The 57,671-nt window shown below is 44.9% G+C and carries 49 protein-coding genes and 1 pseudogene (2 of these 50 cut by a window edge); 27 read left to right on the top strand and 23 right to left on the bottom strand.

The window, feature by feature from the left end; translation table 11 throughout:
• The 4 genes in view from KN1_RS06160 to KN1_RS06145 are tightly spaced (at most 7 nt apart) and all read left to right on the top strand, a layout consistent with a single transcriptional unit that may run on beyond the window.
• A protein-coding gene (locus KN1_RS06160; RefSeq protein WP_221290099.1) for an ABC transporter permease crosses the window boundary here: on the top strand, window positions 1–418 show its 3' portion. Its footprint begins 584 nt before the window's first position; the window shows 418 of its 1,002 coding nt (coding positions 585–1,002); its start codon lies beyond the left edge, outside the window; it ends in the stop codon at window positions 416–418.
• Between the two features lie 7 nt (window positions 419–425).
• Window positions 426–1,394, top strand: a complete 969-nt coding sequence (locus tag KN1_RS06155) for an ABC transporter ATP-binding protein (protein WP_221290097.1) — start codon at window positions 426–428, stop codon at window positions 1,392–1,394.
• The gene (locus KN1_RS06150; protein WP_221290095.1) at window positions 1,372–2,331 is read left to right on the top strand and encodes an ABC transporter ATP-binding protein; all 960 of its coding nucleotides are present in this window, start codon (window positions 1,372–1,374) and stop codon (window positions 2,329–2,331) included. The genes KN1_RS06155 and KN1_RS06150 overlap by 23 nt, the downstream gene beginning before the upstream one ends.
• A 5-nt stretch (window positions 2,332–2,336) precedes the next feature.
• A complete protein-coding gene (locus KN1_RS06145; protein WP_221290093.1) occupies window positions 2,337–2,825 on the top strand; it encodes a hypothetical protein in 489 nt (162 codons plus the stop codon).
• Here the strand turns inward: KN1_RS06145 and KN1_RS06140 are convergent, their stop codons facing one another.
• The gene (locus tag KN1_RS06140; protein WP_221290091.1) at window positions 2,826–3,011 is read right to left on the bottom strand and encodes a hypothetical protein; all 186 of its coding nucleotides are present in this window, start codon (window positions 3,009–3,011) and stop codon (window positions 2,826–2,828) included.
• 567 nt (window positions 3,012–3,578) lie between these two features.
• Here KN1_RS06140 and KN1_RS06135 point away from each other — a divergent pair.
• The 4 genes from KN1_RS06135 (at window position 3,579) to KN1_RS06120 (ending at window position 10,201) form a co-directional block, all read left to right on the top strand.
• A complete protein-coding gene (locus KN1_RS06135) occupies window positions 3,579–4,439 on the top strand; it encodes an ABC transporter permease (protein WP_221290088.1) in 861 nt (286 codons plus the stop codon).
• A gap of 1 nt (window position 4,440) precedes the next feature.
• Entirely contained in the window at window positions 4,441–4,947 is a 507-nt protein-coding gene (locus KN1_RS06130; RefSeq protein WP_221290086.1) for a hypothetical protein, read from the top strand.
• A gap of 22 nt (window positions 4,948–4,969) precedes the next feature.
• Window positions 4,970–7,849, top strand: a complete 2,880-nt coding sequence (locus KN1_RS06125) for an alpha-mannosidase (RefSeq protein WP_221290083.1) — start codon at window positions 4,970–4,972, stop codon at window positions 7,847–7,849.
• Between the two features lie 519 nt (window positions 7,850–8,368).
• On the top strand, window positions 8,369–10,201 hold the full coding sequence (locus KN1_RS06120; RefSeq protein ID WP_225905801.1) for a S53 family peptidase: 1,833 nt from the start codon (window positions 8,369–8,371) through the stop codon (window positions 10,199–10,201).
• Between the two features lie 206 nt (window positions 10,202–10,407).
• Here KN1_RS06120 and nagA read toward each other — a convergent pair whose 3' ends face one another.
• Window positions 10,408–11,514, bottom strand: coding sequence for an N-acetylglucosamine-6-phosphate deacetylase (gene nagA / locus KN1_RS06115; protein ID WP_221290081.1), 1,107 nt, complete (start codon window positions 11,512–11,514; stop codon window positions 10,408–10,410).
• Window positions 11,515–11,547: 33 nt separating this feature from the next.
• Here nagA and glmS point away from each other — a divergent pair, with 33 nt between their 5' ends.
• Window positions 11,548–13,302 carry a glutamine--fructose-6-phosphate transaminase (isomerizing) gene (gene glmS, locus KN1_RS06110; protein WP_221290077.1) on the top strand — a complete coding sequence of 585 codons (1,755 nt, stop codon included), beginning with the start codon at window positions 11,548–11,550 and terminating at the stop codon, window positions 13,300–13,302.
• 26 nt (window positions 13,303–13,328) lie between these two features.
• Here glmS and KN1_RS14710 read toward each other — a convergent pair.
• Window positions 13,329–13,570, bottom strand: a pseudogene (locus KN1_RS14710) (RNA-guided endonuclease TnpB family protein); the annotation flags it as partial.
• A gap of 556 nt (window positions 13,571–14,126) precedes the next feature.
• Complete coding sequence (locus KN1_RS06105) at window positions 14,127–14,606, bottom strand: tetratricopeptide repeat protein (RefSeq protein WP_221290075.1); 480 nt, start codon at window positions 14,604–14,606, stop codon at window positions 14,127–14,129.
• 510 nt (window positions 14,607–15,116) lie between these two features.
• On the opposite strand from KN1_RS06105, the gene KN1_RS06100 reads away from it, so the two are divergent.
• The 3 genes from KN1_RS06100 to KN1_RS06090 all read left to right on the top strand — a co-directional run bounded on the left by KN1_RS06100 (window position 15,117) and on the right by KN1_RS06090 (window position 16,379).
• Entirely contained in the window at window positions 15,117–15,536 is a 420-nt protein-coding gene (locus KN1_RS06100) for a HEPN domain-containing protein (RefSeq protein ID WP_221290072.1), read from the top strand.
• Complete coding sequence (locus KN1_RS06095) at window positions 15,491–15,865, top strand: nucleotidyltransferase domain-containing protein (protein WP_221290070.1); 375 nt, start codon at window positions 15,491–15,493, stop codon at window positions 15,863–15,865. Before KN1_RS06100 ends, KN1_RS06095 begins: the two co-directional genes overlap by 46 nt.
• Window positions 15,866–16,241: 376 nt before the next feature.
• Entirely contained in the window at window positions 16,242–16,379 is a 138-nt protein-coding gene (locus KN1_RS06090; protein WP_221290065.1) for a hypothetical protein, read from the top strand.
• On the opposite strand, the gene malA is transcribed toward KN1_RS06090, so the two are convergent.
• From malA to KN1_RS06075, 3 genes are all read right to left on the bottom strand, one after another.
• Window positions 16,380–18,440 carry an alpha-glucosidase MalA gene (gene malA / locus KN1_RS06085; protein ID WP_221290064.1) on the bottom strand — a complete coding sequence of 687 codons (2,061 nt, stop codon included), beginning with the start codon at window positions 18,438–18,440 and terminating at the stop codon, window positions 16,380–16,382.
• A 657-nt stretch (window positions 18,441–19,097) separates the two neighbouring features.
• The gene (gene merA, locus KN1_RS06080) at window positions 19,098–20,447 is read right to left on the bottom strand and encodes a mercury(II) reductase (protein WP_221290061.1); all 1,350 of its coding nucleotides are present in this window, start codon (window positions 20,445–20,447) and stop codon (window positions 19,098–19,100) included.
• The gene (locus KN1_RS06075) at window positions 20,444–20,596 is read right to left on the bottom strand and encodes a heavy metal translocating P-type ATPase metal-binding domain-containing protein (RefSeq protein ID WP_221290045.1); all 153 of its coding nucleotides are present in this window, start codon (window positions 20,594–20,596) and stop codon (window positions 20,444–20,446) included. The genes merA and KN1_RS06075 overlap by 4 nt, the downstream gene beginning before the upstream one ends.
• Window positions 20,597–21,186: 590 nt before the next feature.
• Here KN1_RS06075 and KN1_RS06070 point away from each other — a divergent pair.
• On the top strand, window positions 21,187–21,945 hold the full coding sequence (locus KN1_RS06070; RefSeq protein WP_221290043.1) for a hypothetical protein: 759 nt from the start codon (window positions 21,187–21,189) through the stop codon (window positions 21,943–21,945).
• 310 nt (window positions 21,946–22,255) lie between these two features.
• On the opposite strand, the gene KN1_RS06065 is transcribed toward KN1_RS06070, so the two are convergent.
• From KN1_RS06065 to KN1_RS06050, 4 genes are all read right to left on the bottom strand, one after another.
• Entirely contained in the window at window positions 22,256–22,588 is a 333-nt protein-coding gene (locus KN1_RS06065; RefSeq protein ID WP_258712646.1) for a type II toxin-antitoxin system VapC family toxin, read from the bottom strand.
• A gap of 49 nt (window positions 22,589–22,637) precedes the next feature.
• Window positions 22,638–22,859, bottom strand: a complete 222-nt coding sequence (gene vapB, locus KN1_RS06060) for a type II toxin-antitoxin system VapB family antitoxin (protein ID WP_221290041.1) — start codon at window positions 22,857–22,859, stop codon at window positions 22,638–22,640.
• A 304-nt stretch (window positions 22,860–23,163) separates the two neighbouring features.
• Window positions 23,164–24,198 (bottom strand): glycoside hydrolase family 12 protein, encoded by a 1,035-nt coding sequence (locus KN1_RS06055; protein WP_221290039.1) that lies wholly within the window; start codon window positions 24,196–24,198, stop codon window positions 23,164–23,166.
• A gap of 437 nt (window positions 24,199–24,635) precedes the next feature.
• Window positions 24,636–26,012 carry an MFS transporter gene (locus KN1_RS06050; protein ID WP_221290038.1) on the bottom strand — a complete coding sequence of 459 codons (1,377 nt, stop codon included), beginning with the start codon at window positions 26,010–26,012 and terminating at the stop codon, window positions 24,636–24,638.
• A 430-nt stretch (window positions 26,013–26,442) separates the two neighbouring features.
• Between KN1_RS06050 and KN1_RS06045 the strand changes: the two genes are divergently transcribed.
• A complete protein-coding gene (locus KN1_RS06045; protein WP_221290036.1) occupies window positions 26,443–26,670 on the top strand; it encodes an AbrB/MazE/SpoVT family DNA-binding domain-containing protein in 228 nt (75 codons plus the stop codon).
• Window positions 26,667–27,056 (top strand): type II toxin-antitoxin system VapC family toxin, encoded by a 390-nt coding sequence (locus KN1_RS06040; protein ID WP_221290035.1) that lies wholly within the window; start codon window positions 26,667–26,669, stop codon window positions 27,054–27,056. The genes KN1_RS06045 and KN1_RS06040 overlap by 4 nt, the downstream gene beginning before the upstream one ends.
• A 212-nt stretch (window positions 27,057–27,268) precedes the next feature.
• Here KN1_RS06040 and KN1_RS06035 read toward each other — a convergent pair whose 3' ends face one another.
• Window positions 27,269–28,342 (bottom strand): MFS transporter, encoded by a 1,074-nt coding sequence (locus KN1_RS06035; protein WP_225905800.1) that lies wholly within the window; start codon window positions 28,340–28,342, stop codon window positions 27,269–27,271.
• Window positions 28,343–29,244: 902 nt separating this feature from the next.
• Here KN1_RS06035 and KN1_RS06030 point away from each other — a divergent pair.
• Window positions 29,245–29,763 (top strand): ArsR/SmtB family transcription factor, encoded by a 519-nt coding sequence (locus tag KN1_RS06030; RefSeq protein ID WP_221290032.1) that lies wholly within the window; start codon window positions 29,245–29,247, stop codon window positions 29,761–29,763.
• 508 nt (window positions 29,764–30,271) lie between these two features.
• A complete protein-coding gene (locus KN1_RS06025; protein ID WP_221290029.1) occupies window positions 30,272–31,084 on the top strand; it encodes an HpcH/HpaI aldolase/citrate lyase family protein in 813 nt (270 codons plus the stop codon).
• A 187-nt stretch (window positions 31,085–31,271) separates the two neighbouring features.
• Here the strand turns inward: KN1_RS06025 and KN1_RS06020 are convergent, their stop codons facing one another.
• Both KN1_RS06020 and KN1_RS06015 read right to left on the bottom strand, forming a co-directional pair.
• Window positions 31,272–31,697 (bottom strand): hypothetical protein, encoded by a 426-nt coding sequence (locus KN1_RS06020; RefSeq protein WP_221290028.1) that lies wholly within the window; start codon window positions 31,695–31,697, stop codon window positions 31,272–31,274.
• Window positions 31,698–32,471: 774 nt separating this feature from the next.
• A complete protein-coding gene (locus tag KN1_RS06015; protein ID WP_221290027.1) occupies window positions 32,472–33,467 on the bottom strand; it encodes a DUF973 family protein in 996 nt (331 codons plus the stop codon).
• A gap of 747 nt (window positions 33,468–34,214) precedes the next feature.
• On the opposite strand from KN1_RS06015, the gene KN1_RS06010 reads away from it, so the two are divergent.
• Both KN1_RS06010 and KN1_RS06005 read left to right on the top strand, forming a co-directional pair.
• Window positions 34,215–34,556 carry a YbjQ family protein gene (locus KN1_RS06010; protein WP_221290026.1) on the top strand — a complete coding sequence of 114 codons (342 nt, stop codon included), beginning with the start codon at window positions 34,215–34,217 and terminating at the stop codon, window positions 34,554–34,556.
• 781 nt (window positions 34,557–35,337) lie between these two features.
• Window positions 35,338–37,848 carry a carboxypeptidase-like regulatory domain-containing protein gene (locus KN1_RS06005; RefSeq protein ID WP_221290024.1) on the top strand — a complete coding sequence of 837 codons (2,511 nt, stop codon included), beginning with the start codon at window positions 35,338–35,340 and terminating at the stop codon, window positions 37,846–37,848.
• Between the two features lie 75 nt (window positions 37,849–37,923).
• Here KN1_RS06005 and KN1_RS06000 read toward each other — a convergent pair whose 3' ends face one another.
• The gene (locus tag KN1_RS06000; RefSeq protein WP_221290022.1) at window positions 37,924–38,238 is read right to left on the bottom strand and encodes a hypothetical protein; all 315 of its coding nucleotides are present in this window, start codon (window positions 38,236–38,238) and stop codon (window positions 37,924–37,926) included.
• Between the two features lie 713 nt (window positions 38,239–38,951).
• Here KN1_RS06000 and KN1_RS05995 point away from each other — a divergent pair.
• Window positions 38,952–39,617 (top strand): zinc-ribbon domain-containing protein, encoded by a 666-nt coding sequence (locus KN1_RS05995; protein WP_221290020.1) that lies wholly within the window; start codon window positions 38,952–38,954, stop codon window positions 39,615–39,617.
• A 601-nt stretch (window positions 39,618–40,218) separates the two neighbouring features.
• Here KN1_RS05995 and KN1_RS05990 read toward each other — a convergent pair.
• Window positions 40,219–41,766 (bottom strand): outer membrane protein assembly factor BamB family protein, encoded by a 1,548-nt coding sequence (locus tag KN1_RS05990; RefSeq protein ID WP_221290018.1) that lies wholly within the window; start codon window positions 41,764–41,766, stop codon window positions 40,219–40,221.
• A gap of 100 nt (window positions 41,767–41,866) precedes the next feature.
• On the opposite strand from KN1_RS05990, the gene KN1_RS05985 reads away from it, so the two are divergent.
• Window positions 41,867–42,673 (top strand): DUF929 domain-containing protein, encoded by an 807-nt coding sequence (locus tag KN1_RS05985; RefSeq protein ID WP_221290009.1) that lies wholly within the window; start codon window positions 41,867–41,869, stop codon window positions 42,671–42,673.
• Between the two features lie 646 nt (window positions 42,674–43,319).
• Window positions 43,320–44,579, top strand: a complete 1,260-nt coding sequence (locus KN1_RS05980) for a hypothetical protein (RefSeq protein WP_221290007.1) — start codon at window positions 43,320–43,322, stop codon at window positions 44,577–44,579.
• 220 nt (window positions 44,580–44,799) lie between these two features.
• Here the strand turns inward: KN1_RS05980 and KN1_RS05975 are convergent, their stop codons facing one another.
• Window positions 44,800–45,555: a hypothetical protein gene (locus tag KN1_RS05975; RefSeq protein WP_221290005.1), complete on the bottom strand. Its 756-nt coding sequence runs from the start codon at window positions 45,553–45,555 to the stop codon at window positions 44,800–44,802.
• A 667-nt stretch (window positions 45,556–46,222) separates the two neighbouring features.
• Between KN1_RS05975 and KN1_RS05970 the strand changes: the two genes are divergently transcribed.
• Together KN1_RS05970 and KN1_RS05965 are read left to right on the top strand one after the other, a co-directional pair.
• Window positions 46,223–46,645 carry a hypothetical protein gene (locus KN1_RS05970; RefSeq protein ID WP_221290003.1) on the top strand — a complete coding sequence of 141 codons (423 nt, stop codon included), beginning with the start codon at window positions 46,223–46,225 and terminating at the stop codon, window positions 46,643–46,645.
• A 51-nt stretch (window positions 46,646–46,696) separates the two neighbouring features.
• Window positions 46,697–47,224 carry a hypothetical protein gene (locus KN1_RS05965; RefSeq protein ID WP_221290001.1) on the top strand — a complete coding sequence of 176 codons (528 nt, stop codon included), beginning with the start codon at window positions 46,697–46,699 and terminating at the stop codon, window positions 47,222–47,224.
• A 5-nt stretch (window positions 47,225–47,229) separates the two neighbouring features.
• On the opposite strand, the gene KN1_RS05960 is transcribed toward KN1_RS05965, so the two are convergent.
• Window positions 47,230–48,345, bottom strand: a complete 1,116-nt coding sequence (locus tag KN1_RS05960; protein ID WP_221290000.1) for a hypothetical protein — start codon at window positions 48,343–48,345, stop codon at window positions 47,230–47,232.
• Between the two features lie 578 nt (window positions 48,346–48,923).
• On the opposite strand from KN1_RS05960, the gene KN1_RS05955 reads away from it, so the two are divergent.
• A complete protein-coding gene (locus KN1_RS05955; RefSeq protein WP_221289998.1) occupies window positions 48,924–49,724 on the top strand; it encodes a hypothetical protein in 801 nt (266 codons plus the stop codon).
• Window positions 49,725–49,873: 149 nt separating this feature from the next.
• On the opposite strand, the gene KN1_RS05950 is transcribed toward KN1_RS05955, so the two are convergent.
• On the bottom strand, window positions 49,874–50,188 hold the full coding sequence (locus tag KN1_RS05950) for a Rieske (2Fe-2S) protein (protein WP_221289996.1): 315 nt from the start codon (window positions 50,186–50,188) through the stop codon (window positions 49,874–49,876).
• 72 nt (window positions 50,189–50,260) lie between these two features.
• Complete coding sequence (locus KN1_RS05945; protein WP_221289994.1) at window positions 50,261–51,601, bottom strand: hypothetical protein; 1,341 nt, start codon at window positions 51,599–51,601, stop codon at window positions 50,261–50,263.
• 192 nt (window positions 51,602–51,793) lie between these two features.
• Here KN1_RS05945 and cas6 point away from each other — a divergent pair, with 192 nt between their 5' ends.
• Complete coding sequence (cas6, locus tag KN1_RS05940; RefSeq protein ID WP_221289992.1) at window positions 51,794–52,627, top strand: CRISPR-associated endoribonuclease Cas6; 834 nt, start codon at window positions 51,794–51,796, stop codon at window positions 52,625–52,627.
• Between the two features lie 78 nt (window positions 52,628–52,705).
• Here cas6 and KN1_RS05935 read toward each other — a convergent pair whose 3' ends face one another.
• Window positions 52,706–53,284, bottom strand: coding sequence for a hypothetical protein (locus KN1_RS05935; RefSeq protein WP_221289990.1), 579 nt, complete (start codon window positions 53,282–53,284; stop codon window positions 52,706–52,708).
• A 500-nt stretch (window positions 53,285–53,784) separates the two neighbouring features.
• Between KN1_RS05935 and KN1_RS05930 the strand changes: the two genes are divergently transcribed.
• Window positions 53,785–54,318: an adenosylcobinamide amidohydrolase gene (locus KN1_RS05930; RefSeq protein WP_221289988.1), complete on the top strand. Its 534-nt coding sequence runs from the start codon at window positions 53,785–53,787 to the stop codon at window positions 54,316–54,318.
• 323 nt (window positions 54,319–54,641) lie between these two features.
• Here KN1_RS05930 and KN1_RS05925 read toward each other — a convergent pair whose 3' ends face one another.
• Window positions 54,642–55,514 carry an ATP-binding cassette domain-containing protein gene (locus KN1_RS05925; RefSeq protein ID WP_221289985.1) on the bottom strand — a complete coding sequence of 291 codons (873 nt, stop codon included), beginning with the start codon at window positions 55,512–55,514 and terminating at the stop codon, window positions 54,642–54,644.
• A 640-nt stretch (window positions 55,515–56,154) separates the two neighbouring features.
• Window positions 56,155–57,671, bottom strand: the 3' portion of a protein-coding gene (locus KN1_RS05920; protein ID WP_221289984.1) for a YncE family protein. Its footprint extends 586 nt past the window's final position; 1,517 of the gene's 2,103 nt are visible here — the last part of the coding sequence; its start codon lies beyond the right edge, outside the window; its stop codon occupies window positions 56,155–56,157.

Below are 57,671 nucleotides of genomic sequence, written 5' to 3'. Positions count from 1 at the left end.
CGTCCTATACCACGCTATTCTCCCTATAAGTACCCTCACTTTGGCCAACTTAGCGGGTTGGGCACTGCACATGAGGGCGAATACTATTTACACCTTAGGAGAGGACTATGTGAGTTTTGCGGAAATAAGGGGGGTCAGGGACAAATTAATTGAGACTAAATACGTAGGGAGGAACGCTCTACTCCCCTTATATACGAGCCTTATAATTTCGATAGGGTTCTCCTTTGGTGGTTCGGTGTTTGTAGAGGAAATTTTCAGTTACCCCGGTGTAGGTAACCTACTTTATTACGCGATTACGAACAACGACTATACGTTAGAAATGGGGATATTCATTATAATAATTACTGCTGTGGTGGTGGGCGTACTGTTAGCCGACCTCACGTACTCGCTGATCGACCCTAGGGTAAGGAACGAGTGAAAGGCACATGTCGGTCTCCGGTTTCCTGGACGTTAGAGACCTTTCGGTCTGGTACCGTGTGGGTAGCTCTGAAATAAGGGCTGTGAGGGATGAAAGTTTTTCCATGGAAAAAGGGGAGGTCTTGGGGATAATAGGGGAGAGCGGGTCGGGGAAGTCCACGTTAGCTAAAGCGATCCTCAGGGCGATAAGGCCTCCCGGTAGGATAGGGCCCCAGTCAAAGATATTCTTTAAAGGGAAAGACCTTTTAGCGATGAAAGAGTCAGAGTTTAGGCGAGAAGTACTGTGGAAATTAATATCGTACGTACCTCAGGCGTCCCAGAACTCCCTTAACAACACTATGAGGGTCATAGACCACTTCTATGACACCGCGTATTCTCACGGGCTGAGCAGGGAGGAAGCTACTGAAAGGGCGTTGAACCTACTCAGGACAGTAAGGCTGGACCCTGAAAGGGTCGCGAAGGCTTACCCCTTTCAACTGAGCGGGGGCATGAAGCAGAGGGTGCTAATAGCCCTGAGTTTACTCCTTAACCCGGAGTTGGTCATAATGGACGAAGCCGTGAGCTCTTTAGACGTAGCGACCCAAAAATACTTATTGGAAATAATAAAGGACATTAATAAAGACATGGGCACTTCTATTATTTTTATAACTCACGATATCCCCGTAGCTGCTTTCATATCCACTAAAATGATCGTCATGTACGCCGGGGAGATAGTCGAGGAAGGTAGGACGGAAGAAATTATTAAAAAACCCTTACACCCTTACTCGAACGCCCTTATGAGCTCCGTGCCTTCCATCAAGGGTGACCTCGATAGGGTGAGGCCCATAAGGGAGGGGTTGCCTTCTACTGAAGGTTGTTTGTTCAGCACCAGGTGTGATAGGGTAATGGAGAGCTGTAAAACCCAACACCCCGGTATATCCGCTTTTAACGGTAGGAGAGTGAGGTGTTTCCTTTATGGCACTAATAAAGCTGGATGACCTCACGGTCAGGTATACGCAGGGTAGGTTTAACAAGAAAGTCATATACGCTTTAAAAGGCGTAGACTTGGAAATTAACAGCGGGGAGACTGTCTCCGTAATAGGGGAAAGCGGGGCGGGTAAGACTACATTAGCTAGGGTATTGGTGGCGTTGGAAAAGCCTACCGGAGGCACTTATCTGTATAAGGACAAGGACGTGTGGAAAGACAAGGGGGCTAGAAAGGAAGTCAGGAGGGAAGTGCAATACATCTATCAAGACCCCATTAGCGCCTTAAACCCGTCAAAGACGATAAGGGAGTCGATTTCCTACCCGGTAAAAAAACACCTAAAATTAAAGGGGGACGAGTTATACGGTAAAGTAGTGGAATTGGTTAAAGCTGTAGGTTTAGACCCTTCGCTGGTCGACAGGTACCCTAACCAGTTATCCGGGGGACAGTTACAGAGGGTAAACATAGCTAGGGCTATATCTGTAAACCCCAAGGTCTTAATAGCCGATGAGCCCGTAACGATGTTAGACGCTTCCTACAGGGTGGGTATAATAGACCTCCTCGTGAAACTTAAGAAAGAAATGGATATGACCTTGGTATTAATAACTCACGACTTAGCGATAGCTAAATACTTGAACTACAAGTCGGAAGGGGTTAAGGGAGTCGTGATTTACGGGGGTAGAGTCGTAGAGGAAGGAAAGATAGACGATATAATACAGAACCCTCTGCACCCTTATTCTAAGTTTCTGGTGGGCTCTTACATCGACATAAATTATGAGGCTGCTGAGGCGGAAGACCGTGGTGTACAAGAACCTAAAGAGGCTGTAATACCCAACCAAGGGTGTCCTTTTAGCGTTAAATGCCCATACGCCGTAGACAAGTGTAAGAAAGGTTTCCCCAACTATACTGTTAACAGGGACAGGAAAGTAGCTTGTTACCTTTACGGTTGATGGAGATGAAAGTGCTCTTGACCATCTCCTTACTGTTGCTATTTTTTGGGGTAATCATGGTGCCCTTTACACTCTACTACTCAAATAGTGTGGTCTATGAAAAATCGTTCCACCTTTTCGTAGGGGAGAAAAGCGGTTATACAATATCGTTTGGCGGTAGTCCCGGTGACCTGGCTAAAATAAAAGGGTACTCCACTTACCCAGTACTCGTCTTGCAGGAAAACCCACCTTATGCAGGGGATTATTTAGGGGAGCTCAAGGGAAATTTTTCAAAGACTTTTTACGTAATGCCGTTTAGGGAGCTCTTAATAGAAGGGGGGAATTACCCGTCTAATGTCACGGCTGAAATTTTAGTCTATAACACGGACTTCTCGCAAACAGGCTATACGATTTCAGGGGTACTGATAGGTTTAGGGCTAGTACTGCTAGCCTACAACCGCGCTTTATCAAAACAGGAAAGTGTAAAGAGGGGTCAACGTAAGAAAAGGAAGTAGTTAGAGCCCCTCTCTGGCTTCCTTCCTAATCTTATAAATAGAGTAAACTATTGCGAAGACCGAGATAATTAACGTGAACGAGATAACCGCGTCCAAGTATAAAATTTTATAATCGAATATCAGTGAGAAAATGGACAGGAATAGAAAAATGTAACCGAAAGCTAATAAGCCCCTATAGTCGGTCATAAATAAATATCTGCCGTTAGCGAGAATTAAATTTTCCCGTCAATGAACTTGTATACAGATACGGCATTATAATCGTTCTCATACAGTTTTAAATTAAGGAGTCCCCCCCCCCCCGTCACGAAAGTACTCGGAGGGCCTGCATCGACTCTGGCTAACCAGTTTGTTTTGCGATTTTTGATCGCGTTATTGATTATACCTAATTATCAAACACAAGCTTATCAACGTTAATACGTAATACCGCGTAAAAGCATAAGGCGAGTATTTACAATTTAGTTTAACCAGAACGACTTCGTACACCATTTATTTGCTCCGTGGGCCATACAATTGGAGAGGAAACATTTCAATTCGCGGTAAATGCCTAAGCGAACCCTTAATTCCTCAAAGCTTGAAGTCCCGCTCCTGAGGCCTTAAAATTTATGCTTTGATCGGGCTTTTTGCGGTTTAGTCAGCAAGGCAGTGAGGGACAAAACCCTTAAAAGTTTGTACAGCGGTAAAACGCAAACCCTACCTGGGTACTACGGCGACCTAGTATTAAGTTTTTAACTTGCAATGCGGATTTTTATTTACATGAAACTCGTCGATTACCTTAAGCTTATTTGGAGGAACAACAAGGGGAAAGCCGGGTTAATAATAACAGTGTTTTTCATACTGTTGGGTACTGTAGGCCCGTTAATAGTCCCCAAACCCGTAGTCGTTAATATTAACCCCAACATGATATTCAGGCCGCCCATGCTGAGCCCCGAATATATCCTAGGGACGGGGCCGTTGGGGTGTAGTATTTTAGGGGACATAGTCTGGGGGGCCCCGTTCATCCTCGAAGTGAGTTTCTTAGCAGGGCTATTCACTACTCTAATAGGGATCACGGTGGGGATGGTAGCTGGGTATATCGGGGGTATAGTGGATAACGTGCTCATGTCGATTAACGATATAGTGATGACTATGCCGAGCCTGATCCTTATACTCATCCTCGCCACGTCCTTGAAGACGACGAACCCGTTTATCCTGGCCGGTATATTGAGTATTAGTGGTTGGACGGGGCTGGCCAGGGCCATCAGGTCTCAGATCCTCCTCATGAAAAACCTACCTTACGTCGAGGTCTCAAGGATATTAGGGTTAGGGAGTTTTCACATTATATTCAGGGAGATCATGCCCACAATTGCGTCCTACATAGCGATACACTTCATATTTAACGTAGAGGGGGCACTGTACGCTTCCGTAGGCCTCTATTTCTTAGGGATCCTACCCGTGAGCCAGTACAACTGGGGTGTAATGATAAATGAGGCATTGCAGGACGGGGGGATTTACGGTAACCAGGCCTTCTGGTACTTATTTTGGCCCTCGTTCTTTGTAGTCATGTTCATGTTCGGGCTGATAATGTTGAGCTACGGAATAGACGAGATCTCAAACCCGAGGCTCAGGAGGGTCTGACTTGCTAATACCTTTTTATATAGTAGAAAATATAATGATAGACGCCTACTTCCTCGACAAGCTCACCCACAGTGAGGACAGGGTATTATTAGTCAAAAAGGGAAAGCAAGGATTACCTTCAGGGGAGATAGGACCCATACCCTATAATTTAGTTATATTGTATATAGAAGAGGGGTTCAGGGCTACTGAAGAGGCCCAACATACGTCCCTCAGATTATCAGAAATATTGGAATCTATATTTTATAACCAGTCCGTTTATATGAGGAACAGGGAGAGAGAGATAATGGAAAAAACTATGAAGAAAATCTTTAGGGACTTGTATTCCAAGTTACTCTCGATCCTTAAAGACAGCCCGAAATACGACCTCACTTGGCACGACATTTCCGTAAGAGGTACGGAATTACTATTTGACGGCGAAGCGGACAAGGTATATACGAGGCTGTATTTGAACGACAACCGGTTCAGGGAGGAAGTTGATAGGTTAACAAAACAAGGCAAGCCTTATTAACTGTCAAAGTTATTTCATAGTGATGAGAAGGGAAAACGAAATATTTACGCGTATTTCTTTTGTGCTGGCAAACTCCTTTTACGATATAAGGTACACAGAATGGGCCCCCCTTAGCGGTACTACTTACACGCTGGGGCTTGAAAACGGAGATGACAACAAGTACTTAATGGTATTGGATTATCACGGTTCAGCGTTAATTAAGGTGAACTCTGAGCCGTATTTTGCGTTAGACGATTACCACAATACCTTCCCGTTACCTAAGGGCAAGGTAAAAATAGAAGCGGATTTCTCCCCGTTTAAGGCGTTCGGACAGAGGACTGAGATAAGGCCCGGGACCCCGGTGACCTTTAAACGGAACCCGTCCGCTTATAATTTCTGGGTATACGCTAACACGACCCTGCAATTGGCTAAGTTAGCTCAGGGGTACCTGAAGGAAAAACTGTTACAAGTACTTACCGAGTCGCTATCTTTAGCCCCTTTTGCCTCGGTCTCTAGGGATCAACTTGTCCTCGCCTCACACTACTGGAGGGACTTCCCCAGACATTTACTCGACTTTACACAAGGCATGAATTACCCTGAACACAGCGGGAGTTATGAGGAAGCACTGAAAGCCCTATCCGAAGGGGTGAGGGGGCTCAGGGAGCTCTTCGGAAAGCCCGGTAAAATGAACGCCGTTGCCCACGCGCATATAGACACTGCGTGGCTGTGGAACTTCGACGAGACGAGGAGGAAGGTAGCGAGGACTTTTTCTACAGTCCTTAACCTCATGGAAAGGTACGACTTCACGTTTATCCAAAGCATGGCAATATATTACGAATGGGTAAAGGAAGACTACCCCGCGTTGTTCAACAAGATCAAGGAGAAAGTAAAGGAAGGTAGGTGGGTCTTGGGTGCGGGGTGGGTGGAATTTGACGCGAACCTACCGGCGGGTGAGTCCCTTGTAAGGCAGTTGCTTTATTCCCAACAGTTTTATGAAGAGAACTTCGGGAAGAAAGCTGAAGTCCTCTGGCTCCCAGACACCTTCGGGTTCTCCGCTCAATTACCGCAGATCATGAGGTTGGCTGAGATAAACCTCTTCGCTACCCATAAACTGTTCTGGAGCGATACCAATAAGTTCCCCTACTCGGTCTTTAACTGGATAGGTATAGACGGGTCCAGAGTCACGGCTGTAGCTTTCGGGAACGGTAGGGGAGGGTATAACTCAGATTTCAGTGTCGAGAGTGTATTAGAACAATGGGATAATTGGAAGGACAAAGACCAACCCTTATTGTACGCGTACGGGCACGGGGACGGAGGCGGGGGCCCTACAGAAGACATGCTGGTCGCTGCGAAAGCCATAGACCAACTCCCTTCAACGCCATCAGTGGAATTAAGCGGAGCCCATAACTACGAGGCGAAGGAAAACTGGAACGGCGAACTCTACGTAGAGACTCACAGGGGGGTCTACACTTCTCACTCCAGAATGAAATACTTGCACAGGAGGACTGAGGTAGCCTTAAGGGAGGCAGAGATATGGTCTACTATCGCGAGGAGCTATGACGAAAAGAGGCTGAAGGTATTGTGGAAGACATTACTCAAGGACGAGTTCCATGACGTATTGCCGGGTTCTGCCATAAAGGAAGTGTATGAGACGGTCTACCCGGAGCTGGAGAACGTAATTAAGGAAGCCGATAAAGTCGCTTTAGACTCTATCAAGAGAATAGCAGGGGAGGGAGATAAATTGATGGTCTTTAACTCTTTGTCGTGGGACAGGGAGGACTATGTGGTTTTAGGAGAGGAGGTAGAGGGGGGACAAAGGACTGAAGAGGGTTACCTCGTCAGGGTCAGGGCCCCTCCCTTAGGTTATACCGAACTTAAACCCCTCAGGGTAAACCCGGTGAGGTTAGAAGGGCTTATAATGGAGAACGAATACCTTAAAGTAAAACTAAACGGGGACGGGACGCTGGCTTCGCTATACGACAAGGAAACTGGGAGGGAAGCCCTGAGTTCCCCTTCTAATAAACTCGTAGTCTACGAGAACATACCGGGCTGGGCTGACGCTTGGGACATTGAACCTTCTTATGAGGACAAAAAGTTTGAACTCAAGGCTGAAAAGTACGAAATAAAGGAGACGGGCCCCTTCAGGGCTTGCGTCAGGTTCTATTATACGTTCAGGAACTCAAAAGTCTTACAAGACGTGTGCTTATACGCAAAGAGTAGGAGGATAGACTTCAAGACTACTATCTCAATGCCTGACAGGGAGCTGTTACTGAAATCGTGGTTTTACTTCGATTTAAATACCCCAGAGGCGACCTTCGAAGTGCCTTACGGGGTACTGAAGAGGCAGACCACAAGGAACACAAGTTGGGAAAAGGCTAAGTTTGAGGTACCGATGGGGAAGTGGCTGGATCTATCTGAGGACGACTACGGGGTGGCGGTCTTAAACGACGGTAAATACGGGGTGGCAGTTGAGGGGAACGCCGTGGGCCTTTCCTTAGCTAAGACCCCTATCTACCCCGATTACACTACGGATGCAGAGGCCAACAGCTTTACATACTCCGTTTACCCCCATAAAGGCGACTGGAAAGAGGCTAAAGTATATCAGAGGGCTTATGAGCTCAATTACCCCTTGAAGGTAGTTAGGGGAAAGGGTGGAGAGGGGAGTTTCGTAAGGGTAAGACCGGACAATTTAGTCGTAGAAGCCATAAAGGGGTCAGAAGACAAAAGAGGTATAGTCGTCAGGTTGTATAACGTCCAAAATAACAGAGGCGAGGGCGAGGTCGAATTGTGGTTTAACCCCAATAAGGTAGAGCGGGTGAACGTGCTTGAGAACCCTATTAGCGGCCGTGTCCAGCTAAACGGAAATAAGGTGAGATTTAATTACCGTAATTATGAAATAATTACTATAAAGTTAGAGGGGTGAGGAGGCAGAACCAACATTTTGTCTAAAACCTTTGCGTCCACTTTTTTGCGTCAACCGGGTGTAAGGTGTTAAGACTTTCCCATTAAGGGCTCTGGAGCCTTAGGCGTTTAAAGTAAAACAAGGCAAGTATTGAGGCAGTCCAGGCTAGCTCTCTGGCTCCGTTTTTCAACAAATGCTAACTGTATTGTCGTTATCAAGTCGGATAGAAAAGGTCAGCTTAAGAGTGTAAAATCGTAATACCATTTTGTAAGGGTAGGAGTTACTCGGTGTCTTTGCAATTATAAACCGTAAACCTTAAGACCTCTCTGCATGCAATTATAAACTTAATTTAAGGTATTATTTACATAAAAAACGGGTTCTTTGCCGAGAATTTTATTAACAAATGTAAAAATTTTTGAACTATTCTTTGATTTTATCATAAATTTTTCTTCATTATCGACTAAATGTACCGAAGTCTAAGAATAATAATAGATCCGTAAAGTATTAAAGAAAAGCAACACGATACATTTTTGATTAAAAATGAACAAGTCTATTAAAGGGAAATATCTACTATCTTCCTTAATACTAGTCTTATTGGTTATGCCAGTGTTTACTACAGTGAATATGTTAAGTACAGCGGATAGCGGGACTACGATGTACTATATTTACAATAACTCTCCTCAATACTCCGTGTTACCCGGGTCAATATACGTCCAACAGCTACCCTCAAACTACGAGATACCTTTTGCTGTCCTGCTTAATTTCACCAACTACCAGACTTTACTCTCCATAACTAACGAGATATCGAACCACGAAGCCAAATACTTGTCCCCATCTCAGTTCAGGAGTGAGTTCTATCCTTCCCAGTCATACAAAGAAAGCCTTATAAAGTACCTGGAGTCCTACGGAATAAGTTTTACCGGCGATTACGGGTTGATCCTAACATTCCAAGGGACTGTAGGTGAAATAGAAAAGGCATTCCACACATACATAAATTGCTACTACTATCCCAACCAGAACTTAGACTGGTTCGGGTTATTAGGTATAGAAAATATAGGACCTTTCTATTACTTCACTAACAACGTAACACCGTCTTTACCGTATAAAGTGGGTAAATATATAGTCGGAATAGTAGGGATAGATAGTGTTGACCCTAAGGTATACCCGGTAATTAGGAGTGCGTGGACATTAGAAATGCATACCATCAAAAGCAGTGACCCGTCATTAGTGTCGAGCGTCCTGGTAACACCAAAAGCTATAGCCCAGTACTTCGGTTTCACTGAACTGTATAGCCAAGGTTATCTAGGACAAGGGACTAAGATAGCTATTGAAGGGGTCCCAGAATCTTATGTAGAGACAAGCGATATTTACCAGTTTTGGAAAGAATTTGACATAGTACCAAGGACCGGAGGACTACACGTAGTATATCTAGGCTACTACACCATATCAGGACAGTCGAGTGAAAACGAACTCGATGCGGAGTGGTCCGGTGTGTTTGCACCTGCATCTGACGTATACATAGTCTTCAGTAACGGATATGTGGGCGGACCGGCTTTAGTGGGCAATTCGCTAAATTACTACTACGAGTACTATTACATGGTGAATTACATAGACCCTAATGTCATCTCAATTTCCGTAACTCTACCGGAGTCATTTTTAGCCGCTTATTACCCGGCAATGCTATGGATGATCCACAACATAATGATGCAGGCTGTAGACGAAGGGATATCCGTATTAGCTGCTTCTGGGGACTGGGGATTTGAGAGCGATAACCCACCACCAAACTTCAACATAGGTATCTTTAATACAATATGGTATCCCGAAAGTGACCCGTACGTTTCAGCGGTAGGCGGTATTTTCGTAAACGCGACGTCTACTGGTCAGGTGCAATCGATCTCCGGTTGGGATTACAGCACAGGAGGGATAAGCGTAGTATTCCCAGTACAGAACTTCGAGCTGACGTCATTGATACCTTTCACACCGTTCTTCCAGAGGACATACCCCGATATAGCGTTTGTATCAGCCGGAGGTTATAACATTGTAGAATACGGTTTCGGGTTACCGCTAATATTTGACGGTCAACTGTATGTATGGTATGGGACTAGCGGGGCAGCCCCTATGACAGCAGCTATGGTAGCACTTACCGGATTAAAGCTGGGAGACTTAAACACCATACTTTATCACATATCGTATCTAGGGTTTATAATAACGCCTAAAGGATTTGCCATAGGGATGCCTGCATGGATACCTATAACGTCTGGTAACAACCCGCTTCCTGCATATTACGGTTGGAACTTTGTAACCGGACCGGGGACTTATAACGCATACGGAATGGTATATGACCTGAGACTGTTCTACTCAGTAGTCTATTAAGCACCTTCCCTTCTAAAGAAATTTTCTATAAATAATAAGTGTGTTTCTTTTTTAAAAAATTGTTATCATTATCTTGTTTTTGTGTGGCTCTTTTCTTTCAACGAGTCTTTCATATATACCAAAAAACCGTAAAGCTGAACACTACCCAGATACTCGCATCTAATACCCGGAAAAAACTAAACTTTTAACGGGTGGTGTGTAATAGCTCAACCTATTTCTTCACCATTTTTATATACTTTAACTACCCTCAATTTGTCATCCAATAGCACTATATCAGCGTTTTTCCCGGGTAATAACGCGCCCCTATCCGTAAGCCCTAAAGCTTTGGCAGGGTTATAAGAGGTCATCATGACCGCGTCATAGAGACCGGTGAGCTTAGCCAAGTTAGCAAATGCCTTGTCCATCGTCAGAGTGCTACCAGCCAACTTACCTTCTTTGGTGAGAGCCCTCCCTTCCTTTACCGTAATCTCCACCTTTCCCAGTGTATATTCCCCGTCGGACAGCCCCGCGGCCATAATGGAATCGGTGACCCCGACAACTCTTTCCCTACCTACACTTTTGACCAGGAATTTTACCAACTCCTTGTCTACGTGAATAAAGTCCGGGATTATTTCTATGTAAGGAGAGTAGTTTATACTGGCCAGTATTACCCCCGGGTCTCTATGGTGAAAAGGCCTCATAGCGTTAAAAATATGGGTCGTCCTATCCGCCCCGAGCAGGAACGCTTTTGTAGCCGTCTCGTAGTCCGCATCGGTATGGCCGATGGATACGTGTATACCCATACCTACTAACGCCGAGACGAATTCCAATCCCTTCTCTGGCGCTACTGTTACCGTCCTCAACTTGTTTTTGCTAAGCTCGACACACCGTCTCACTTCAGTCATATCGGGACTCCTTATATACCTGACATCTTGGGCCCCGGCATGCTTTTCACTTATGAAGGGGCCCTCCAGATGCAAGCCCGCTATTGACGGGTCTTCAATTTCCCCTACAGCCTTGCAAGCTTCTGCTAAGTCTTCCTTAGGGAGGGTGACGGTGGTAGGTAAAAAAGTTGTGACCCCGTACTTTACGTATATTTCCCTCATCTTCAGCAAATTACCCAGAAACTCGTCTACGGATCTCCATGAGGTAAAATCATAACCCCCTATACCGTGGGTGTGGACGTCCACAAAGCCCGGGACTGCGATTAGCCCCTCCATGTCTTCCCCTCGGTCTTTGCCCTCGTATACCCTCTTAATTTTACCACTTTCTACCTCTATAGTCCCGGTAAACTCTTTGTAGGGAGTAACTATTTTTACATTTGTAATTTTCACAACACTTAAGAACTTGGGCGAGGTTAAAAAGATATGGGAGGCATTTTCGGCTTTGTATGCAGGGAACCGAGAGACCTTTCCACGGTGAACGTCGGTTTGAGTAGGCTTATTTACCGGGGTTACGACGGTGCGGGCATGACGTGGCTTAACGACAGCCTTGAGGTCACAAAAGCCTTGGGGGACGTCTCCAAGACTCCCCTGAAAGTAAACGGTAAGTCGAAGGTAGCACTCGGTCATACTAGGTATGCGAGCAGGGGCTGGCCCACATTAGAAAACACGCACCCCCTCTTAGACTGCAATAAAAAGATAGCAGTCGTAATGGACGGGATAATTGACGACTACGAGGAGATAAGGGAGAGGTTGGTAAAGCAGGGGCATAAGTTCACCTCGACTACCGACGCTGAAGTCATCCCCCACCTTTTGGAAGGGTCTCGGGACTACCTTAAGTCCGCGATAGATATTATATCGAGAGTAAGAGGGATTTACTCCTTTGCCTTCATAGTGGAAGGGATGGACAAGGCCTTCGTAGCTTCGGCCGGACAGCCTATAATGATCGGGTTAGGTGACTGTAAATATATCTCAAGTGACTTACCTTCACTGACAGGTTTTGCGGAGAACGCTGTGATATTACCTGAGAACTCAGTGGCTGAAGTTACACCGGAGGGTGTAAAGGTGTATGACATAAACATTAACGTGCTGAGCCCCCAGATAAAGAGGGTAAAGTATAAGGAGGAGATCGTAGATAAAGGCGGCTTCCCCCATTACATGTTAAAAGAGGTCTATGATATACCTTCATGTCTAGTTAATTCGTATACTTCCCTTATGGAGAAATACCTCAGCCTCGCCGCGATGATAGTTTACGGGGCTAAGAACATATACGTAATAGGGAACGGGACTAGCCTCCACGCCGGGCTGATTTCATATTATTACTTCTCCGAAGTCGGGATAAACGCTAACGTGGTGAGTGCTGCTGAATTCCCCTATTACGCTTTACAAAACATCTCTACGGGGTCTGTCATCATCGCGATTAGCCAGAGCGGAGAGACCTCGGACGTGATAAGGAGTATAAAAATGGCTAAGCAGAGGGGAGCGGTTATTGTAGGTGTTACCAACTCCGTGGGGTCAAGGCTCGCCTTGGAGTCAAACATCTACCTACCGATTACCGCGGGACCGGAGTTAGCCGTCCCCGCTACAAAGACTTTTACGTCGACCCTAGTAGTGCTGAGGACCCTATCGCTCTATACCGGGTTAAATTCAGGCAAAAAAGACAGAAAGGATTTAGAAGCATTTGAGAAAGACTTAGAGGAGTTGTCAAAGCAGATATACACATCCCTACCTCAGATAGAAAAGCAGGCTGAAGATGCTATTTCGAAGGTAGAAAAAGACAGCCTTTACATAACGAGTAGCGGTATAAATTTCCCGGTAGCCTTAGAGGGAGCGTTAAAGTTTAAAGAAGCTGCCTTAGCACACGCTGAGGGGATCCAATTAGGAGAACTCCTCCACGGGCCTATAGCCCTCACAAATAAGGGTTACCCGATAATTATTATCAAGCCTTCTGAGGAGCAGGCTTTTGACCTCTACAATAAGGTCGTGAAGTCCCTCTCTGATAGGGGGAGCCCTATAATCAGCGTATCACCCGAGGGTAGCGTTAAAAGTGTAGAGACTTCAAGGGACCTAAGCCCCATAGCTAATGTCGTCCCGCTACAGTTAATGGCTTACAAACTCGGAGTTAAGAGGGGGTTACCCATAGACACCCCGCAAGGGCTGGTAAAAGCGGTGGTGAGTTAAGCCCTAAACACCTTAAGTTAACACGTTCTTGGGTCATTATACCAGCCCTTATATACTGAGAGTGCACCACGATAACAGCCCTCAGCTACCTTCAAAGGAGGTCGTATTCACTCATTAACTTGTAGTATGACTCCTCATGGACTTTTCCTAGTACTCTGTCCACACTAGGGTCTTTTACGTTCTCTCTTAATCAAAACAAGGCATACCTTAATGCTTTCACATAGTTATTAATAAGGACTAGGAGGGAGTCTGATAGACCGACCTTCATTGAAACTGTGGCCCTGATTGGGTTTCCCTCCTTTTAACCATTGAATTATCGTTAGAAAAAGTGTTACTTAAATGTTTTAATCTTTGACTTAAAAAGGGTGTGGGCTTTAAACCTTTTGTAAAACTTTCGTCGTTTTCCTTTTAAACCGTCTCGGTTGTGTATTTATAATGGTCGAAAAGGTCTTATGCATGTGCGTACATTGAGTACATAACTTAACCCTTGTGTAGCGTTTTACCTAAAATCCTTGTGTCGACACGTTTTTACTAATTAGGTCGGACTATTACGTACTATGTGATTAAGAGTTGAGGGTTCTTGAGTATTTAACGTAAAATAGAGTATAAGTATTTACGTAAGTATTCAGGGGAATACTCGGCTCCGACTATTTTTCGACAAATCCTACTTATGTTATCATCCCCACCTTTAGTTTCTCGTTTGTTGCCACGGTTTCATTTTATATCTTATATTCGGTCATTTAATAAAGGGCAAAGGCCTCCATATAAAGTGATGTACTGGGCTAAAGGATGAGGTATTGCCCTTTACACCTGAGGTATACACTTTAACTAGTTTCACCGCAAAGGTCTGCATAATACTGCTTTAGGGCCCTTTCATAGTTCGGCATGAGGCCCTTACCCTCTCCCAAGATGTAAGAGGCCAGCATACAAAACGCTTTGTTTTCCATACCCAAGTCTCTGAGGGTCAAGGCTAGGAAGAGCAGGGACGCCGGGTCTTTTGTCCTCCTATATACTTCATCAAGTATTGTATGGCTCTCCTTTAGTTCTCCCACTACCCTCAACGAACTCGCCAGCTGAATGAGGCACATGTCCTTACGTACCCCTTCCAGCCCCTTTTCCAGTGAACGCCTATACAGAGGTATTGCTTCTCTCTCTTTTCCTAAGTAGTCTAAAACGCTCGCATATTCGTAAATAACCCGTGGATCATCGCCGTATCTTTCGTAGAGCCCTTTAAAGTATTCCTCAATCCTTTCGTCTGGTTCTTCATACCCTTTTTTTATTAGCTCCTCTATGTTATTAGCCATAACTTTATATCGCGTTATTAATATTTAAGTCGGTCTCTCATTGTTAAAGCCTACGGAGGTGGTGAGCCCACCCTTAGAGGTCCCCTAACTTGTCACAATAGGTTGAAAGCCTCGTCCCTTAGGGCAGGGAGAAGCCAGATCGACTTCACGACATCCCATGAGGACAAGTAGGGCATAATAGGTAAAGGTCTTGCCCCCAGTAAAGTCTTCATAAAAAAGGTTTTTGCCCTTAAACACCGTAAACAAGTACCTTGATCACCGCCCGTCAGTAACCCTCACGTAGGTGCTACAAAGCAGTTTTGCTCACTACGACAAAATATGTTGTCGTAGTCATAGTGTCATTATTGGGTTATGAACTTCGCATGGGGGGACTTTCCCGGAGCCACAGAGCGTATGATAAGGACTTGACGTGCCTCAGGTAGATAGACTTTATAGCTCAGTGACGACGCTAAGGTCGCCGTCGCAACGCTCGGGACAAGGCTTTAATTTTGAAACTCGTATTTTTCCCCGATGCTCGACACTGGTGAGTTCGACCGGTGGTTTAAGTCCGGAAAACTTACCTTAGAGAGCGCCAGACACGACCTCGGAGGGGGGTTCTATAACTGGGCTTGCTTTAAAGCACAGCAGTCCGCCGAGCTCGCTGTAAAGGCCTACTTTTACGGTATAGGGCAGCCCAAGACGGGCCATACGGTGTCCTACTTACTGTCCTTACTTAACGTCCCTCAAGACTTGGTCGACAAGGCTAAATACTTGGACAAGCTATACATCCCCACTAGGTACCCGGACGCGTGGCAGAGTGAGACCCCCCAGTACTATTACACTAAGGGTGAGGCTGAAGAAGCGATTAAATACGCGGAGGAGATAATAAATTATATAGAGGGGCTTTGGAGGACATTATTGCAGAGAGAGAAAGAAAGAGGAGGGAAGTAATAGAAAAGGCTAGGGCTTACGTTAACTCCTTAAAAGGGAGATATTCGGCTTTCCTGATCGGGTCTTATGCTAGGGGGGACTTCAACGTATGGAGTGATATTGACGTCCTCTTAATAGGGGACTTCATGGGTAACCCTTTAGAAAGGCTGTTAGGACTAGACTTCCCCCCAAACTTCGAGGTAATACCATTAACAGAGGAGGAGTTCCACAAGGCACTAGAGAAGGGCAACCCCATCACGTGGGACGTTAGGGGTAGCGGTGTCGTCCTGAGAGATGACCTCGGGTTGTGTGAGAAATACAATATAAGCTGTGTCCGCGATGTAGGTTAAACTCACACATGTCAGAAAAGGCTAGTCGTGGACACCTCGCAGTTGAGGCGGGAGGTACGCTGACACGTAAGTGTCACCCGACCAGTAACGGTAACGATTTGCGTATACTCGTTTTTCATGACGGGGATCAGATCCGCTTTCCGTGTCGGTTATGAGGGGGTGAAAGGGACGACCTAATCGCGGTTAACAAGTTACGTCACTACACCGCGTCACAGACGACCGCGTTTATTAAAGAGTGCTCGTGGTGGGCTGAAACCCCTTTTTCGACCCGTAGAAGTCTTTTCGTTTATATTCATTATATTTTATACATTATTTTGATAATTATCCCCCCCCCCCCGTGCTGGTGTAGGCTATGCCCGAAAAGGTGATAGCATAAATGTGGGCAATGCCGTTGGGCTCAAAGGAGTCCCATGATCCACTACAGTCGGGTAGGTGGTCGAGGACTAAGTCCCTACACCCGGTCACGTTGAAAGTGGACGGACGAAATGAAAGTGTAGGGACAAACGGTGAATAGTTACTCCATCTCTACCTCTTTCACTGTGCCGTCCACTCTGACCACGGTGACCTTCCCCTCCCTCACGACCTCTACTTCTTTCCCGTCCGCTCTGGCCCTCTCAGGCCCAAGCCCGTATACCAACAACTTCCCGAGCCGGTAAGGCTTTGAGAACGTCACCTTTTTACCGCTACTCCTGACACTAACTCCTTCAACAGTTATACTGCCCTCTCCATATACTATGAAGTCCCCCTCAGACAGCGGTATTACTGACCCTTCCCTGATGTATACCGGTAGGTCATTCCTCGAGTCCACCCACCCCTGCAGGACTTCCCCCGTCCAGAAGTCCGCCCACTTTGCCTTTACCGGTAAATACGACTTCCTCACCTCCATTTGCGGGTAAATGACCGGGGCGTAAAGTACCCAACTCCCCAACATATACTCGTCGTCTACCCTATACGTGTCCTCGTCTTCCTGGAACTCATAGAACAAAGGCCTGACTATGGGGTGCCCGGTCTCATGTGCTTCCTCTGCTAGGCAGTACATGTAGGGTAAGAATCTATACCTCGTCTCGATTACTTTCTTTACTTTTTCTTTGTAGTACGACGGTAGGTAGATGGGCTCAGTGTCTACCCCGTCCGGGGCCTTATGGGTCCTGAAGAACGGGAAGAACATGGCGATCTGGAACTGCCTCATGAGCATCTCAGGTGAGTTGTCTATTTCCTTTTGGTTCCTTCCCTGGAACCCACCTATGTCTATCCCGACATAAGGCACACCCGAGATGGAGAGCCCCAAGACCATCTGGATCTGTAACCGCAGTTGGTCCCAAGAAGACGTACTGTCCCCGGTCCAGACGAAGGCGTACTTCTGTATACCCGCGAACCCGCTCCTAGATAATATGAACACTTCCCCTTTACCTGCACTCTTAAACCCGTCGAAAGTCGCCATAGCTTGGTAGTAAGGGTAGGCGTTCCTCACTCGGTTGTGGGGTACTTTCTTCCCCTTAAAGTAGTGGACTACGTTTTCGGGGAACCTACCGTACTCCCTGAGGTCCTTGACTTGGATAGGCGTACCTCTAAACACTTGGTTTATAGCGTCTATCCTGCTGAAGTCTGTGGGCTCGTTCATGTCTAACCATATACCGTCCACCCCTTGGGACAACCAGTCGGCGATGAGCTTACTCCACCACTCCCTCGTGTCCTGCCTGAAGAAGTCCGGGTATACACAGTTACCCGGCCACAGCCTCCCCACGAACAGCTCCCCCGTGTCCAGTTCGCAGTATTTCCCCAGACCGGAGGCGAACACTTCGTAGTTCTGGTCTGCCCTGACGCTGTGGTCAACTATTGTGACCACCTTTACACCGCGGGAGTGGACATCGTTTAAAAATTTCGCAGGGTCGTAAAACCTCTTTTTGTGCCACGTGAAGAGCTTGAAGGAGTCCATAAAGTCTATGTCTAAGAACACCGCCTCTACCGGGAACCCGTCCCCCTTAAGCAGGTCTATTAACTCCACTATCTTGTCCTGCGGGTAGTAGCTGTACCTAGAGATCATGTAACCGAAAGCCCACTTAGGGGGGAGGAAGGGCTTACCCACGAGTAAGGAATACCTCTCTAGGACTTTCTCTATCGTGGGCCCTTCAAGGATGTACAGCTCTACCCCTTCCTCGGGGACTTTGACCCTGACCTTACCGTAGTCCTCAAACCCTATATCGAAGACGAGGAGTGAGGCTGAATTAACGAAGTATCCCGTAGCCTTTCCTTCCACTACTGATATCATAAACGGGATGTTGATATATAACGGGTCGTGGAATTTCTGGTATATACCGGGGTCGGTGTTGTTCATGACGTACCTCCTTCTCCGCCTGTCCAGTTCCACGGCTTTTTCTCCGAGGCCTAGGACGTGCTCTTTCAGGTGTAGTTCTTTTTCGATAACGAGGTAGCCCCCCTCTGTGGTTACGTCCAGCCCTAAATCGGCTAAGGACTTTTGAGACTTATTCCCGTTGAACTGTAAGTCTAGCGGAGGGAAGGGCTCGTTTATCGTGACCTTATATATACCCTCTTTCTCTTCGACCTCTATACGCATGTAGAGAAATCCTTAACTGTAGATTTAAACTTAACTGTGAGATGGAGGTGTGTGGACAAATTATTTAACGAATAACCGGTTACGTCATTGTGGACTTAGCCCCAGTTTACGAGTAGGTCTGCGGCCCTATGACTCAAGGTGTTACAATTTTAGTCTTAACTTGAATTTTTTAATAATTGTATGACAAAAGTGCCTAATAGGGACTGGGTTTAAGCTAATTTTAGATCGCAAACAAATAAAATCGTTGACCGCTGTCCCGGCTACGATAAAAAACAGTATTTACGTTACCGCACCGTTTATTGTCGCGGGCTGGGAGGGATTTAACGGCCCCTCTAGTGACTCTTTGACCTTTTTGTGGTGCTCACTTTCCTCCTGACAGCCCCACAGAAACTCCGGTATCGATCACCGCTGAAAAGTTTTTGTATCAATTCACGGGAGGACGTCACGGTTTGTAATAGGTACCTCAGCGATAAAAATCCAGTTACTAAATCGTGGCTGTTAGTAGGTCAGCCACGAGTTGTGAAACGGGGCCCAAAGTTTTTACTTAGTGGGATACCCATAATTTTCTATTGTATGACCGATACGATTCTCCTGCACCGCCTCAGCCTGTCACGGGCAGTGACCTTAGCTACTATAACGTAGAAATAAAAGCGTGTTTTATACGCAACAGCTCAGTTTACTTACGTCGGTGTAAAACGCTAGAGAAACCCACCTCATGGCCTCAGACATCGTGGGGAACGCGTGGACGGTGTCTATCAGGTCGTCTACCGTTAACCCGTATTTAACAGCCAGCACTGCCTCATGTATCACTTCACCAGCATCATTACCCACCATTTGGACGGACAATACCCTTTTACTCCCCCTCTCCACTACCATCTTTATCAAGCCGTACGGGTCTCCCAGTATTGCAGACTTAGGCAGTTCGTCCAGCTTGACTACCCTACTTTCAGTCTCCACACCTTTTTCTACCCACCCTACTCTGGCTATATTAGGTTGGGTGAAGATCACCTGAGGTACGCTCCTCTTGTCCACCTTTTTGTGTGAGTTCGACAACGCGTTCTTGGTAGCTACAGTGCCTTCATACCCGGCTAGGGGCTCTAACATCAGGTCTCCGATCACGTCACCGGCAGCGTATATGTTGGGGTTAGTAGTCCGCAGTTCTTCGTCAACCCTTACCCCACCCCTCTCGTTCAAGTACACGTTAGCGGACTCGAGGTTTAAGTCCACATTAGGCCTCCTGCCCGTAGCCAACAACACCTCGTCTACCTCGACCTCCCCCCTGTCCGTGACCACAGTCTTATTTCCCCCTTCGTTTTTCTTTATTTCTTTAACTTTTACGTCTGTGACTACATATACCCCCTCAGCCTCCAGGAACTTCTGGGCCTCCAAGGAGACCTCGGGTTCCCAGTCGGGTATTATGACCTTACTCCTCTCCAGCACTACTACGTCCACACCGAGCCTCTTATACATCTGGGAGAACTCTAAAGCTTGGGCCCTACCCCCTATTATCGCGATCGAGTCCACCCTCTTCGGCGGGTATAAGGCTTCCACGTTAGTCCAGTAACCCGCTTCCTTGAGCCCCTTGATATCGGGGATAAAGGGGGAAGACCCGGTCGCGATTAAAAACTTTTTACCTTCTATCACTTGGCCGTTTACCTTTACCGCGTTAGGGGAAATGAAATGGGCCTTACCTTGTATGAGTTCAACGTCATAGCTGTCCAGCACGTCTTCGTATTTCCTCTTCCTTAACTCCTCCACCAACCGCCTGACGTCTTCAAAGGCTGAGTCAAAGTCGGGCCTTATCCCGTACTTTTCCTTGAGTTTACTCATGCTCCAGTAGAGCTCACCTATCCTTAAAGCCCTCTTTGAGGGTATGCACCCTACGTTAACACAAGTGCCGCCTAAAGGGCCGTAACCTATCACAGTGGGCTTTATGCCCAACTTGTTAGCTTCTATAAGGGCCGCGAACCCGGCAGCACCGTAGCCTATTATCACGAAGTCCTTCATTTAAGTCCTGCCTCATAGGCGTCTGCACAATGGGAGCAACAGAAGTAGTGTTTTTCTCCCTTTATTTCCCTGACGTATATGTCTTCCTCTGAAAGGGGTGCCCCGCAGTGCTCGCACTTGAGCTCTCCTTTATTTATTCGGAACTTCATAAGATATACATGTATCCTTAGCATTTAAGTTTTTCAATATATGAACAAATGTTCATTCGTTGGGTGTTGCGGTAAACCTTGTCAGTAGGCTGTGCCGGTCTAACGATAAGGTAAGTGACAAGCCCTACTTTGGAGGTATCGGTCACATATTGAAACATTCTCTCCAGTCAATACAACCCTACGTATAAATAACGGACGTCTGTTAAATATTAGGTCTTTCATATGACCTTTATGAAGTGTAGTATCCTCTTATAAATTAGTATAATTAGCGGACGTATAATACGGTATGAGTAAGGTCATTAGATAAATAAGTCATTAGCCTAAACATTATACGGTCCTATACGGTGTCATGTATTAATATTGTTATAAAGTACATAAATAGTGTAGAGACATCACCACATTTGGACGAATAGGGCTGTGAGGGCTGTACTTAACGGAAAAGGCTATGAGACCGTACTCAGATTATACCCCTTGTGACCACGTTTATCATTATAACGGAGGTAAGTCTCATTACATCGTGACCAATTGATGAATAGAAAAATAACAATAATGGGGGAAAAATTAAAATTATCTTCTTATAAAAAATATTTATGGGCTCGCCGGGCGGTGACGGAGAGTTCGAGAAGCTAATAAAGGCGGTTATGAAGTCTATTTACAATAAAGGTAGCTTGTGTGTTACCTTTTCGGATATAAAAAAGGAAACCAACCTCCACCAGCAAGTCCTCACAAATATACTGAAAAAGGGTAAAAGCCTAGGTATAATAGCTGAGTGCAGTGAGTTGGGGTTAGGAGAAAACGGCTACATAGTCTTACCTGTTTACGTAATTATCCTAGAGCAGAGTGTCGTGAGTGAGGTGGTAGAGGTTAACGATAAATACGTCATAATGAGGCATGAGGTCAAGTCCAAGCTTTACAACAACTCCAAGTTACTCTGCAAGGGTGTCATCATCAAGGTCTTCGGCGACGTGTGCTTGGACAAACCACTCTCGTTTGAGGGAAAAGAACACAGACAAGTGTTCTTACAGGAGAGTACCGATAAATATTACGTGTTCCACTTCGATAGTGACTTCGAAATTAAGCCGGGGGACACTTACGTTTACCGATACGAGTTTTACCTTAAATACTTCCCTCCCAAGGACTACTTTATCGTAGAACCGTTCAATCACGTCATATCGTTTAACGCAAAGACTTACCTAACTAATGGGGGTAAAAGGGTAATAAAGTCGGTAAACGTGGAGTACCCGCCTGATATCGTGGTAATAAGGGAAAACTCGGGAAAGACCTACCACGAAGTAGAGGCTGTCAAGCTCAGGGCTTTTAACTCAATAAAATTCTGGTTCCATATCTGACCTCCTTGACGTAGGCACGGTGACCTCGTTTTTTGTGTAAAAAATAGGGCGAGATAAAAACAACAACAAAACAAATAAAATAAGAAAGTCAGGTAAAAACAACAGCTTTAGAGAAAAGCCCGCACATCGAGGGTTAATTAGGCACGTGAAACGAGACAGACCCGTCAAAAGGTACATGGTCTAACGTAAACGACGTTTGACGGACTTCGACTTGTCGGCCATTGGAAATCTCAGCTACCACCCTTATCATAGACATGAGGGTCAAACACTTGTAGGGTTAAAGACAAAGGCCCTTAAAGTACTGTATTGATCAAACTAGTTCTGCAGTAACATACTTTATTGCTACCTCATACTGTTTCTTATCCCCTGTCACTAGCCTCCCCTTTTTCTCAGCTAAAGCGATGTAAAGTGAGTCGTAAACCGGGATTTTTTCCTTAATAGAGATCTCCATTGCCCTCTCCATTAAGTCTAGGCTCTTGTCGACTGTCAATAATTGCGGTAGGTAGTCCTTAACTACAGCGACTAGTTTGACTGCGTCCTTTTCAGTGAGTTCCTTTGTAAGCGCGACTTTCTTCCACACTACATTTGAGACCTCGAGGAGTGCCAGGTCTAAGGTCTCTCCATCTTTTAATACCTCTGCTATTTTTTCCCAACCCTTCTCCTTAGTTATGTATTTAGCTATAACCGACGCGTCAATTACTGTCCCTATCCTGCCTCACCATTTCTGCACTGCTCGATGAGGTCTCTGGAATTGTGGAGAGGGTTTCGTTTATTTTCTTCAGCACCTCTTCCTTTTTCAACTCTTTAACCCTTTCTCTTATAAAATTCTCTATCTCCTCATTCCACTTAATGTTATACCTCTCCATTTCTTCTCGTAATTCCTTGTCTATCCTGAAACTATATACGGTCTTCATATTATATTATAAGTATACGGTAAATATAAACGTTACGCGTAACGAGTTAGTATCCGGACTCGGGTAAACAGGACTCAATAGGGACTATCCCCTGAACGGGTTTTCCCCTGCTATCGAAATACCGTTAGGAAAAAGACATATTTGACTACTCATCGCCTCGTCTTAAAAAGCTAGGTCTTCTATCTTTTGTAAGGGCGTACATATTAGCGAATAGGCGACAGGGACTCACACTATACAGTACGGCTAAGTATAAGGCTGAGCAGTTAGGGAGCGGTTATATGTCCTGAAGGGGGTCATAAGGGCCTCACGAAGAGGTTGCAGTAGTGGAGTTGAAATATAACCACCAACCGTAAAGCGTGTAACCTAGCTTGGCTATTCCCTGAGGGGTGTTGTTAAACTCCATGCCTACTTGTATCGCGTCTAAGTAGTACTGTGCCGGGGATAGGGTAGGGAACACCTTACCTGCGAAATAGACCGACTGCTTTATGAAATAAGAGAGGGGCAGTGAGACGTTTCCTTCCAGCTCGTTTTGGGACACGTAATATACGCCTACCCAACCGCCCGCTGAACCCGTGTGCGGTAAGACATATACGGTAAAACTTTCGTTCTCTACGCTACCGTTAATTACGGCTGTGACTGTCACGGAGCCCTCTTTGAGGAAATACTGACTGGTTATGTCCTCTTCATGGTACATCCACACCATTACTTCGATGCAAGGGTAGTGTAGTACGGTGACGTTGGGATCTTGGCTTAACCATATGTCATATGAAAAGTCGTCTATACTACCGTTTAATTGGTATAGCCTGAAATCTACCCGAGAGTAGAAATCGGGTAAGGAAGTAATTTTTTGGGGTAGGGGGAGCTGTGGGAGTGTCAGCGTGGAGCCGTAAAACGGGAACCAGCACTCCTTCCCGTACATGAGACCGGGGTAACCGTCGACCGGGATACCGGTCTGTATTTTTTCAAAGCTGGATAAATTTACAGACACGTTGAGGAGACCGCGGTAGAAGGTCATATTCACGACCCCGTTAGAACTCTTCATGTTCCACAGGAACGTCGATGTCAACAGGGAATTTTCAGGGCCGTAGACTTCTGCTATGGGGTAAGAAAGAGTTGGTCCCCTTTCTCCTATCAGGCTGAAGGAAGTGTTAAAGCCCATCAAGTCGACCCCAGTGTTGTCACGCACCGCGGGGCTATTAAGAGCAGTAGAGGTAGTGAAAGGTGCCGTGGGTGGGGCGGTCTGGTCGCTGTTGTGGAACACGCCTTGCTTAGAGTAGATGAAGGCTAGTGCCGAGACGACTAGTAAAAGAGCTATTATAACTGTTACCCGCTTGTCCATAAACATCCTTATTAACCCGGGTATAAAACTCCATTAGCTCCCCGGGAATACCTATCGGACACGTCGCCTAGGGGTTGCCGTTTAGATCGTCTGGGTAGTGAGCAAAAAGCCGTAACTTCAAGGCGGGGGTTTTGGACAGCCCTTTTTCCCAAGATGGTGTTAACTTATGTAATGTATAAACTAAGGTGCGAAAGAGGACTGACTTTGGGGAAAAACAACATAGTTTATACCAAGGAGGTAATAAATGGCAGCTATGCAGTCAGTGTAAGGGTAAAAATTTGCTAAACAGGAGAATGAGGCTTTACCCTTTAGTCCCTGAAAAAGTATAAAAAGGTTTAAAGGTCTTTCACGTTTGCTGAGCAACCGTTTTTACTCAGGGTAAAAATACCGTTTTGAGGGCTGTGTAGGGCTAAGAGAAAAGGGAGGAAAAAATGTCTTTAACTCTTTTCTTCTACTTCTTCCGTTACTTTAATTTCTCCGGAGCTCTCCTCTAGAGGTTTACCCTTAGTCTCCGGTATACCGAAGTATGTCAGTATCGCTGCTACTAGTGATAATACGCTCAGTATCCCTATGGCTACGTCTAGCGGTAAGAACGGGAATAGAAAAGAAGTGAGGGTAGCACCCGTCCTCCCTGCAGCTACGGTGATAGACTGTACTGTACCCCTAACTTTAGTCGGTGCTAGTTCGACTCCCAGCATGCCCGAAGCACTTATTGAACCTGGCCCTGCTTGCTGGAAGAAGTTCATTAGACCGTAGAGTATAAAGGCCCCTATTACCGGGATGACCGGCCTTAAGGTCGAGAACAGCATTAAGCTGGCAAACATACCTAAGAAGCCCGCTACTTGGAGTGGTTTTCTCCCTACTCTGTCTATAAGCATAATTGCCACTATCCCTCCGGGGAACACGAAAACGAACTCTATTAGTAGGTTAAATATCGCACCGTTTGTGATACCAACAGCAGGGGCTATCTTTGAGGGCCCGAACAAAATCCCCGAGTAAGCCACTATATCGAACAGGAACCATAGGACGGCTGCTGTTATGAACACTTTGTAGAACTTCATAAAGTAGTCCCTGAAAGTATTAACGTCCTTGTATTGGCCGTCGACGTTAACGTCGGTCTTAGCTAACGTCTGTACTACTTTTCGGAACGTATTGGTGTCCCCTTGTATCCTGAGTAAGTACCTCGGGGTTTCAGGTATCTTCCTCCTCAGGTATACTACGGCTACTGCTGGTATCGCACCTGCTGCGAGGACTACCCTCCACACTATGTCGGGGCTCACACCTAAGCTCGTCAGTGCTAAGTCTAATACAGACGCTACTACGTAACCGAACCCCCACATCATACCGAAGCCGAAGGCTATTAATTTCCCCCTGTCCTTAGCGTTCGAGTGCTCCGCCATTATCATGGGCGATAAAACGTAGTCGGCACCCACTCCTAGCCCTAGGAGCCCCCTTACCAGTACTAACTGTAAGGGAGATGTCACTACGGCTTGTAACAGGGCACCTATTGTCATAAGGGTCACGTCGACGCCGTAGAACTTTTTCCTTCCCTTATTGGCCAAGTAGCCGAAGATCAAAGCACCTATAGCGGCCCCTGCCAGTGCAGACCCTGCTAGGAGGGAGTCCCAAAGTTTATAGTCAGGGGAACTACTGCTTATCCCGAAATACGCTAGCACTGTCGTCAACACCAACCCGATAGATGACAAGTCGTACCCGTCGGTGAATACGCCCATCCCCGTCGTTATCAGAGACTTTACGTGCCATACGTCAAAACTCCTCTGGTCTAAGGGTTTAAATACATCTTTTAAATTCATATGATACAATTTTGCTTATCTCTTAAAAAAATGACGTAAATATTTTATACAGTACTATAGTTCGTGTTATAGACTATATAGTGATATGTAGACTATATATGGTTGACCTCGTCGTTTGCGGTAAAACGAAAAAACGCAAACACGCGAACAAAAGTAATTTCAAGATCAGACAAGGGTTTAACCATATTGTTAGGGGGCTATAGAGAGTGCCTTAAGTGCAAAAAAATTGAATAAATTTACGTTTAAGTGGAAAGAAAAATACCCAAAAGAAAAACACACGAGAAAATTTGAATTTTCACTCCTATGTTATGATGTAGATTTACTCGAGATACTAGCGTAAGTGGGCATATTTATGTAGGTTTACAACAATACCCCATAAAGACGGTACTTATACGGAAGGTTTAAATATTACGTATACGTATACCCTTTCATGGTTAAGGTAACAGAGAAATTCCAAGTGACTATACCGAAAGATGTTAGGGAGAAGATTAATTTAAAGCCTAATGAAGAATTTGAAGTTATCGCGCTAAACGACAACGAGATCCTATTGAGGAGGAAGGTTAAAAGGGTAAAGGACCCATTGGAAGTCCTTATCGGTAAGGGGGAAATGAAAGAAGAAATCCCGCCAGAGAAAATAGACGAGTTAGGTGAGGAATGAACTATTTTGTAGATAGTAACGTTTTCGTTTACGCTAAAATAAATGATAAAAAGTATGGTATTTGTTGCCAAAATATAATAAAGAAAATTTATGAAAAGGAGGTCGAAGTGATTATAGATAATGTAATCCTACTGGAAGTAGCAAATGCGTTGAGGAAATTGGGAGTTAGGGACATACAAGACGAGGTCTTGGCAATACTATCGTTACCTATAAGGGTGATAGATTTTAAGCAAGAAGACGTAATAGAGGCTACAAGAGACCTCTCACTCTCGCCTTATGATTCGTTACATTATGTAATTTCGAAGAAATATAACGCTAAGATAATATCAGCAGATAAGGACTTCAAAGAAAGAATAGACCCTTGTAATTTCACATTGGACTTATAGAAGTAGGTTAGGAACCCGCCCCTGAAAGGGGGTTCTCTGGGCCTCTCAACTACCTCCCAAGGTTAAACCCGAGCCGATGGGGGGACTCATATAGGCGACCTTAGCTGGCACTATGTCTGAAGTCCGACAAAAAGGTTTATTATTAAATACCCCGGGCGGCACTTTACACCCCTTAACCCCATTTTGTAATAGTGTCGGTTAACGTAAACACTTCAGTTATTAACTTTTACAGTCCTCAGTGAAAATGACATGAGCCCAGCTATCACTTCCATTATTATCACTATAACAGCACCTATACCTATAGTACTGGTGCTCCCGAAAAGGCTCCCCAAGAACACCGGTATGAGGGCTACACCTACATTTGCTGTAACGCTGTACATCGACGTCGCCAGACCGGCCTCTGCCGGGTCGTTCACATAATACGTAGTCGAGGCTAACGCCATTGACCAATAGGCGTTCCCAAAGAAACCGAAAAGGAAGTAGCCGGCAAACATTAGGAACTGGTCGGTAATGTAAACCATACTGACGACCATTATCACTGCGGAAAGTGTGGTAAGCATACCCGAAGTTATTAACCCCAACCTTCTCTTCCCATATATTTCAAACAGAGGGGGCAAGACCATGGCACCTAGTGCCGAACCTAAGAACGTCAGACCACCTAAAAGTCCTCCCAAGCTTATGGCCGCACCCTCAGGAAAACCATGTAATAGGAGCACTGTGGACGCAACGCTCCCAAAGAGCACTGAGACTGAAGCCACAGCAAGCCCTACATACCAGTTCTTTACCATACCTATGTTGAAACTCCCTTTTAGGGACCTAGTATAGTGGATAGGGTAGCCTTTGGTGCCGGTCAAAATCCAGACTAAGGCAAATAAGGCAAGGACAGCAGTTATCCACAGTGTGCCTGATAGTCCGACATGCGAATATATAAGGGGGCCTAGAAAGGACCCTAACGACATGCCTAGGAAGAGTAGTCCCACGGTTATCCCTACGACAGTCTGCGACCTCCCCTTAAAAAGGGATTCAGCTATGCTCCCTACTGGTGCTACTGCTAAAGGATACGAGACCGCTGCAAGTATTGCGGAGAAGAGGAACTCCTGAAAGTCCAGCAATAGCGCCCTACCTAACAGACCTACGAAGGACAATACAGCAGAGAGGTATAATACGGTCTGGACTTTAAATTTGGCCGATATATAGCCGGCTAGGAGACCTAATATGGCCATCGTATATCCATAAGCCGATATTATGAAGAGGACTGAGCTTAGGGGTACGGAAAAAGCACTCACTAAAGACGGTACTAGGGGGGGCTAATATGAACCACCCGAAACCTATTGTGAATATCAAAAACCAGTAGGGCAGGATCTTGGCCCACATTGCATTTTCAATGAACGGGCCGCTTATTTAAAACTAACCTGAAGACATTGATAATTTTTGTAATTTGGATAAACAATATTTAAAATTTCAGTATGTGTCAGAGCAGTATTATGGGTATCCATGTTAGAGATTATTTTTACTGTGATTTTACTCAGTTTAAGCTAATTAGGTATAAGTCTCGCAGAAAGCGTGAAGAATAACGGTAATAAGTTTTAAGTAATGTCTCATTATGCTCGGTCAGTTGATAAAGGGCAACATCATTACAAGGTGGGCGCACCTATGGGACGGGAGACCAGAAGCTTGCCCTCTAAGTTTAATTGAGTCTGCTTCTCAGGTACTCCATTTAAACCCTTGAAAAAACCCGATTACTAGCTGAGGTGACGCCTAGTCCAGAAGCCTACTTGGAGAGAACTCCGTTAAGTCGGTTATCCTCTCATTGAGTCAAGGCCGAGAACCCTGTGGTTCTTCTCGTGATAAATGTGTATACTTACTAAGGTTTATTGTACTGCGGTATAGTGGCGTCACCTAAACGTCTCCATTAAGGCTAGGTCCAGCCCTTTCATACCTTTGTAACTGTTAAAAAGAAGAAAGACGACTCTACTAGTAGTCCTCAAGTCCACTACATAATAAGGTACTATTGTTTAATTTTTAGGTTGTCTCTGGTTTATGAAGTCCTAACTAGTACTCCACTCCTTAAACCACACTTCTTACCTTTTATCACTGTTGTACCGCGACCGAGCTGATTACCTCGTGTCCACTCTCATGTTCACAGTGGTCCCCGTTAATTTATATTCTGGAACGAGTGGTTTCTATTATGCAAAGGATGATGTTCCTCAAGGAAGAACAAATTAAGTTAATACTAGACCCTTTAAATTATAAGATCTTGGAACTCCTGATAAATGAAGAGCTAAATCCCACGCAGATATCACAAAAGCTCGACATACCGATCCCCACTGTGTGGAGGAGGCTTAATAAACTTGAAAAGGGAGGATTAATAGAAGTAGTTAAGGTAACAAGGCTAAACAATATTAGAAGCAAATTCTATAGAGCTAAGGCTGTATATTACTCTTTCCCCATAACCTTTAAGGTCTCACCTAAGGACGAAAAGGTAAAGGAAATTTATGAGAGGTTTACAAAGATCTTAACAGAGATCTATGGCCTGATCGGGAAATATAACACTATCCCCCCGGGCGTAGACCCGATCGACTACTCGGTATTACTCGACGTCATAGCTAACTTAGAGGTCGTCCTAGAGAAAGAAGAGGAAATCAGAGAGCTACTAGAAATTTCAAAGAAATTATTCTTTTCGTTAGTGAAAGCGGACGACAAATAAACCTTAGCACTCCACGGGTATAAAGGAACCCCACATTACAGAACAGCTTGCTACTTCTCGGGGGAATAATCCCCGTGGTTAAACAAGCGCCGTTGCAAACTAGTTTTCTCTGCCAAGTTAGAACATTCAGTGTACAAATAATGCATCACACGAGATTATTCTGGGTAAACCGAGTCATTAACCCGTCGTCCTGCACTTTTACACGGTATCAAATAACAGTTATTCCTTAGTGTACATTTACGTGGTCATTGTCCCACTCACTCGGACAAAGTGAAATTCGCAAAAGGGTAAATCACCCGTCCCCAGCTGGTAGCAAAACCATATACTCTGCGCATAAAGTGAGGTTTCACGGTCTATCTGACCGTTAATTACGACAACGTTACCGACATGGAGTATCTCCTAGCGATCACTCGCCCTACACTCTTAGGTCTATTTACGCTCAAAATACAAATATAATGAAAATAACTAACAAAAAAGTTTTATTTTTATGTGTGACGTAATAAGAGTTATGATAAGGAGGACGCAGTTATATGTACCGTCAGTCTCGGAAAAGATGGTGAAGAAGTCCGTAGAGCTAAACGCCGACTCCATCATCTTCGACCTGGAAGACGCCGTCCCACCCGAGGAAAAAGACACCGCACGGAAGACGTTATTGAAGTTCCTAAAGGAACTGGACTGGGGGGACAGAGAGCTCTGTGTCAGGATAAACCCATTACAAAGCCCTGATTCTTTCGCCGACTTAGCAGCCCTATTCAATGAAGAGAAAGTGGACTGCTTAGTAGTCCCTAAGGCTGAGAACGACTTGTCGTTCCTACATAAGGCTACAGGTAAGGGGGTACTCCCGCTGATCGAGACCGCAAAGGGGCTCACCAAGATAGAGGAAATAGTAAGGTCTGAAGGGGTAATCGGTATAAGTTACGGTATAGCCGACTTGGCGTTGTCGTTGGGTGGGGACTATAAGTGGTATGAGGGGAACCAGTACATAAAGACGTTAATAGTATCGGTGGCTAGGGCTTATGACGTAGACCCTATCGATAAGGTGTTCTTCGACTTGAAAGACACAGACGGGTTCAGGAGGGAGTGCGAAGAGGCTAAAAAGCTGGGGTATGTGGGTAAACAAGTTATCCACCCCTCTCAGGTAATGATAGCCAACGAGGTCTTTTCACCAAGCAGGGAAGAACTCGAGTGGGCGTCAAGGGTAGTTGAAGCCTATGAAAAAGCGAGGAAAGAGGGTAAAGGTGCTATAAGGCTTGACGATAAACTGATAGACTATGTACACTACAAGTTGGCTAAGAGGGTAATAGAGTTCAGGGGGCAGTAAGGCCCCTCCCACCCCTCCCCTGACGGGTCGTGAAATATTACCGTGGGACGGGTCAAATCGTATGCGTTTTTTATATAGTATATGCCCTACCTTTCAGACAAGGATTATCGACTGACATATACCAGTACCGTTTTAGTCCTCATTTAGGCCCGCAGCAGGCTATTAGGTTAACACCATCCCCTAATAACTACTTACCCGTGTGTCTGGGCTTTCTACCCACTCCCGGGACACCTGGGACGTGGTACACCCCGCTCCTTGCTTTGTGAGTGCTCCTAGGCCCTTCTTGACTTTTCTTACTACCTTGCTTACTACCTTGTGCACCTTTTTCCTTAGCACCTTGTCCCTGTGTGGGCCGGTAGCCATATCTAGCCCGTTTTTTCTCGTAGCCCCCTTTCCTCGGGTATGTGATTACGTGGTGTTCAAGGTTGAAATTATTTTCGACTTGTACACTGCTTCCGGGGAACGATATATAAGGTGACTTCGCGTTACCATTTAATGGTATGTGTAGGAACACCGGCCCTAGGCCGAGGACTAATGTAGGCCCTGACTTACCGCTAGCGGGTAATGAAATACTTGTGTCCTTATCTAACTGGTGCCTGAATACGTGTACCATAAAGACAACTATGTTAAAAGAGGTTAAAAAACTTCTAATTATACTTAGTTTAGGTCGCTAAGGCGTTCCCCTAGAATTGAAATAACTCCTCTCTAAGTGGTACCGTTTATGACTAATAATGGAGTAAACCCAAGCCATTCCGACTAAACTAAGTTATTAACCCATCACCTTACGCTTTTGCACGTACTATTTATTAATATCGTTATGTGTATATATTTGATAATAGTATAAACCTCGTCATAACTTAGGTAAACAGAAACACCCCTCAGAAGAAACACGAATAACCCCTTGTCCAGCCTATAAGGTCAATATTTACTTGGTTAGGGTCAAAAGAGCAAGGTATCGTCCCATTTGTCAGGAGCTTCAACGTCGTTTAATAGGGGCTCTTCTCCTTTATTGCTCGGTAAAGTATTAACGGCCTTTTTCATTAGAATCGTGAAGAACTGAGGACAACCTGTTCACGCCGGGTTAATAAACTAAGCTAGCTGACCAAGTCTGACTCAGTTAATCCAAGGCTTTACCTCTACAGGGACGTGCAGAACCCAAACCCCGACCGGTACTGTATTATCCACCTGACCAATATTGTTTCACATAAGGTGAATTTTAGACCTTCCTATGCCTTGTCAGGGAATAAAGGGCAACGCCTTAATCTCCTGCTTAACAAATTTTTACCTCTACACCGACTGCATTGTTGTCCTTTATTAACTGTCCGGGTATAACACTTAAAAAAGGCTACAAAAACGTCAGATAAAAAACAGTTTGTCTTACCAGCCCCTAAGACTGATACGTCACCATTACCTTGATGTTCTGTCCGTTAGACAGTGTCAGGACTATATTGTAGTTCCCGCCCGGCATGAGGCCTGAGGGTGAAGGGAACATTACTGTGACATCGTTATTCCCCGGGTTAAGTGTTGATGGCGTTACCATGTTTGAGGTGTATGTGGTGTTCTCGAGTGTTGCACTTACTATACTTATACTACCGCTACTGTAGAGCGTGAACTTAGCCTCACCGTTAGGCCTTATAACACCTGCACCCATTTGGTAGACGTTTATCATTGGTTGTCCGTAAGGTTGACTTGATGGGTAAGGTTGATAGGGCTGTGGGGGGTACTGCTGAGGTGCTTGTCCGGGGGCAGGGCCGTAGGGTTGTGCAGGTGCCCCACCGTAAGGGACAAACATACCCATTAACCTCCTGACAATTTCGTCAATGCTTACGTAAACCAGTATCCAACCTATGAACGATATAACGGGTATAATCTCCAGTATACCACCTATCTTGAAGAGGTCATTGTTGTAGAAGCTCCCTAGCCTATATAATGTTATCCCTATCAGTAGCCCGGCTATAAAGGCTAATATACCGCCTATGACCACTATTATACCGCCTATGACCACTATAACACCTCCTGCTATCGCGACCGCTAAGCCTGCCCCAACACCCGTCGGCGACACGAATCCCGAGCTCGTTGTAGCCAGTAAAAAACCTATTACCGCTAACAACCCTCCCACGAACTCTACTATTATGGCTATTGGTAGTATCTTTAGTCCGGTGAACCCGTACCCTACGTCCTTACCGGTACTCGCGAATGACTGGAAGGCCGTCCTTAATTTGGGTATCCCCATTACGAATAGAAGGATCAGCCCCACAATAGATATAATTGCTCCTAGGCTGTAAAAAATCCCTATATCACCGAGAAGGGAAATTATTATGAACCACAGGGCTGCGTCCTTTAACTGTTGGAGTGCTTGCGCGTCTATGTTACCAGTGCTCATAATAGAGTATTGAATTTACTAGTTAAAAAGAGTTTTCGACATAATGAGATATACTAAGTATTGTTAAACCTCTGTGTGGGTCAGTAAGGTATCCATTACGAATTGAAATATTTTCTCTCGATTCGGTATAATTTGTGACTAATAATACAATTTACGTATAATATGACCCTCGGTAAACTTAAGTTATTAACCATTACCTCACGCTTTTGCACGTACTATTTATTAATATCTGTGTGCAATTTAATTGTTTTAATCTCACTCTACCTAGATAAATAGAATTCGCAAAAGAGTCGTGAAAGACCCAAATTACAGACCTATCGTTATCTTAGGCCTTAAAGTAATGCCAATAATTATTGTTAAATGTTACGTATATATATATATATACATACATATGTATATATATTTATATAGTTATAATCTAGCTAACTTAGCTAATTGGAAATTGTAGAGGAAATGTGGGATGTCCTATTAGAAGTTCAGCACTTTTTATTCACTGAACCTGTACAATAAAATTTGGAAACTATTTTTTATTCTCAGTCAAATACTAATAGTGCAACTTTACACGTTTACGTTAAAAGCAGACATTTTACACTGGTACTGATGCCCTCTACAAAATACGCTAGGTACAGAATTTTCAACAGATTAAACTTGAAGTTAGGAGAAGCCCATTGACGGGATAACATAAATAATCGAGGGCATTTCCGATTAGTTTTATATCCTACATGCCCTAACTAGCTGTGGATAGGCATGAGTTTCGCAGAAGGACAAATCCTAATTACCACCGGAGGAGAAATACCGGGGTACAAAATAGTCGAAGTTAAAGGACTGGTAATAGGGATAACAGTGAGGTCTAGGGGTTTAGGGGGCAACGTACTCGCGTCACTGAGGAGCCTAAAGGGAGGGGAGATCAAGGAATACGTAGAAATGGCAGAGCAAGCTAGGTTACAAGCCCTACAAAGGATGATAGATAACGCTAAAACTCTCGGAGCTAATGCTGTCATTAATGTCAGGTTTGACTCCAATGAGATAGCCCAAAACATGGACGAAATAATAGCTTACGGCACAGCGGTAACTGTAGCCAGAGCATAGCTGTCATTTCTATTACTGCGGAAAAGCCCTGATAAGTTTATTACAATAAGTTTGTTACAAAAAGTAGTCTTAGCAAAAATCCTTAGTAAAATAGCCCTTTTTATTTATGTATTATATATTCCGGTTCATATATGTACGATATATTATAAGTATATACAATATAGTATTTGATGTGTATAACATATACAATATAGTAGTAAGTCCATACTTCGACAATCTTAATTGTGGATAAGTTCTGGTCACAATACCTTTTATATTCTACTCCCTTATTAAATGAGGTTGTAGTAACCGCTAAAATTGAAGTCAAAAGGTGTCTATACTTTAGACTCTCGATAAGGAGATAAACTGCATAAAGATGAACCGACTACGAAATACCTACCCACACCGACCTCAGTCGCTTAACACTAACGATATAAATACCCTTTATTTAGTCCCGATACGACTTTCCTGAAGCCCCCTTAAATGTCTTCAAGGAGAGAAGTGACCCTATTCATCGGGCCCTCGCACCTCTTTACCTTATAGCCCTTAAGCTTACTAGTTAGACGCTTGGCACCATGTAATGGCGGGCCAAAACCTCGACATAAAATAGAGCATAAGTATCGAGGTACCGCCTTGGGGAAAATACCAGCTGTGACGGTCTTTAATAACTTATGGTATCGGGTTCCCCCCAGACTTTCATGACACGTGTAGCTCAATAGGGCCAAAAGCTTAATGCCACCTATACGGCACTGCTACCGCTCATTGGGTTAATTTTATATATAGCGTACATTAGTTATAGAACGTGATAAAATTGAAAAATATAGACGGAGTGACAAAGAGAGTAGTCCTACAGTTAGTGCTAGTACTGCTGTTCCTCCAACTTTTGGTAGGAGTCCCGGTGTCTTCCCAAACACCTAGTTCTCCCCAAACGCCTATCTATACGGTTCCGGTACCGTACCCGTTTAAAATAGTGAAGATAGTCCCTTACGATAACGGCTTCCTCATAGCCGGATACAGAGTCGACGAAGTCCAAGGTATAGCCGTTCCCGATACCAGTTTTAGCTATAACCTGACCGCGGACGTTAACGTCAGTGTATACTACACCGACCTCTCTTCCTATCAGCTGCTCTTCACTAAAGAGGTAGATAACGTCTTGTACTTAGGGGGAGGGGTTGAGAACCACACCTCGCCTAGTTTCCCTTATCTAGCTATAGAGCTGAATTTATTTAACGGGAGTGCAGGGTTCCTAATGGCGTGGACTTCACTACAGAACTCTTCCGGGACGTATACTGAAGACCACAACGTCTGCGCCTTCTCTGTGAAAGGTTTGGACTTATATAACAAGTATAGTTACTCCAATACAGTCTATAGTTTTAAACTCTTGTATCCATACGTATTATTCCAGTACCTAGAGCAAGTCGTAGAAAAAGCTATTATTTACCCTGCTGAAACTGAGGTAGGGGGCATTACGTTCATTAGTGTTGATTACGGTGTTACACATTCCCAATCACAAGTGATCATTAACGGTACAAGTATAGAAACCATGATGTCATACCCGTGTGTGGATAAGCTTATCGGTATAGAGGGCGGTAAAGTAGTGTGTGACCTGACACTGACTAACTCGTCTGTACTGTATGTATTACCTTACAAGGTATTGCCAAACGGGATATACGCAGTTGAAGAGGAGGAAAAAGGCTTAACACTAGGCACAAAGAGCACTTCCCCTACTGTCGTTAATTCGCTATTCGAAACTAACGTCACCGTGGTAAGGTTATCACACGGTAAGCTCACTCCCGTGAACACTACACTGATATATGTCCCGAACCCGGTGAACGGTCAAGGGGTAAGCAAGGTACACGTATTAGAACTTTTAGGTTCCAGGTTAGCTTCATACGAGCTTAGCCCCTTCTACTTGTTAAACTACAACTATTCCTTTACCGTTACTGGTCAGGGCTTTAAACTAGACTCCGAATACGCCATAAACACCACTAACGGTCAGAAGACAACCTTACCCGTGCTCTGCTCATACCCCATCATCGCGGGAAACCGTACTTACTTTTACGCAGTAGTTGACGGGTCGACCTACGTCTACACGGTACAAAGGGGTAGTATTAAGAACATCACATTCTCCAATGAAGTATTCAGTCTCATGAATACAATAACCTTCTCCGACTTCCTCGAAGTGCTGTTCACTAACGGGACCAACGAAGTCATTTACAATAACTGTAGTGTAGCGTACTATAATTACCACTTCAACCAGAACTTGGGATATAGCGTTTACTTAAACGAGTTTAACTCGTCCTTTTCAGCGCTGCAATGCAACTATTTCCATAACGGTAATTTCCATAACGGTACTGTGAAGGTGATGCTGTTCTCTGTGTCAGGCCTACCTTACTCTATCGTCTACCTTAATAAAAATACTTACAACGTCCTTAACGGTAGCACAATTTACGTGTTTAATGAGACGGACTACGGCCTTCAGGTATCAGAGATCCCGATTGTCCAAAACGTGAAAGTACAACCGGTGAGTCCGCCCACCCCACCGCTCCCGAAGTTAAGCTTGAAAGTTTTACTGGTGTCAACTAGCGGTGTACCGTTACAAGGCATAATTCGCGTTAACGGGGAGGAAATAGGGGTAGGGGTTAACGGTTACACTTTATCCGGGCTGTCTGCAGGTAGTTTGACCATTACAGCAGAGGCTAACGGTTACCTACCCAACACCACGTCAGTGACGTTAAGGGCTAACGGTACCCTAGTCATTTACCTGACACCCGTACCTTTCCAGTTATCCTTAAACGGGCAAGCGACCAGTGCGACTCAGACCTCTCAAGGCGTGTTTTCCATAAACGTGGAGCAGGGAGAGGTGCTAAACCTTACAGTAGGAGTAGAGAACTTGACGGCTTACTTAAACGGGAGTCCCCTAAAGGTCGTGGAGGTCGGCCCCCGGTATGAGGTGTATATCCACTTTACTCAGCCCGGTACCTATAACCTAACCCTAGTCTACGGGGACCCGCAGATGACCTTTATAGTCCACGTCAAACAGACCACCGTGACGACCACACCTCCTACCTCCACTACACCTCCTACCTCTACTACAGTACCCCCCAGTACTACTACACCTCCAACGAGTAGCTATACCAGCAGTGTGACCCATACGACCTCAGTGACCTCTACCAGCTCCACCTATATGCCACCTCCCCCGTCTCCTCCCCCCACGTCCACGACGTCTACGTTCCCCACAGTTCTCGTCGTTATAGTAGTTATCATAGTGGTAGCTGTGATCGCTGCTCTGTTGGTCGTTAAAAAGAGGTAAGCTACGGTCTGAGTTAAGGTACTCTTTTTTGTTTTTTACCTTAAAACCTTGTGTAGAGCGTATTTAAGGGTTAAGCTAATACTTTAAGTGTTTCTTGATCTTCTCGTAGAGCTCTTTATTCTTGTCTTTTATGCTTTCCTCATTGACCTTTTTGATGTTATCGATTATTTGCGATGGGTCTGCGAGTTCTGAGCTCCCTAGGGGTGACTCTACGAAAACTTTGCCCCCCTTTATTATAAGCCTGATTTTAGAGAACTGGCTCCCTACTGCTACTTCATAGGATACCTCTTCAGCTATTATGACCGCTTCGTCATTTACTGTAATTGCTATCCACGACCCCTGATAGCAGAAACCGAACCCGTCTTTCCTGACTTCTAACCTCCTATACATAAAAAATTATGACAAGTTGTCAGTTAAAAACCCTTTCTCAGTAACAGTTAAGGCAGAGTTGGTTTATTCATCGCGCTCTAAATAAGGTGTCCGTTGCGGTGTGCGGGATACAGCACTTTACGATAACGTCATCGAACAAGGGCAACTCTTTTTTCTTTTGCTGTTTTGTTTGTCCAAGTGTGGTGAGATTATGACAATTGTTATTAATTATACTTTGCCGAGTACTAAAGGGCGACGTCAACTCTCCTACTTAGCAAATTTTTACCCCTACACTGACTGCACAGTTGCCCTTTATTGACTGACTTGGTATAAATAATATATATTTAGTATAAATATACACATATAATAATGTTAATACGTATTACGTGTAAAAGTACAAGGGGTGACCCTATAACTAAGTTTATACAGAATGGTTTGCTCGTACTTTGTTGTTTGCCCACGAATTATACTAATTCGTTTGTAACGGATGCCTTACTGGTCTTGGAATAAAACGTTTTTACCCAAAATTTTACGTCTAATATCTTTCTTACTAAATAAACTTAGTGATGTTATTAGGAGATAACTTTCCAGTCAGTATTTAAGATACTTAAGCCTCCCACCTAAGGTAGGGTATAAGTATTAAGGTAATGGTCAAGTGTAATTCTAAGCTTCCAAGATTTTTAAATACATACTACCAAAAGCCTTATTAAATGGCCTTTTTATAATTATAATTAATGATTATTTGTCCTAGGTGTGGTTTCAGTAACCCAGACAATGTACCATACTGCAGCAGGTGTAATTACCCGCTGATGCAGCAGCCTTATGGCCAGCAATTGTCTACTCCTCAGCCACCCAGCCCTCAACCCCCTTACATACCAACACAGCCGTATGGTGAGGGACTCGACGGTGTATTTTTGTCCTATAGTAAACAGTTACAGGAGGGACAAATTGCACGAAGAAGGAAAGGGGTTATGCTCGAACTTGTCGGGATAATCTTAACTGTTGTGTTAGCCTTCATAGGTGCTCTCTTTAATTTGGCGGGCGTGACTCTTGGCGTGCTTGGTGTAATCGTGATCAGGATAGGTAGGGCTTTTATTATAAGCAGTAGGTTCCCAACGGGATCAATATCGTTCGGTAAGCGGAGGGGCTCAGTAATCAGCTTTAACGATCAAGGGATCTATATAAACCGGCGACTGCTTAGTAAGTGGGATAACGTAGCGGACGTCCAGGTGACTAATATGGGAGGTCCCAATAATATGGGGAGTATTAAGTTCATTTTGCGGAGCGGACGCAGTAAGGAGGTCGACGTATCACAAGTCCCTTACCCGGCTAGACTGGTGGAATATTTGAAAAAGAGGTATCTAAACTGGGGTATGGGAGGTTCTGTCCCTTATCGTTAATTTAAGGTCAGGATTTTTTTCTACTATAATCCGACCAAAGTATAAGCCTTTTCGCAAATAGGCACAGCGGGAAGTTAACATTTATTCGTGTACGACATAGGAGAAAAGTGAGGAAAGCTTGGATAGTCAATAAAATAATACTGACAAGAGTCGTATGTGACAAATAATATCTTAAGAATTAGTAAAAATTTTCAACGTCATCCCTCCCTGAGTCTTTCACGCGTCCTTTGCGAAATGTAATATTTTCCATTAAATTAGTATAATTCAAGGAACATATAATACAGTGTACGTAAAATCATTCCAGGTAGCATAAATTATAAGCCCATTATAACACGTTTTATACGTACTACGTATTTATTATGTTGTCATGTGTAAATTTATTTTAGTTATATCTTCAGTTCTATTTGTGATTTCTAATCCTCTAAAGAGCAGTGAAAGAACCTACCCTTCCTTTAGTGCCTAGAACTCGTTATGAATCTTCTTCACCCGGTAACCGAGACCTATTCACCTAGTCTAGATGATAAAACATGTCCTCTATATACTTGACTTGGAAAATGGAGAGGAGGAAAAAATTAAAAAAGTGTTGTTTTTTGTTCATTTCCTATCTATTCTCCAGTATCTGGGATATCGGAATTGCAAAAACCCAATTAGTACCTGAGGTCTCTATGACCGTGTTACCCACGATTATTAACTGCTGTCTCATTATAAGTTGTGTATGATATAATGCTATTATTTGCCCGTTACTGGCATTTAGGACTGCTATTGCATTTCCGGCAGGCACAAACAGCATTCCGTTATAGTAAGTAGGCTGAGGTTGGAGCCAGCCCTTTGTAAGTTGAGGAGATTCCCATAATATTTTTCCATTAGTGATATTAATAGCCATCAAGTTGCCTGCAATTGTAGGCTGATAAATAATACCGTTAATTATTGCAGGGTTAAACCCGTTATTTGTATCTGAAGGGTGAGTAGTAATATTAGTAATATTCATCATGTAGATTATCTGCCCTGTAGTTGCATTAGCTACTATCATCACTTCTCTTGACGAAATATGAGATAATAGGGGTGAATGTCCGTTTTGGAAGCCCAATATACCGTCTACTATGTAGCCGTTCCATACGGCCATTACAGCATCTCCTGCAGAAGACGTAGTCGCAAACGGTAGTTTGATGATGTATGCCGGGCTTCCGTTTTCGGCATAAACACCTACTATGGCTGACATATTAGTGGGGTAAGTCTGTGAAAACCCTGCTATTACTATTCCGTTATAGTAATCTAGAGACGCCATATTACCGCTACCGTCATAATGATATACCCAGAGGGTCTTACCGTTTGAGATATTGGTAGCATAAATGCTCCCGTCACCGGTATCCCAATAGACTACACCATTGGCTATCACACCGGTAGGCATTGCTTGTGCTCTGGTCAAGACCAGCCACAGTGGTTTACCTGATGTAGCGTTAAACGCCAGAAGCCCGTTAATACCGGTGTATTGTCCTCTGTGTCCACCTCCGAACCCGTTTAGTGCACCTTGTTGGTAGTCGAACATTGCCCCACCGAGGCCCACTAAGCCTATTCCCTTCCATACCAGTGGTTCCCACATGCTCAGAGTACCCGGGGTGTTAAGCTCGAATATTATCTTACCGTTAAATACGTTGATACCGTACACCCAGCCTGCGTCACTGGCAACATAGACAATCCCGTTAGCCTCTGTAGGGCCCACTGCTATGCCCGTAGCTTGTCTGTAGGCAGAGCCGAAAGACTTACCTAGTTCTTTCACTATTTGGTTCCACAAGGTCATGTTCTGTTCAAAATTCCCTATTAACGGAGTCGTCCACCGGGCTGTTAGGTTAGCGTGTATTACCGGGTCTCTATTGGGGGTCATACCGAACATTGTATAATTTGAAGGCCCTATAGATACATTGGGTAAGTTCTGTGGGTAGAATATGTCGGTAAACTCTATACCGTCTAGGTATACTTGGTACGTCGTAAAGTTGGACTGAATAACAGTCTTAGTTGTAGTTGTGGTAATAGTCGATGTGGTCACTGTGCTTGAGCTATTGGACTTCCCCGCTAAATACCCTGCAACCCCTGCAAATATTATAAGGACGATTAAAATTAAGACCATTATACTTCCTTTCACGTCTTTCACCGATTACTTAAGACAATTGTTTATATTTATAAATTTACCTATAATGAGTAAACAAAGAAAAATCTTATTTTAGTTTTATTACAACTAATCTACGAAAGACATGAAAGAACCCATAAAGAGCAAGGTATTAGTAACTGCAATTTTAGTCTTCATAATAGCCTCAGCAATACCAATATATCTAAGGGCACAAGTAAACCAAGTGCAAAATAATGCCGTCCCTCCACTATACGAGATGGTGCCTTCAGGAAAGTTCTTCTATGCTTCCCCAGAAGACTTTGCGCCACCTCACCAGGTAGACGTCTATCTAGTTGGATGGGAAGGTTGCCATGTAGCACTATCAGATGCATGGCCTCTGTATATTATAATGTCAGCGTATGGAAACCTGAGCTATACGTTTGCCAGCTCGAACCCGTACAGACCATTCCCTAACACTACCGGTCTGATATTCCTCAACTACACTCCTTACGAACCCGACGAACCAGTCCACTTCTATTATATCTATATGTATAATAAATGGCTAAATGCTACACCTAACGGGACACCAATACCTAAGGGAGAATTACAGACAGTGGGGGCTGAAGAATTAGAGCACTTCTTACCAACACCGTTATACCAGCTAGTCATGCACTATCAAATGGACGCTGTGTTCGATAACACGTCAGAGCCTCTAGCTATACTGAAGGGGCACATAGTCACGGTTCTAATAATAACCGGGCCTAAAGGTACATACATGGCATATGGCCCACTCTACAATATTCTACCCCTCAAAAACGCTAACGGTACATATATAATGCAGAACTTGTACAATAAGAAGGCCGTACCTTATATATGGCAGGGAGTACAAGTAATAGAAAACGTTATTGAAGAGGCTGCAGGTTCCCAGATGAACATATCTTTCATGTCTTAAAGTTAGATATTCTTTTTTTCTCTTTTCTATCCTTTTATTTTAGATTATCAGTTACTATATTTAGTTCTCTTAATATCTAGAAAATTTCTGTTACTCCGTATGTGTCAATGAGCTGATCTATATCTTTCCCTAAATTAACCGTCATAGCTTTATCAGATAAGTCCTAAAGGGTAAGCACATTTATGCTTATAGGAGAGAAAGTTGATTCCAGAATTTGTGACTTAATCACGGCACCATACCTATCTCCATAAATAAGGGGGTCACTGAGGTGATCGTTATGAATATAAACGCTCTCTTATGTGGAAAGTCGCCCTGTATAAACTTAGTTATAATCTCACCTCTTACGTCTTTACACGTACTATACATTAATATTATCATGTGCTCAATTAGTGGTTGTAATCACCATAATTAGAAAAATAGAAATCATAAAGGGACATGAATTGCCCTTAGTTTAATTATGTTAATAAAAATTTTAATAAAAAGTAAAAAATGCCTCAGCTTTACGCCTCTAAAAGACAATATTTTTATGGAATAAAGACTGAATTTATACTTTAAATAATTTATATCTAATTAACTAAATAACTTATGACACTCACTGGTTATTACGAAAATGTTTAATATAACTTTAAGCGAATTATTACTAGACATGGTAAAAATATGTCCTAGATGCGGGACACCGAACAACGACTTCAGCCCAATGTGTGTTAGGTGCGGGTACCAGTTCCCCCCGCCGACGGGTTATAACCCCCCACCGTATGTACCCCCTGCAGGTTATACTCCTCCCCCTTTCGGTAAGAAAAAGAAGAGTACGCCAATTGTCGCTGTAGTGGTCTTGGTGATACTGGTCTTGGCGATAGGGGGGTACCTCTATTATAAAGGCGTGTTCACCCCCGCTAGGGCACCTGTAGCCCCTTCGACAGTCGTGAGCACGTACACTTCTATAATGACTACTACCGTACAGCCTACGACTTCCACCACCACAGTGCAGCCTACACAGACTTCCACCACAGTGCAGCCTACGACTTCCACCACCACTACCGTACAACCTACGCCCACTTCTACCTCTCCGCCAGTCACCCTTGAGGACCTAAACTGTGCGGTCTCGTTTAACGGTAAAGACCAGTACTTCATTGCCCCCATCTTTACTACGATCCTTAACGGCAAAAACACTAGTTTAGGTATGTTCAGTTATATAGCCATGAAGTACCACGAGGAGACGATAGCTGTAAGGGCCTACCTGACGCCAAACACCAGTGGGGTACTGATAGGACTATCTGCGAACACATTACCTCCTTCTTCTCCACATTATGGCTGGGCATCGTTGGTATATATGAGCCATGGGGAACTGATAATGGCTGAATACAGTTATGCAAAGTATCAATTATTTAAAGTAGGCGTAGGTAGTCCGGTAAATGGGCAAGTTACGTATGGAATGAATGTAAGTATAACCAGTCCGGGTTTCTACTGGGTAGTGTTGGAAGAGTGGACTAATAATAACAGCACGTACTTTGCGGGGTATATCAACGGGCAACTCATAGCTGAGTTATATGCACAAGCGGCAAATGCTTCAACACTTTTCGGTTGCTCCCCGCCTTACAATACTCGTTGCCCAATCGAGTTCAGCTTAATAGGGACTGGGTACACTGAATTCTGGCCCATGACGAATGACCAGTTCCCCTCCTGGTGCCCCTTCAACGGTTCAATAAACAGTATAGTTGTCTACCCGTATGTGCTCAACCACTCACAGATAGCCCAACTGTCCAACAACACCGCCCCCGGAGGCTATTTCGCCCTCTTCACGGCCTCGAGTAAGTGGTACAACCAAGCTACCGGGACATGGCAGGCATATAATAACCCGCAGTTAGAATTGACGGGTAGAGGAGACTCGCACCTAATTACAGAATAATAAGCATATATATTTTTTATATAGAGTCCCCTTTTTCATTGTTATTTTTCACGATAGTTGCAATGGATGAGGGGTTCTGTCCCGAGTTGATCTGTGTCGGGGAGCGAATAATGTAGGCGACCTCAAAGGCTACATTGTTTTCATAGTTTTCATATTTACAATGAAAAAGACTAAGGGCTTACCTTTATTAGGTAGTGTTAAAAAAGGCCTCTGGCTTTCACTACTTTTCCACAAACACTTCACTATAGGGTAGATTAGGGATATACGGTTGGTAGACCACTTTTACGGTCTCCAGTTGCCCGCCCACATATACCCCTATAGAAGAGACCTCCGGAACAGGTGCTTTCACCAGTATTACACCGTTGTACACACCATTAAACTCCTCCGGGACGAGAGTGACGTTCCCGATAACTATTTTGGAAGGTAGTTCGGGTAAGACTATCACCGAACAACTACCGTTACTGTAGACTATGTCACCCGTGTAAGTGTCCAGCCTGAAAGGGAAAGAGGTGTGGTAGCCGTTACCAGCGACTAATAACTCGTAGTTACCGGGCTTAAAAGGCGAAGACCCATTTACCGCATTTAACGGGATCGATAACCCCTGGCCCGTGAGGTTGTAATGACCTATCGGGGTTAAAGTGTTGTTAGCTAAGTAGTAGAGCGTTGCGTTGCCCGAGGCGGGTGACGAGAGGCTTACTTTAATATAGTAAGTGTCATTGATCAACACCAGTGAAGTGGAGGCTGAGACTGAACTGGACACACTGGTCGAGGTAGTATAACTCTGGACTGTCACCGCTGAGGTAGACGTGGAATAGACTGAAGTGGAGACTTCCACTGTCTGGTTCACACCCGTAGGAGTCGTAGTGACCGGAGGCTTTACCGGGGCCTTGGAGTTGTGGTTAAAGAACAGGAAAGCTAGGACTAAAATCACAACTGCTATTATGACTACGGTGGTGATGAGTAGTTTTCTGTCCATGTTATGGATATTCTGTGCTAAGTTGTTAAAAAAGTATAGGTCGATATAAGTCGTTCACTCACCTGCTCTACGACCCCTCCTGACCGTAAGTATAAAGCACCTACTCGTGGGTCGGCTTATGTCAGGTACCAATTACCCGATTCCACGAGCACCTCTTCCACGGTTACGAACCTGGGTCCTTATTAGCCCCCCCCCCGTCGCATGTAAGAAGCGTTAGCGTGCGGTGTCCCTCAGGAGACACAGCTACCCTCAACTTATAGGCTAGTCGAGGGGAACACTCATCCTCCTGCAAGCCGTTGAACCCTCGTCGTTTGAACCCACGGGTAAAACTTAACTAAGGCAGAGAAGGGGAGAGAGGAAGAAGGAAGACAGAAAGAGGGGTAAGTTAAAAAGCGAACCGATACATCTAACGGGTCGAGTTACTTTACGCAGGGTAATGGATAATGTATCGGTCAGGCCTTGGAGGTCGAGGATAAATTTCTCACAGTGTTCGACGCCCTTAAGTCTTCAAAATTGTCATAGCCTGAATGTGCTGTACATGTAAACTGAATAACTTTTAAGGCCTGAGCGGACATAACAGAAGAAAGGCATGAGGTTGAACGACTTCCAGTCCTTACACTGTTAAGTACGAAAAAGTTTAAAATTCTTGATCTATAAAGATTAAACTATGGCGTTTAACTTAATGTGTTGTAACCCTATAGGGCTTGGGGGGTCATTCCAGACCTTCCCCTTTAGCGGTTCACTGGGGTCATTAATGAACCCGTTAAGTTCGTTTTTGGGTAATTTCGGTTTTCAGACCTACCCGTTTATGGGACAAAACTTGGGGATACTCCAAGCTATACACCCCTCCTTGTTCGGGATGTACCCTAATGTCGCGTACACTGTAAGGATGTGTCAAGGGCCTAATTTCTTGGGTGTAGAAACGGGGCATGCGGGTTTACTGAGCTCACTGTTAGGGGGGTCGGTGTTCGACGATTTCGGCCTGCACAATTCGCTGCTTTCGGCCCTCGGGATGGCGGGAGGCCTCAGCCCTTACAGCGGGCTGGTCCCTGAGTCCTCCCTGTTTTCCCTGATAAGCTCCTTGCTCTGACACCTTTTGTTTTGAAAAAGTTTATTTATTGCTCTTCCGATCGTCGTATTAATGAGTGTCAAAATTATTTCTTTAATAATAGCAGTGGCAATAGTGCTCTCAGCCGTATTAACGGCTGGCTTTTTGGAGGGGCACTTAACTCAAACTCACTCCGAAAAACTAACTACCCAACAAACCACGAACTCCACTCTCAACACACCCACTCCCAACACGAGTACCGAGGACATGAGCTCAACACCTGCTAATAGCTCAATACCTATCGTATCCTATGCTTATGTAGGAGTATATAACTACAGCGTGTATGTAGTCACGTCTCAGCCTTTCTCTTCGATAAGGGTACTAAACCACACTTTCGTAAGGGGAGGCCCAATGATGGTGCCAGCTCAAAACGACCAAGGCTTTATAGCGGTTATTAATAGCCCGTCTTTAGCCCAAGAGGTTAAGGTATTAAACCAAGTCCAAGTCGTCATATACGTTAACGGGTCACCTCAGACCCTTACACTACCGGTAAAAGTCCTGACCTCACCGCTTAACCCTACTGCCGAATTCTACCCACCTACTGGCCCTATACCCGTGTAGTCGCCTCAAACTTGACGCGGACTTAATGCGACGTAGATGTAGGGTTTTATGTCACTCCTACCGCTGTAGATTTCGTTAGCAGAGAACACGTCAGGTTTAAAGAGGATATTTTTGTTTACATCGAACTCTTCCATTACTTCCGTTAATACCCCTTTTACCCTAAGCACGTTTTCGAAGTCAAACGCCGAAGGGACATAAACTATCACCGGGAGTTCGTCCTTGTCCAGGTTACACGTTATCTTCGCCCTATATCCGTCATCCCCCAACAGCCCTATAACCCTTTTGAAAAACTGGACGTACACCTCCTGTCTCACAAAGACCATCCACTTACCCGAAACGCTCTCTTTCAGGGAGCGTAACGCGAAGTCCCTATCATCGACGTCCAACACTATCCTTATCGGTATTTTTACCATGTCGAGGAAGAACTTGAACTCCTTCTCAAGTACTTGGGCTTCGCCGTCCAGTGAGCTGACTGCTAAGGAATATAGGTCTTCATAGCTCTTTATTATATTCAACGTCTTCTCTAACGATGTCGTCACTAACACCTTAGAGTTTTTACCGGTATAATAGAGCCACCCGTCCTCATAAGAAAGTCCTCCCTTGAAAGCCGTGTTCATTAAACGCTCTGCCTTATCCCTTAGCTCACCTTCAAGGGCCTCTAATTCAAAAGCCCAGTCCTCGATACTACTGAGCCTTTTTTGCACTTCAAAGGCCCTCCTCAGGCCCTCCTCGACGTCATTTACGCCGTTGACTTCAGCTAAATGTGTTAAAGCCTCTGGGCGGTTTTCCATGGCCCTATACTTGGCTGAGTAACATTTCCTGCACAGAGTCCTCAACCCTACGAGCCTAGCTAACCCCTTGTCCCCGTCTAAGCAGTACTCCCACTCTTCGTCTATTTCTTCCCCTTTACTCCCACAGACTTCACAAGTGTCTCCCCTCTGGCCCAACCAGAAGTAGTTCAACCTCCTTACGGTATCGTCACAGTCCTCACATATCACGGTCGATACGTACGGGTTCAGCTTGGAAAAGCTCTTCAGTGTATAGTAAGAGAGGGGCTGGGGTGTTAACCGCGGGCAGAGCCTCGGGAAATTTTCACAGACGTCCTTATATGCGTCACACATTACCTATTTATTAAATAACAAAGTTAAATGCTTTATCAACGTTAGAGAACCAGTTCGCACCCACACACTCTAATTTGCATTTCGTTGAGCAATAAAGGGCTGCTGTAGCCATGAAGGCTAAAGCTACTGTTACTACCTACAAGCTGTAAAACTCACCTTATTTCAGTCTGGAGCCGAGCTTACTCGCGCTAAGTGCGGACGGCTTTACGGTGTACGGGATACTTGGTCGGAGTCTGACAACTTAACACCGCTCCTTCACGTCGACTTGGCCCTTTATAAAGGGCTACAATAGTTTCAGCTTAAAACACTATGTCCTCTATAAATATTTGAGGGTTTCACCTTATAGTGCTCTCGTAAGTGTTCATTTACCCTCTTTCTATCTCCTTTCTCCTTCTCTCCCCTTCTCGGCCTTGGTAATCTATCACAATGTTTTTAACGTAACTACTCCAGAATATTTCAGCTTATAAGGAGGTGTGATAGTGACCGCAGATTCATTCTCGGCCATTTGACTCCAGCAGTTGTAATGAATGCGCCCCTTCCCCCGTTACAGATTTATTGTCCCTCCCGTAAGACTACTCGTGGTAAGGAAGTTAACCTTAGAGGAATTTAGCTCAAAGTTACCTAAGCCCGCTGAGGACGATTACTATGTAGTGGCAATAGTGGTTAAGGGGCAGGGTAGTAAAGACATACCCGGGGTGAGGAGGCACGCAGTGCTGAGGAGGTATTGGTCTAAGGACTTTTTACAAGCAGCTAACGAGGCTATAGCAGTGAGAGAAGGGACTGAGTTCCGCGTAGGTGACAAGGTAATACCCAAGGACTTGCTTAAGGTGATGTACTACGTAAACCCGATAGATTTCTTAAAGCTCTCGTATACTGTAGTCTCTTCGTTTATCCAAGATAAGCTCAACCTAATAATGAACTTGAGAGGAAAGGACTATGAAAGTGTCAGGAAACAGTTGGCCTCTCAAGACATATTTTCGGTCGCTTTCTCCAAGATGGCTAAGGCTACTGAAAAACACGTGATAATGGTGGACGTCGATTCTAAGGCACCCGGTGTACTGTCCCTCCTAGAGGGTATACCCGTGAGGTTAGTAGTTGAGACTAGACGCGGTTATCACTTACATGTGTACAAAGAGGACGTTAAAGATAACGAAGCATTCAGGAAGTTATATTCCATAGGGAAGGCTTTTTCCGATAGCAAGAATTTTAACTCCACGATAGGGAGGGTGTCGGGGATACCGTGGAAGGAGAAACTGATCGAAGTCAAGGGGGTCAACGCATTAGAGTACGTCCCCGTAAGCGGGTTTAACGCTTTTGAAATAGAGGGGAGGGACTTAAGGGAGTTTATCGAATACGTTAAAGGGGGGAATACCGGGTGAACTACCAGCTCTCAAGAATAAACGTGTCTTCCCCGTAACGGAAATTCCTCAAATTACAAACTTAAGTATTTAAGGTAAGGCAGGGGGTAGGTAAGGGTAACGTACAGTGTAATATGACCAGTTGTCACGTCAATAAACACTATGGGCCTTCACACCTTACTCCCGGGTAATTCGGGTATGAAAGGCTGTCCCTCGAACTCCGCGTCTCCGGTCTTTTCGTCAAACTTCACCCTGATCAACCTGCAGTCCGTGCAGGGGGTCTTAGACTGGGGCTCCCTTACGAGCCTCCCGGTTATCAAGTCGAAGACCGCGTGGTGGAACGGGCACTCTATCTTGTCCTCAATTACTTTACCTTCGTTCAAGGGCCTTTTCTTATGCGGGCAGCCCGCTAGCCAATAATACTTCTTACCGTCCTTCTCAAACACTAATACGGGGTACCCTTTGACGGTCACAACAGGTAACATAGTGAGTTAGTAGGCAAAAAGAGGTTTTAATACCTTTTGGTCTGGTTCAGGCTAAAATACACCCTCACTGCACTATTTAGTGAGGGGCCTCACTTCCGCGTTAAGTGTCTCTTTGAGGATTACACCGACGGTGAGTAACGAGAACGTCCTCTCATATCTCTCCTTTTTTACTTCCTTCGGTTCTACCCTTGTCAGCCTCACCGTAGCGTATTTCCCCAGCGGGGAGTTCGCCCATACGTTGTAGGCTTTTTTATCTGATGTTAACACCAAGGAGCCGTCTAATAGGATGGGGTCTATCCGGGGTATTGCGTGGTCGCAATAATACCTGCACGACGGGATTATCCTAGACCGTCTCGCCAAGGCGTCATAGATTGAATAAAGTACATCGAAAAACCTGCCCCTTTCAAAGCCCCGCTTTGTAGACCTCCTACTACTCCCCGCTGTGAAGACTTTACTCTCCATTTCAAATTCTACACAATACGGTATGGTAAGCCCCTTAATCTCCCTTGAATGTATACCGTAATAGAGGAGGTTCGTGTCTATGACTACACTGGAGTAGTCAGTTACCACGTCTTCGACCTTCTTCTTACTCCCGTCCTCTTCTAAGACGTATATCTCGTAAAGGCCCGATAAGTTTAATACCTCGTTGACCACGTTTTTTGCGTCTTCGTCAACACCCTCCAGTATTTTTTCCAGCTTTTTCCTGAGTTCTTCGGCATTCCCCTGCCCTTTATCTATGTCTTCCATAAGCAGTGTGGCCTTCTGCTTCTTATCCCCTTCTCCTATTGCTACTTCGACCCCGGTGAACTCCCCCACGCTCTTATTCAGGTGGTATACGAGCTCGTACATGTCCCTCATGTAAATGTTCTGCTGTGAGCTGATCACTCCCTTAAAATAATCGTCGAGTTGTGTGAGCCTGTCTATCTGGTCATGGACAGTGTTAAAAGGCGGAGTAGGTTCCACCAATACCGTCTCCGTAGCCCTAGGAGTAAAGGGGTAGTAGTATGCCTTCCAAGGGCCAAAGCTGAAGATGTAACTCACTATGCTGTACCTGTTCATGTCCGTCATATATAACATCCCCAGTGACGCGGCCACAACGCTGGCCCCAGCTGTCGGTACCAGATAAACCTTTTTGCATTCCTTAGTTAAGCCCTTTACAAACTCGATGAACCTCCAGAGGTTAGTCTCGCCTTCAGCCTCTTCGTAACGCCCTATATCGACCAACTCTACCTTTACGTATTTCTGCATGGAGTTAAAGAGCCCTTCCAGCTTCTTTAGCACGGGCTTGTTAAAGGGTGCATAAATGATGTAAAAGGTGTCGGGGTGGAAGATCTCGTAAGTCCTGACTATTGAAGACACGGCACTGTCATAGGAGTCGTCTGAACGGTTTATGGGTATTACAGCACAGTCCATATTTACAAATACAGTACGTGAAAAAATATTTTAAACTATCCCCTTCCCTATCAAGCCGTCCCCCTTACTACACCTTAACCGTTAGTCGTTTGCCCTTTAACTCCCTTTTGGCCAGGACGGTAGGCTTTCAGTCTTTTTTGACTTATCGCGGGAACTCAATACTTATTAATTTTCTATTAGAAATCTATTACTATGACTTTCGTGATCACTTTCAATGTCATCCCTGAACATGATGTGGTAGTCCCTCCCTTTTCGTCTAAACTGGCGAGGAGTATACTCGCTTTCATCTCTCCCAGTTATAAGCAGGTCATGGAGGATGACCGACCCCACAAACCCGTAAGGGTCACGACCTTGAAGGACCACCAAGGTAGACCCGTCTTCTCCCGGTGGGACAAAAAGTCTACGCTTAAAGGAAATGAACAGTACACGTTCAGTTTTACCTTCCGTGACGACAATATCCTCAGCGAGGTTATAAGTTCCCCGTCGACGTCGGTAGAGTTATGGAGTACTAAGTTCAGGGCTGAAGTAGCGGACTTTAAAGCGGTGGGAGAATACGGTATGGAGGACAGCAGGTACTATTACGTCAGGTTCATGACCCCTACGATGCTCCAGCCCCCTAAACCCCCCTTCAAGAAGAGGAAGAACCGGTACGTCCTCTTCCCTTACGTACCGCTCCTCTTAAACTCCATATACCAGCACTGGCTGAAGAACGAGGGCGAAGTAATAAAGGGAGTGACGGGGCTGAGGACTCTGTACTATCTGAGGGAGACGGCGTACAACCTCACTCCGGTAAAAGCGATATATGACGGTAAGCCCGTAAAAGGGTTTGTGGGCTGGGTAATATACGAGTTCACGGCGAGGAGGGGGAGCAAACTTAGGGAAAACGTCTTGAGGCTATTGAGCTATGCTAATTATTACGGGGTGGGGAAGAGCAGGGCCATAGGGTTCGGGGAAGTAGTGGTAAGGCCGTCAGTGAGGGGAGGCGATAGTGACCAGACGAAAGTTAGGGAGGACGGGCAGTCATAAAAAAGGGTCGACTGTTCATCTCTCCTTGTAGAAATAACAAGTCAAGCCCTTTTGGGTAAGCAGTCATAAAAGGGCCGACTATTGGGCCTCCTTTCCGTAAACGTCTACCGTCCTCCAACCCGTTGAGGAGACGACGTAGTCCGCACAGAGCAACCCCCACTTCATGACCCGCTTAATCGCTTCCTTCAGCTCGAGGGCCCTCTCTAAGGACTTCACCGCGATACCCTTATTGGCTCTAACGACGTTTTTAATGTTCCTCAAAATACGGCTTTTAGTATCGGTACTCATGTTATTGACTAACGCGTCTACGTCATAGGAGACCTTAGGGTAGTTTATCTTCTCAGTTATACTTTTCATTACAGTGACTTGGGGGTTTTTATCTATTAAGGCATAGTCAGACCGGGTCAAAAACACCGGAAAGGAGTAGAGGTTAAATATGACTGCGGGGTAGAGGTCTTCATCGTGCTTCTTTAAGGCGTCCCCGGTAGGGTGCACTACTATTAACGTGTGTCCCATACTTATGTGAGACCGTAAACTATTAAGGAATACTTCTGCCACGGTTCCTCCTCCTCTCTTTATTTTCTTGTCCTTAACGTAATGGAAGTCCCACTCCGTACCGAGCTCGTCCCAAGCGTCGTTTACACTCTTTATTATCAAGTTCGTCTAAGTTTAGATAAACTCCGCCGATGAACGTCTTATTAGTTTCGATGTGCTCGTCTATGAACATTATACGCATTAGTTATCAAGTCAAGGGCTAATTTAAATAACCTCCGTCAGGCCCTTACAGATTAGGCCGCGATAGCCCCGTGTTAAGCCTACTTCAGCACCAGGGTAAAGCTTTTATCTTAAGGTAACCAATATTTCAATATACCTCGGAGCTCTGGTGTTAAACCGGGGCAGATGAAGGGGACAACCCCAGAGCTCTGGTGTTAAACCGGGGCAGATGAAGGGGAAGGCCCTTTCACAGCAGCCTTTGATGTGAAAGACGAACGAAGAATTAAGGGAGAGGGGCCCATCAGATTACTTAGAGTGCTTAACATCTGAGACCGCCTGCGGTGAAAGACCACTTCCGCGAATTACCCCCAAGGATAAGGGGCCTAATAGGGGGTTAAATTATTTGGAGTTTAAGCTTTATTCCGCTTAGAGGTTAAAATAATATGGATTACCCTTATCGAGTCCACTCATTCCCTCTATCCAGAAAATATTTGACCATAACTTCAGCACTTTACCCTGAAGGTGTCACTTACGTGGATAAGTTAAAGTTAATAATAGTAGGTAAGGACTACTGTAAGGACGCGTTTGAAGACGTTGAAAGGGTGAAAGAGGAAGGTACCGTAGTGTTCATGACCGCAGCCCAAAAGTTCACTTTTACTAAAACAGAGTGGGGTGATATGTTTATGTCAGCCGGGGTAGATAAGAGTGGTGAAGACGCAGGGTGCACCATAAATATAGGGGTGTTCGTGAACGCCCGTCTGAACTTAAACGGGCTTGTAGATTTAGTGAGGACCGTGACGGAAGCTAAGAGCGGGGCCCTGAGGAAGCTAAACCTCACGGGGACTGTAAGCGACGCGATAGCAGTAGGTAGTCTACCGGGAGAGGAGTACTTTGCCGGCCCCGGCACGGAGTTAGGTAAGAAGGTGGCTAAGGACGTAAGGGGCACATTAGAACGATTACTATATGAAGGTGCCTGACTCCCTCCACGCCCCGGAAGGGCCCTAGTAGGCTTACCGTCCACACCGTCAGGTCGTGGCTACATTTGACGGGTAGTTAAGTGAGTGAGAGACCTGGCTTTGGAGAACGGTAACTCCATCATAGGGCACCTCCGGGTCGTGTCTGGGGGTGTCCTTCCCCCGTCATCAGGCCCCAATGGAGCCGGGGAGAGCGTCATTAACGTCGCCAAAAGACGCTCAGATAAAGAGTTGTGAAACCTGGCTAACCCTCTCAGCGAGGCTTTATCCCCCGTTTTATAGCTGTTTGATAGGACATTGAGACCGGACTTCAAAACTACCGCTTACTATAACTGTACCACGTTATCGAACGCGTTAGCGAAGGCTTTGTCCCTAGTAGTCACGACAACTTTTTTCCTTTTTACGACCTCTTCCATTAGTGTGTACCTCAGCCTCTCGTCCAAATACGCCTCAGCGTCGTCTATCAATACCAGCTCGCCTCCTCTGCTCGACAGTAAGATCTCGGCTAACCTCCTCACCCCGCGGGACGTGACCGGGTACTTTTTCCCGTCAATGAACACCCCGAAATCTGTGATAGCCACCTTCTTACCGTCAACTACGACTTCGCCCTTAACTTCCCCTACCGCTGTTACCGGCCTGAAGCCGTAAAAATAAAAGTCTAAAAAAGCGTTGACTATTGCACTGCCCTCTACTTCCTTCAGGAGGTCCCTAAGTAAGTCAAAATACTGCCACTTTTCTTTTCCCTTGACGCCGTATATTACCTCTACAGATGTCCCCGAAGTGTTAACTTGTACCTCCCCTACCGGTAGGTTATTGTCCTCTATTTCTCTGACCTGAAATCGGACTTCCTTATTGAGTTTTAAGTTTACGCTGACCCCACCCCCGTCGATGTTTAACGAGAGGTCTCCCAGTCCGTTTTGAAAAGTGACCTCGCCGTTCCCGTTAACTAGTTCCCTCACATCACACCTAAACGTGTCCTCTAAACTTTTCTTGAACACTACCCCAAGTGCTTTAACAAATTCTTCACCTACTTGGGGGCTCTTCAGTCTTACTCCTTTAGCCCAAGCGTTTATTACCCCGTAGAGTGTTAGGAGTAGAGTGGTCTTACCGGACCCGTTAGGGCCGACTACAGCAATGCTCTTATCGAGCGTAAAACTTATGTGCTTTATGGGGCCTATCCCCCTTACAGTTACTTTCATGCCCTCTCGGGATATTTCCTCGTCGTTATTAAATAAATTTAGGCTTAGAGAGGATCCTCAGTTTGTCGGCTGACACAGGCGACGTGGGCTGTGTTTACTCATCGCGTTTTATTTATGCTTTCAATTTTTTAATTACAAAAGATAGAAAGCCTCGCCCTTTACGGTAGACCCAAAACCGTTTTATAAAAATAACTTCTGTCCAGTAGGGACTGTTCTCATGCAGCCATGAAATTCGAAAACCATTTGTAATATTATATCAAGTTAACACAATAGCCTCATTAAGGGTGTTATCTCTATCCAGAAGGTACGGAGATAAACAACTTGTACTTGTTATGCTACCTTGAGTATATCACGATCTTTACACACATGTTAAACATGTTCTTTATATTTCTAGTCCTTTTTAGCTAATTACATTAGAAAAAAGATTTTTTACGAATATTTCAATATTTTTACAAATACTTATCGAATTTCATGACTGTTTGAGAATACTCCCACCTACGGCACCACATTGTCAGGCTTTCAACTGAATGGCCCCTTTACGTTATTCGCGCCCCTTAACAAGCCAAATATAAACGGCACGTGACTTAATATATGCTTAATAAAAAATTAGGAATTAAATAAAGAATAAATAAAGAAATATTTACCTTCTCCTTAACGCGAGCATTACACCTATAATAATCGCTATTACTACTATGACCCCTACTATTACCAGCAACGGGAGGCCGGAACTGCTGGTAGTGGGCACGCTGCTTGACGGCGTCGGTAAGGTCTGCGGGGTAGTCACGGGCGTCGTTGTTGTGGTGATAGTCGTTGTTGGCGTAGTGGTAGCGGTAGCGGTAACTGCTATGGTCGGTATGAGCTCGTTCATCGGTATCTCGTATATCATGTTGTAATTGACTGGTTCATTGACGATATAGGTCGGTGAGGCGACGTACATAACCCCATTGACCACCGTGACTGATGCCTCTACGCTGGTCACGTTTATCGAGACCTCCTTAACAACCTTTCCGGTGTTAGCGTTAATGGCGATAATCTTGGATGTGCCGCAGATCATGTGGTTGTTGATAGTAATACCGTAAACAAACACATAGCCGTCATAGTAGGCGACTTGTAATGGCGTTATGTCGGCCTTAATAGTGCTGACCACCTTGTTGCCCTCTACTATAGCCACGTAGTTCACGCTCCCGTTGCCCCCGCCCACGAACAGCTCCTCATTACCGAAGGCAAGTTCAGTGGGCTTGAAGGGTAACACTATGTTGTTTACGACTTGCGTACCGTTGATTACTGATACGGAGTTGTTATTATAATTAGCAACGTATACTAGCCCGTTCTGCGGGTCGTAAGTGAGGGCTGTTGGGCTATTGCTGACGGGTATTGCGGAAATTACTGACCCGTTCTCCGGGCTTATTGCTAGGACCAAGTTAGAGCTATTATCTGCCACGTATAGCACGTTGTTAACGCTGTCGTAAAGGAGCGCGACTGCACCCTCCCCTGCAGTCCCCTTCCATATGACGCTGCCGTTATACGGGTTCTCCGCGACCAATTCGTTCCCGGAAATCGCGTAAATTACGCCGTTATGAGTGTTGTAAGCCAACGCAGCTGGGTAAAGCACTGTTGGGATAAACCCAGCGACTTCGTCCCCTTTCACGATATATATTACGTTTGACTGACAATCTGCAACGTAAAGCAACCCAGTGACGTTATTGTATAATATGTAGTCTGGCGGTATCTGTGTCCCGACAGCTATGTAACTGCCTGTCTTGGGGTTAACCGCGATTATGGGGTTCGGAAGTCCTGCTAGGGCATATAGCATACTCGTATTAGGGTCGTAGATTAAGTCGTTAATGTGCTCGCCTAATGAAACGGGTAAGCCCGTTAAGAGGCTACAACTCTTATTTGTTATATTAACTACCCAAATAGAATTAGTAAACTGATCGTAACCATAGATCTCGCCGTCAGCGTATACTGTGCCAACGAGTACAATCGTCTCAAAGGGTGCTTGAACCAAATGTACAATGTTAGAGGAAGAGAGATTATAGGGATTGTACTCATATACAGCATGATATAATAGACCATAAATATAGTTTTTGCCTACCACTAACATATCGGGATTATAAGGGAGTATGTAACACGTACCGTTCTCAACAATACTTGTGC

It is taken from the genome of Stygiolobus caldivivus, from assembly GCF_019704315.1.
In the GTDB taxonomy this organism is placed as follows: domain Archaea; phylum Thermoproteota; class Thermoprotei_A; order Sulfolobales; family Sulfolobaceae; genus Stygiolobus; species Stygiolobus caldivivus.
This window is presented reverse-complemented; position numbering and strand designations above follow the sequence as displayed.

Excerpts from the sequence above, each read along its gene's own strand:
- KN1_RS06155 (WP_221290097.1), top strand. The coding sequence starts at position 426 with ATGTCGGTCTCCGGTTTCCTGGACGTTAGAGACCTTTCGGTCTGGTAC.
- KN1_RS06150 (WP_221290095.1), top strand. The coding sequence starts at position 1,372 with ATGGCACTAATAAAGCTGGATGACCTCACGGTCAGGTATACGCAGGGT.
- KN1_RS06145 (WP_221290093.1), top strand. The coding sequence starts at position 2,337 with ATGAAAGTGCTCTTGACCATCTCCTTACTGTTGCTATTTTTTGGGGTA.
- KN1_RS06140 (WP_221290091.1), bottom strand. The coding sequence starts at position 3,011 with ATGACCGACTATAGGGGCTTATTAGCTTTCGGTTACATTTTTCTATTC.
- KN1_RS06135 (WP_221290088.1), top strand. The coding sequence starts at position 3,579 with ATGAAACTCGTCGATTACCTTAAGCTTATTTGGAGGAACAACAAGGGG.
- KN1_RS06125 (WP_221290083.1), top strand. The coding sequence starts at position 4,970 with ATGAGAAGGGAAAACGAAATATTTACGCGTATTTCTTTTGTGCTGGCA.
- KN1_RS06120 (WP_225905801.1), top strand. The coding sequence starts at position 8,369 with ATGAACAAGTCTATTAAAGGGAAATATCTACTATCTTCCTTAATACTA.
- glmS (WP_221290077.1), top strand. The coding sequence starts at position 11,548 with ATGGGAGGCATTTTCGGCTTTGTATGCAGGGAACCGAGAGACCTTTCC.
- KN1_RS06105 (WP_221290075.1), bottom strand. The coding sequence starts at position 14,606 with ATGGCTAATAACATAGAGGAGCTAATAAAAAAAGGGTATGAAGAACCA.
- KN1_RS06100 (WP_221290072.1), top strand. The coding sequence starts at position 15,117 with ATGCTCGACACTGGTGAGTTCGACCGGTGGTTTAAGTCCGGAAAACTT.
- KN1_RS06090 (WP_221290065.1), top strand. The coding sequence starts at position 16,242 with ATGTGGGCAATGCCGTTGGGCTCAAAGGAGTCCCATGATCCACTACAG.
- malA (WP_221290064.1), bottom strand. The coding sequence starts at position 18,440 with ATGCGTATAGAGGTCGAAGAGAAAGAGGGTATATATAAGGTCACGATA.
- merA (WP_221290061.1), bottom strand. The coding sequence starts at position 20,447 with ATGAAGGACTTCGTGATAATAGGCTACGGTGCTGCCGGGTTCGCGGCC.
- KN1_RS06075 (WP_221290045.1), bottom strand. The coding sequence starts at position 20,596 with ATGAAGTTCCGAATAAATAAAGGAGAGCTCAAGTGCGAGCACTGCGGG.
- KN1_RS06070 (WP_221290043.1), top strand. The coding sequence starts at position 21,187 with ATGGGCTCGCCGGGCGGTGACGGAGAGTTCGAGAAGCTAATAAAGGCG.
- vapB (WP_221290041.1), bottom strand. The coding sequence starts at position 22,859 with ATGAAGACCGTATATAGTTTCAGGATAGACAAGGAATTACGAGAAGAA.
- KN1_RS06055 (WP_221290039.1), bottom strand. The coding sequence starts at position 24,198 with ATGGACAAGCGGGTAACAGTTATAATAGCTCTTTTACTAGTCGTCTCG.
- KN1_RS06050 (WP_221290038.1), bottom strand. The coding sequence starts at position 26,012 with ATGAATTTAAAAGATGTATTTAAACCCTTAGACCAGAGGAGTTTTGAC.
- KN1_RS06045 (WP_221290036.1), top strand. The coding sequence starts at position 26,443 with ATGGTTAAGGTAACAGAGAAATTCCAAGTGACTATACCGAAAGATGTT.
- KN1_RS06040 (WP_221290035.1), top strand. The coding sequence starts at position 26,667 with ATGAACTATTTTGTAGATAGTAACGTTTTCGTTTACGCTAAAATAAAT.
- KN1_RS06030 (WP_221290032.1), top strand. The coding sequence starts at position 29,245 with ATGCAAAGGATGATGTTCCTCAAGGAAGAACAAATTAAGTTAATACTA.
- KN1_RS06025 (WP_221290029.1), top strand. The coding sequence starts at position 30,272 with ATGATAAGGAGGACGCAGTTATATGTACCGTCAGTCTCGGAAAAGATG.
- KN1_RS06020 (WP_221290028.1), bottom strand. The coding sequence starts at position 31,697 with ATGGTACACGTATTCAGGCACCAGTTAGATAAGGACACAAGTATTTCA.
- KN1_RS06015 (WP_221290027.1), bottom strand. The coding sequence starts at position 33,467 with ATGAGCACTGGTAACATAGACGCGCAAGCACTCCAACAGTTAAAGGAC.
- KN1_RS06010 (WP_221290026.1), top strand. The coding sequence starts at position 34,215 with ATGAGTTTCGCAGAAGGACAAATCCTAATTACCACCGGAGGAGAAATA.
- KN1_RS06000 (WP_221290022.1), bottom strand. The coding sequence starts at position 38,238 with ATGTATAGGAGGTTAGAAGTCAGGAAAGACGGGTTCGGTTTCTGCTAT.
- KN1_RS05995 (WP_221290020.1), top strand. The coding sequence starts at position 38,952 with ATGATTATTTGTCCTAGGTGTGGTTTCAGTAACCCAGACAATGTACCA.
- KN1_RS05985 (WP_221290009.1), top strand. The coding sequence starts at position 41,867 with ATGAAAGAACCCATAAAGAGCAAGGTATTAGTAACTGCAATTTTAGTC.
- KN1_RS05980 (WP_221290007.1), top strand. The coding sequence starts at position 43,320 with ATGGTAAAAATATGTCCTAGATGCGGGACACCGAACAACGACTTCAGC.
- KN1_RS05975 (WP_221290005.1), bottom strand. The coding sequence starts at position 45,555 with ATGGACAGAAAACTACTCATCACCACCGTAGTCATAATAGCAGTTGTG.
- KN1_RS05970 (WP_221290003.1), top strand. The coding sequence starts at position 46,223 with ATGGCGTTTAACTTAATGTGTTGTAACCCTATAGGGCTTGGGGGGTCA.
- KN1_RS05965 (WP_221290001.1), top strand. The coding sequence starts at position 46,697 with ATGAGTGTCAAAATTATTTCTTTAATAATAGCAGTGGCAATAGTGCTC.
- KN1_RS05960 (WP_221290000.1), bottom strand. The coding sequence starts at position 48,345 with ATGTGTGACGCATATAAGGACGTCTGTGAAAATTTCCCGAGGCTCTGC.
- KN1_RS05950 (WP_221289996.1), bottom strand. The coding sequence starts at position 50,188 with ATGTTACCTGTTGTGACCGTCAAAGGGTACCCCGTATTAGTGTTTGAG.
- KN1_RS05945 (WP_221289994.1), bottom strand. The coding sequence starts at position 51,601 with ATGGACTGTGCTGTAATACCCATAAACCGTTCAGACGACTCCTATGAC.
- cas6 (WP_221289992.1), top strand. The coding sequence starts at position 51,794 with ATGACTTTCGTGATCACTTTCAATGTCATCCCTGAACATGATGTGGTA.
- KN1_RS05930 (WP_221289988.1), top strand. The coding sequence starts at position 53,785 with ATGGATTACCCTTATCGAGTCCACTCATTCCCTCTATCCAGAAAATAT.
- KN1_RS05925 (WP_221289985.1), bottom strand. The coding sequence starts at position 55,514 with ATGAAAGTAACTGTAAGGGGGATAGGCCCCATAAAGCACATAAGTTTT.